Origin of the sequence: Amycolatopsis sp. H20-H5, assembly GCF_035828755.1 — a bacterium.
Classification (GTDB): domain Bacteria; phylum Actinomycetota; class Actinomycetes; order Mycobacteriales; family Pseudonocardiaceae; genus Amycolatopsis.
The window spans coordinates 54,207-109,561 of record NZ_JAYMZS010000015.1 but is presented as its reverse complement, the minus strand read 5'-3'; the positions used below and the strand labels follow the sequence as shown (position 1 = coordinate 109,561).

The following is a 55,355-nucleotide window of genomic DNA, read 5'->3' as shown; positions in this document are numbered from 1 at the left end:
GCTGTGCCGAGCGGCGAGGGAGAGCACCCCGTCACTGTTGCCCGCGATGAGCAGCGGCGGCATCTCGGCGCCCTCGTCGTCGAGGTGTTTCCGCAGCTCACCGATGCTGTTCTCGAGGAACGCGATGCGCTCGCGGGCCGGTGTCCACGGCAGGCCCGCCTCGTCGAACTCGGCCTTCATGTGCCCGGCGCCGATGCCCAGCTCGAACCGGCCGCCGCAGAGCGTGGTGGTCGCCGAGACGTCGCGGGCGAACAGCGCGAGGTTGTAGAACGGCACGTTCATCACCAGGGTGCCCAGCCGTGGCCGCTCGGTGACGGCGGCGGCGAAGGCCAGCGCCGGGAACGGCGCGAGTCTGCCCTTGCCCAGGTGGTCCGGCACGCTGATGACGTCGTAGCCGAGCGCTTCCGCGCGCCGGACTTTGGCGACCCACTCGTCCCGGCCGGTGGTGAACCGGAGACTGACGCCGAACTTGAATTTCCCCATGTCCGGGAAACTAGCCCCGACCGGTCCGCCGAGCAGCCGGTTTCGCGCCCAGCGGAAGCGGACCCGAACAGCACGAAGGGGACTTTCGCCAGGCCGGCCCGGTGAAAGTCCCCTTCGGAAAAGGTCTAGGCGGAGCCGTCGAACAGTGACGTGACGGAGCCGTCTTCGAAGACCTCCTGGATCGCGCGCGCCAGCAGCGGCGCGATCGAGAGCACGGTCAGCCCGGGGAAGCGCTTCTCCTCGGGGATCGGCAGCGTGTTGGTCACGATGACCTCGCGCGCCTTGCAGTTCGAGAGCCGCTCGGTCGCCGGGTCGGACAGGATGCCGTGCGTCGACGCGATGACGACGTCCGAAGCGCCCTCGTTCAGCAGCGCTTCGGTGGCCTTCACGATCGTGCCGCCGGTGTCGATCATGTCGTCGATCAGCACGCACAGCCGCCCGCGCACCCGGCCGACGACGCGGTTCGCGACAGCCTGGTTGGGCTTGTCGGGGTCGCGGGTCTTGTGGATGAACGCGATCGGCCGGTCGCCCAGCTGCTGCGCCCACTTCTCGGCGAGGCGCACGCGGCCCGAGTCCGGCGAAACGACGGTGATGTCGGCGTCGCTGTAGGTCTTCTTGATGTGGTCGGCGAGCAGGTTCTGCGCGAGCAGGTGGTCGACCGGGCCGTCGAAGAAGCCCATGATCTGCGCGGTGTGCAGGTCGACGGTCATGATCCGGTCCGCGCCCGCGGTCTTGAACAGGTCGGCGATCAGGCGCGCGGAGATCGGCTCGCGGCCCTTGTGCTTCTTGTCCTGGCGGCCGTACGGGTAGAACGGCATGACCACGGTGATGCGCTTGGCGCTCGCGCGCTTGAGCGCGTCGACCATGATCAGCTGCTCCATCACCCACTCGTTGATCGGGTTGGTGTGGCTCTGGATGACGAAGGCGTCAGTGCCGCGTACGGATTCCTCGAACCGGACGAAGATCTCTCCGTTGGCGAAGTCGTGGGCGGTCTGCGGAGTGATCGTCACGCTGAGGTGCTTGGCGACCTCTTCGGCGAGCTCCCGGTGCGCACGGCCGGAGAAGAGCATCAGGTTCTTCTTCGGTGTGCCGGACTTCGGACTCATTCTGGCGACTCCCCGTCGGTGCTCTCTGTTTCCTGCTTCGCGGCCAGAGCGGCTTCTGCCGCTTCCGCCGCGGGAGTTCCCGGCCTGCGCCGGGACACCCAGCCTTCGATGTTGCGCTGCGGGCCGGTCGACACCGCGAGCGTGCCGGGCGGCACGTCCTGCCTGATCACGGTGCCTGCCCCACTGTAAGCGCCGTCGCCGACGTGCACCGGGGCGACGAACGTGTTGTCCGCCCCGAGCCGCGCGTGAGAGCCGATCGTGGTGCGGTGCTTGTGCACGCCGTCGTAGTTCACGAAGACGCTGGAGCAGCCGATGTTGGTGTATTCGCCGATGGTCGCGTCGCCGACGTAGGTGAGGTGCGGCACCTTCGTCCCGGTGCCGATGTCGACACTCTTCGTCTCGACGAACGCGCCGAGCTTGACCTTCAGGCCCAGCTTGGTGCCAGGACGCAGGTAGGTGAACGGGCCGATGCTGGCGTTCTCGCCGATCTCGGAGTCCGAGCCGTGGACCCGCACGACCGACGCGCCCGCGCCGATCGTCACGTTCTCCAGGGTGCTGTCCGGGCCGACCTTCGCGCCCTCGCCGACCGTGGTCGAGCCCTTGAGCTGCACACCCGGCTCGATCACGACGTCCCGCGAAAGGGTGACGCCCGCGTCGATCCAGGTGCTGGCCGGGTCGGTGACGGTGACGCCCGCGCGCTGCCAGCCGCGCACGATCCGCCGGTTCAGCTCGGCGCCGAGCACCGACAGCTGGACGCGGTCGTTGACGCCCTCGGTCAGCCACGGGTCGTCGACGACCAGCGTGCCCACGCCCAGCTCGTCGCCGCGCGCGATGCCGAGCACGTCGGTGAGGTAGAGCTCGCCCTGCGCGTTGTCGGTCGAGAGCCGGGAGAGGCCGTCCACCAGCACGGCCGCGTCGAAGGCGTAGACGCCGGAGTTGATCTCGCCGATCGCGGCCTGCTCCGGGGTGGCGTCCTTCTGCTCGACGATCGCGGTCACCGCGCCGGATTCGTCACGCAGGATCCGGCCGTAGCCGGTCGGGTCGGGGACCACTGCGCTCAGCACGGTCACCGCGTTGCCCGCGCTGGTGTGCTCTGCGAGCAGCGACGCCAGGGTCTCGGTGTCGAGCAGGGGGACGTCGCCGTAGCTGACGATGACGGTGCCGGTCAGCCCGCCGGGCAGCTCGGCCAGCGCGCAGGACACCGCGTGCCCCGTGCCGTTCTGCTCCAGCTGCACGGCCGTGCCGACCTTGCGGCCGAGCGCCTCGCCGACGGTCGCCAGGTGGGCGCTGACCGCCTCGCGGCCGTGGCCGACGACGACTACCAGGTGTTCCGGGTCCAGCCCCGCAGCCGCCCGGACCGCGTGTTCGACCAGTGGCCGTCCCGCGATCGGGTGAAGCACTTTAGGGGTGGACGAACGCATGCGGGTGCCCTCACCCGCGGCGAGGATCAGCGTGCTCAGCGGGCCGGTCAACGACGCTCCCAACGAATCACCAACGGTGCTCTGTCGGGCTCTGATCCTACGTGGGCTGCTCGAGGTCCCACGCGGGGTCGTCGAGTGTGCCCTCGCCGGGCCAGCTCAGGTCGGGCTCCGCGGTCATCGAATTCGCCGAGGCGACCTGGTTCCCGCCCCCACGTTTTGCCTGGTACATGGCCGCATCCGCGCGGGCCAGGACCTGTTCGGCGCGCTCCTGCGGGCGCAGCGAGACGAGCCCGATCGACAGCGTGACGCCGTGCGAGAGGTGGTGCGGCAGCTCCGCGACGGACTTCACAGCTCGACCCAGCGCCAGCTTCGCCGCGGACGCCGGAGCGCCGGGGAGCAGCACGATGAACTCGTCGCCACCGTACCGCGCGACGAGGTCGTCACCACGCAAAGCGTCGCGCAGCGTGCTCGCCACGACACGCAACACGTTGTCACCTTCGGCGTGTGACTGCCTGTCATTGACGCCCTTGAATCCGTCGAGGTCGACCAGGCCGACCGCGAGCGGCTGGGCGTCGGCGGAGGACGCGAGGGCGCGCAGCCGCTCGTCGAGCGCGCGGCGGTTCGGCAGGCCGGTCAGCGGGTCCTGCAGCGCCTGCTGGGTGATCGCGCCGTGCTCGGCGGAGAGCCGTTCGTGCTCGCGGCGCGCGTTCAGGGTGGCGATCTGCGACTCCCGCAGTGACCACATCTCGGTCTCGAGGGAGGTCGCGTAGTCGATCAGCGACTGCGTGCCGACGGCGTCGAAGTCCGAGCTGGTCTCCAGCCTGGCCAGCTCGCGGGCGACGTTGAGCCGCATCGACGGCTGCGAGGACTCGGCGATGTTCCTGGTGACGCGCTTGAGCGTCTCCAGCGCGTCCGGGCGGCGGCCGGTCTTGTCCTGGCAGCGGGCCAGCGCGATGGCGACGATCTCCCGCTCGTGCGGGTACCCCTGCTCGGCGTCGAGCTTCTGCAGCCGCTCGATGTGTTCCTCGGCGGGGGAGTCGAGCGCGAGCGCCGCGGCCAGCACGCCGACCTGGTCGACCGCGGCGACACCCTGCTTGCGGGGGAACAGCGACTCGGTGAACGGACCCTCCGCGGCGACCGCCATCGAGGCGGCGGTGCGGAACTTCTCGGTGCTCTGGTCGTACTGCTCGATGCGTTCGAGCCGCAGGCCCCAGCCGAGGAGCATCTTGACGCGGTTGATCAGCTGCAGCGTCAGGTCGTGCGGGCTCGCGGTGTCCCGGATCGCCTGGTGGGCGCGGCCGATGACCTCCTCGGCGGCCTCGTACACGCCGAGCTGGTTGAGCACGATCCACGAGTCGAGCAGCGCGTGGGACAGCATCCGGTCCCAGTCGCGCCTGCCCATCTGGCGGTCGGGGATCGCGGAGTCGTCGAGGATCGCGAGCGAGCGCGCTATCTCGGTGAGCGCCGCGTCCTCCTGCTCGGCCAGCACCAGACGGCGCCCGCGCAGAGCGTGCGCGTCGGCGCGGAGCAGGGCCAGCCCGTGACGCCGGGTGTGCGCGAGCATCTCGTCGAGCCGGGGTTCGGCTTCGGCGGCGAGGCCCTTGGTGACCAGCCGCGCGAGCGCGGACGCCCGCAGGAGCTGGGCGACGAGCAGGGGCTCGCCGCGGCGCTGGGTCTCGTCGAGCAGGTCGTCGAGGCTGGCGACGATCTCCAGCTGCTCGGCGTGATCGATGCGCTGGACGGCGGCGATCAGCTCACGGGCGCGCCCGACCAGCCAGGCATCGGACATCTCGGCCAGTGCCGGCCGCCTGGTGACCACGGAATCGATCGCCTCGTCGGTCAGCCGCCCCCACCTCCGCTGCTCGTGGTGATCACTGCTTGTTCGCTCTGCTCCGCCGCCAGGATTCGAACCTGAACTATCAGAACCAAAATCTGAGGTGCTGCCGATTACACTACGGCGGATCGATCCTGGTCAGGATAGCGATATTCGCAAGCCGGTTGTGCGGGTGGGGTGATGACCCCCACTAGGCGCCGATCCGGGCATCCGCAGCCTCCTCCGCTCCGAATCCCTGGTGTTCCCCGCCATGGGTTTGACCTCTCCCCAGAGCCGGGAACCTGCTGTACCGTAACTTACGGCACCGTAGGTAAGGTAACCCTTTGCTGGGACCTGTGCGTAGGAAAGAAGTGAAATGCATGACCGCCACCCTTGACCGGTCCAAGTCCGCCGGTGAGCCGCCGGCGCCCAACGGGCCGAAGCCCATCCTTGACGGGCATCGCTCCGCGGCCATCCAGTCGAGTGTCTACTTCGGGGTCATCGCCCCGCTGCTGGCGCTGCTCGTCGCCGTCCCGTTCGCCTGGGGCTGGGGGCTGAGCTGGGCGGACGTCGGCATCTTCGTCGTCTTCTACGCGATCAGCGGGCTGGGCATCACGGTCTCCTACCACCGCTACTTCACGCACGGCTCGTTCAAGGCCAAGCCGTGGCTGCGGGTGGTCATGGCCATCGCCGGCAGCCTGGCCGTGCAGGGCCCGGTGATCACCTGGGTCGCCGACCACCGGCGTCACCACGCCTTCTCCGACCGCGACGGCGACCCGCACTCGCCCTGGGCCTTCGGCACCACGCCGCTGGCCATCGCCAGGGGTTTCTGGCACGCGCACATGGGCTGGCTGTTCGAACGTGACCAGAGCAACGCCGGCCGATTCGCGCCGGACCTGCTCAAGGACCCCGCGATCAAGAAGGTCGACGAGCTGTTCTGGCTCTGGACGCTGCTGAGCCTGGTACTGCCCGCGGTGGCTGGCGGGCTGATCACCTGGTCGCTGTGGGGCGCGGTGACCGCGTTCTTCTGGGCCGGGCTGGTGCGCATCTGCGTGCTGCACCACGTCACCTGGTCGGTCAACTCGATCTGCCACATGATCGGCGAGCGCCCGTTCGCCGCGCGCGACAAGTCGGCCAACTTCTGGCCGCTGGCGATCTTTTCCTTCGGTGAGTCCTGGCACAACCTGCACCACGCGGACCCGACCTCGGCGCGCCACGGCGTGCAGCGCGGGCAGATCGACATCTCCGCGCGGCTGATCTGGTTCTTCGAGAAGTTCGGCTGGGCCTACGACGTCCGCTGGCCGACCCCGCAGCGGCTGCGGCGGATCGCGGCGGAGTCCCACTAGCGTTTCGGCCGCCCACTAGGCTGCGGAGGTGGCGAGACGGCGGGCAAAACGTGAAACGGCCATCGGGGCACGTCCGGCCGCGCCGGTGGCCCGCGTCCGGATGACCGGAACCGAACGCAGGCAACAACTGCTGACCGTCGCGAGGGAGCTGTTCGCGGAAAAGGGCTTCGAGGGCGCGTCGGTCGAGGAGATCGCCCACCGCGCGGGCGTCTCGAAGCCGGTGGTCTACGAGCATTTCGGTGGCAAAGAGGGCATCTACGCCGTCGTGGTGGACCGTGAGACCCAGCTACTGCTCGACCGCATGGTGTCCACTTTGCACGGAGGACACCCCAGGGTGATGCTGGAGCAGGCCGCGGTCGCGCTGCTCAGCTACGTCGAGGACTCGCACGACGGCTTCCGCATCCTGGTGCGGGACTCCCCGGTCGCGAGTTCGACGGGCACGTTTTCCACCGTGCTCAACGACATCGCCAGCCAGGTCGAGCACATTCTGGCGAACCAGTTCGCCGCGAAGGGCTACGACGAGAAGCTCGCCGCGCTGTACGCGCAGGCGCTCGTCGGCATGGTCGCGCTGACCGGCCAGTGGTGGCTCGACGCGCGCAAGCCGAAGCGCGACGAAGTCGCGGCGCACCTGGTGAACCTCGCCTGGAACGGCCTTTCCCACCTTGAGCACAAGCCGAAACTCCGGCTGCGCTAGCCGCGCCGCTCAGCTCGTGCGGGCGGTCCCTGAAGGCCACCTTCACGGCGTTTTACGCTGTGAAGGTGGCCTTCAGGGGCAGTCAAACAGGTCGGGCGGCCAGCAGGAGGTTTGCGGCGGTTTGGGCCCCGTCGGTGCGGACGGTGGTGGCGACGGATCGGGCTCGGGTGGTGACGTCCGGTTTCAGGGCGTGGCCGAGTGCGTCGGTCAGCGAGGCGGTGGTGTGCGGGCTGGGTGCGTGCGCGGTGCCGATGCCGAGTTCGCCGATCCGCTGGGCCCAGTAGTGCTGGTCGGCGTGCTGCGGGAGGACGACCTGGGGTGCGCCTGCTCGCGCGGCGGCGGTGGTGGTGCCCGCGCCGCCGTGGTGCACGACGGCGGCGACGCGCCGGAAGAGCGTCTGCTGGTTGACCTCCCCGATGGACAGGCAGTCGGGTTCGCCGTCCAGCAGTGACAGGTCGGCCCAGCCGCGCAGCACGATCGCCCGGCGGCCGAGCGCGCGGGCCGCCTCGATCATGGTCCGGCTGAGGTCGCGGGGAGCGCGGATGCTCCCGAAGCCGAAGTAGACGGGCGGCTCACCCTCGTCGAGGAAGGCCTCCAGTTCCCCGGACAGCGGACGGTCGTCCGGCAGTATCCAGGCGCCGGTCTGGACGACTTCGGAATCGCCGGGCCATGGGCCCAAGGTCGCGTCGGCGGCCAGCCAAGGCTTGTCGGTGAACAGGTACTGGCGCACGTCGGTGACCGGCGTCAGCCCCGCCGCTTCCCGATGCGCGTTGAGAAGGTCGCTCCAGATGGTGTTCCAGCGTTGCGTTTCCCGCGCCCAGAGCGTGGCGTTGCCGACCGTCCCGTCCGACGGCTTCTCACCCAGCATCGGATACACGGGCGGCGCGTGGTGCGGCGAGGGCAGGAAATTCGGGCTGTAGGCGGCCATGAAGTAAGGAATTCCCCGCTGTTCTGCCACCGTGCGGGCGGCGATGACCAGGTAGCCGCCCGCCACGATGACGTCGCAGCCCTCCGCCGCCGCCGTCACCGCTTCGAACTGGGCGGCGACCGAGTCCGCCACCATCCGGCGCCGCTGCTCTGGTGTGGGCGGGGCCGCGGCCGGGTCGGCCTTCCCGGTCGAGCTCAGCACGGGACCCACTGGCGTGAAAGGAATCCCGAGTTCCCCGGCCCAGTCGCGGAAGTCGGGGGGCGCGCACAGCCGGACCTCCTGAGCGAGCTCCTTCAGCCGCACCGCCAGCGCCACCACCGGCTGGACGTCCCCCCGCGACCCGATCGTCGTCAACAGCACACGCATCAAGAATCCCCTCTACGCACCGGCGAGGCCACGAAGTCTGGACCGGAACCGGGGGCTTGCCGCAAGCCCCCATCCCTGCTATACGTTTAAAGGGGACAGAGACCAAGGGCAATTCGGCGACGAGTTGCCCTTTTTTGCTGCCAGGGTCAGGACGGGGTGACGCGCAGGAGCTTGTCGTCGCTGCCGTCGGAGGTGGTGACGTACAAGGCGCCGTCGGGGCCGCTGCGGGCCGCGCGCAGGCGGCCGAACTTGTCGTTGAACTCGGGCGGCAGCGTCACTTCCTTCACCGCCGCCGCGTCGTCGAGCTTGAACAGCAGCATTTTCTGGCCCTTGAGCGCGACGACGGCCAGCGAGCCGTCGAGCGGGCCCCACCGCGGGCCGGTGAGGAAGGCCGCGCCGGAGATCGCCTCGGTGATCTTGCCGCTCGTCCACAGTGGACTCACCGCGTCCGGGAAGCGGGTCTTGTCCGTCATCGGGACGCTCTCGTCGTAGGAGGAGTCCGTGCCGCCCTTCGACGGGTCCCAGCCGTAGTTCGCGCCCGCCTTCAGCAGGTTGACCTCGTCGTCGAACGACGGCCCGTGCTCGGCGGTGATCACCTGATCGGTGCCCGGCCGCACCGTGACGCCCTGCACGTTCCGGTGCCCGTAGGTGTAGACCCGCTGCTCGTTCGGGTTGGCCGACGAGATGAACGGGTTGTCCGGCAACGGTTTCCCGGTCTTGACGTCGATCCGCAGCACCTTGCCGCCGAGGCTGTGCCGGTCCTGCGCGATCGACGGGTTCGCGGTGTCACCGGTGCCGACGAACAGTTCGCCCTTCGACCCCAGCGCCGGACGGCAGCCGGAATGCCGCCCGCTCGGGTTCACCGGCAGCCCGGTCAGCAGGTCCCGCGCCTTGGTGGCGCTCGCGGCGTCGTCCGAAAGGCGCCAGGTGACCAGCCGGATGTCGACCGCCTTGCCGCCCTCCTTGTGCGTCTGGCAGGTGGTGAACTCGCGGGTGCTCGCGAAATCCGGGTTGACGACCAGGCCCATCAGCCCGCCCTCGCCGTTCACCAGCACGTCGGAGAAATCGGCCGAAACGTTCGTCGCCCTCCCGCCCGCGAACAGCGTGAGCCGTCCCGGCCGCTGGCTGATCAGCAGCTGATCGCCCGGCAGGAATCCGACGTCCCAGCCGTGTTCCAGCCCCGCCGTCAGCTCCTGGACCCGCAACGTCGTGGCGGCGGGTTTCGAGGTCGCCGGCGGGGCGCTCTGCACGGCCGGTGGACCGGCGGTCGCGGAGCAGGCCGTGGCCACGACGGACAGCGAGACGACGAGGGCGAGTGCGGTCAGGCGCATGTCCTCAGCATGCCCTCTTGTCCGTTTCGCCGCCGTATGCCGTTGACGAGTCCGGCCTCGGCGGGCAGGCCGGTACCCGGCGGCGGACCCGCGCGAGTTCGACGCGCAACTACCGGCCGGTCGAGGCGCTGCCCCGTGAGCGTCGAACTGTCGGTGGCCCCACGTACCCTGGAATCGTGACCGACGCTTCACTGTCCGGACTCCTGAACTCCATCCTCCCGGACCCCGCGCTGCGCGGGGTCATCGAGCGTGCGGGCGCCCCGCTGCTCGAACTCCAGGGCGCCGCTTCCACGCGCCAGCTGGTCGCCGCCGCCCTCGCCGCCGAGCAGGGGGCGGGGCGAACCGTGCTCGCGGTCACCGCCACCGGCCGCGAGGCCGACGAGCTGACGGCCGCTTTGTCCGCGTTCCTGGGGTCGGCCGCGGTGGCCGACTTCCCCTCCTGGGAGACGCTGCCGCACGAGCGCCTTTCGCCGAGAGCGGACACGGTCGGCCGCAGGCTGGAGGTGCTCCATCGGCTCAAGACCGCGGACGACAGGCCGCGGGTCGTCGTTTCGACGGTCCGCAGCCTGATCCAGCCGATGGCGCCGGGCCTGGGCTCGCTCGCACCGGTGGACCTGGTCGTCGGCGAGGAGCAGAGCTTCGAAGGCCTGCTCGAGAGGCTCGTCGAGCTCGCGTATGTGCGCGTGGACATGGTCGAGAAGCGCGGCGAGTTCGCCGTGCGCGGCGGCATCCTCGACCTCTTCGGCCCGACGGCGCAGCACCCGGTGCGGGTCGAGTTCTGGGGTGACGAGGTCACCGAGATCCGCGCGTTCGCGGTGTCGGACCAGCGCTCGCTGCCCGGCGAGATCCCGCGCGTCACCGCGCCGCCCTGCCGTGAGCTGCTGCTCACGCGGGAGGTGAGGGCGCGCGCGGGCGAGCTCGCGGAGACGTACGCGGCGGACGCGCAGCTCGCCGAGATGCTGACCAAGCTCGCCGAAGGCATCCCCGTCGAGGGCATGGAGGCGCTCATCCCGGTGCTCTGCGCCGGCGAGCTGGAGCTGCTCACCGACGCGATGCCCGAGGGCACGCACGTGCTCATCGCGGACCCGGAGAAGATCCGCGCCCGCGCGGCCGACCTGGTGCGGACGGGGCAGGAGTTCCTGGAGGCCTCCTGGACCACCGCGGCGGCGGGCGGCCAGGCCCCGATCGACCTCGGCGCGTCCGCCTACCGTGACCTCGCGGAGATCGCCTCGCACGCGAGCCGGACGAACCGTCCCTGGTGGACGCACACGCAGCTGACCAGCGAAGATCCGGACGTCTACCGCGTCTCGATCGAGGCCGCCCCTGGCTACCGCGGCGAGCTGGAGCGGGCGACGACCGATCTGCGCGCCCACACCGCCGCCGGGGGAACCGCCGTTCTCGTGGTGGCCGGGCACGGCACCGCGGCCCGCGCCGTCGAACAGCTTTCGGCCGCGGAGGTCCCCGCCGCGCTGGCGGCGGACGGCCTGCGCGAGGTCCCGCCCGCCGGGGTCGTCACGGTCACCTGCGGCGGCCTGTCCGACGGGTTCGTCTCACCGGCGCTCGCGCTGGTCGTGCTGTCCGAATCGGATCTGACCGGCCGCGGCGCCAACGCCGGGACGTCCACAAAGGACTTGAACGCGAAGATGCCGTCCCGGCGGCGCAACGCGGTCGACCCGCTGGCGCTCAAGAACGGCGACTACGTGGTGCACGAGCAGCACGGCATCGGCCGGTTCATCGAGATGGTGCAGCGCACGGTCGCGGGCGCGACGCGCGAGTACCTGCTGCTGGAGTACGGCTCGTCCAAGCGCGGCCACCCGGGTGACCGGCTGTTCGTGCCGACCGACCAGCTCGACGAGATCTCCAAGTACGTCGGTGGCGAGCTGCCCGTGCTGAACAAGCTCGGCGGTTCGGACTGGAAGAACACCAAGGCCAAGGCCAAGAAGGCGGTCAAGGAGATCGCGGCCGAGCTGGTGCAGCTCTACGCCGCGCGCCAGGCCGCGCCAGGGCACGCGTTCGGCCAGGACACCCCGTGGCAGGCGGAGCTCGAGGACGCGTTCCCCTTCGTCGAGACCAACGACCAGCTCGCCGCGATCGACGAGGTCAAGGCCGACATGGAACGCGGGGTCCCGATGGACCGCGTGATCTGCGGCGACGTCGGGTACGGCAAGACCGAGATCGCCGTGCGCGCCGCGTTCAAGGCGGTGCAGGACGGCAAGCAGGTCGCGGTCCTGGTGCCGACGACGCTGCTCGCGCAGCAGCACCTGAGCACGTTCGCGGAGCGGATGCAGTCGTTCCCGGTGAAGATCAGGGGCCTGTCGCGGTTCACCGGCAAGCAGGAGTCGGAAACGACGATGGAGCAGCTCGCCTCCGGCGAGGTCGACATCGTGATCGGCACGCACCGCCTGCTGCAGACTGGCTTGCGGTACAAGGATCTCGGGCTCGTGATCGTCGACGAGGAGCAGCGGTTCGGCGTCGAGCACAAGGAGCACATCAAGGCGCTGCGGACCCACGTCGACGTGCTGACCATGTCGGCCACGCCGATCCCGCGGACGCTGGAGATGTCGCTGGCGGGCATCCGTGAGATGTCGACGATCCTGACCCCGCCGGAGGACCGGCACCCGATCCTCACCTACGTCGGCAACTACGACGAGAAGCAGGTGGGTGCGGCGATCCGGCGTGAGCTCCTGCGTGACGGCCAGGTTTTCTACGTCCACAACAGGGTTTCCTCGATCGAGAAGGCCGCGAAGCGGATCCGCGAGCTGGTGCCCGAGGCACGGGTCGTCACCGCGCACGGGCAGATGAACGAGGACAAGCTCGAGAAGATCATCCAGGGTTTCTGGGAGAACGAGTACGACGTGCTCGTCTGCACGACGATCGTCGAGACCGGGCTGGACATCTCCAACGCCAACACGCTGCTCGTCGAGCGTGGTGACCTGCTCGGCCTGGCGCAGCTGCACCAGCTGCGCGGGCGCGTCGGGCGTGGGCGGGATCGCGGCTACGCGTACTTCCTGTACCCGCCCGAGGCGCCGCTCACCGAGACGGCGCACGACAGGCTGGCCACGATCGCGCAGAACACCGAGCTGGGCGCGGGCATGGCGGTCGCGATGAAGGACCTCGAGATCCGCGGCGCGGGCAACATCCTCGGTGCCGAGCAGTCCGGGCACATCGCGGGCGTCGGCTTCGACCTGTACGTCCGCCTGGTCGGCGAGGCCGTCGACGCGTTCCGGCGGCATGCCGGGTCCGAGCCCGCGGAGGAAGAGGAGATGGCCGACGTCCGCGTCGACCTCCCGGTGGACGCGCACCTCCCGCACGATTACGTGCCGGGCGAGCGCCTGCGGCTGGAGGCGTACCGCAAGATCGCGGCCGCCCCGGACGCCGCGGGCCTGAACGCGGTGCGCGACGAACTCGTCGACCGCTATGGCCAGCCCCCCGCGGCGGTCCGCCGCCTGCTGGCGGTGGCCGAGTTCCGCCACACCTGCCGCGCGGCGGGCGTCACCGAGGTTTCCGCCCAGGGCAACACGGTTCGCTTCGCACCGCTGCCACTGGCGGATTCGCAGATGGTGCGCCTGAAGCGCCTGTACCCCAAGGCGACCTACAAAGAGGTGACGAGAACGGTCTCCGTCCCGAAGCCCACCGAGGGCCCGGCGGGCGGCCGCGTCGGCGCCCCCGCCCTGCGCGACGAGGAACTCCTCGACTGGTGTGCCAAGCTCCTCAACCAGCTCACCAGGAAACCCGCCCCGGTCGGCTGACCCCCGCGTGAACCCGCGACTCGTCGACGAGTCGTGGTAGTTGCAGACGCCGCATATCGGCGTGCTGGGCGAGTCCCTCCTGTCACGCAGGCGGGAACGGCACTGCTGTCCGCTGGTCCAGTCGCGCGGCGCCAGTTTCTTGGCCGGAGTGGCCAGCCAAAGCCACAACGCGGGCCGTTCTCGCATGCCCGGGGACGGTTGTGAGAGGGTAGTCGCTGTGATGCGGATCATGGGGCGCCCTCGCGCGCTGGTCGCTGTTCTCGCTGGTGCTCTCCTGCTCGCCGGATGTGGTTCCGGGCCGAGCCAGGTCGGGGCCGCGGTGATCATCGGCGACAAGGCCGTTTCGGTCGATCGGGTCCAGGGGCTGATCGACAAGGCCGTTCGCGAGCAGCCGTACGCGCAGCAGCTCGCGAAGGACCACAAGCTGGCTGTCCTCGGCCGGGAGGTCGTGCGTCAGCTCGTGCTGCACGACGTCATCACCAGGGCCGCCCAGCAGGAGAAGCTGGGGGTCAACGAGTCCCAGCTCGCTCAGGTGCTCCAGAAGGACCCGCTGGCCATGCCCGCGCCCGTGGGGCCTGCCAGCGACGCCGCGAGCAGTGTCACCGAGGCCGTCCTCCGGGTCCGTGACCACCGTGAGTCGCTCACCGACACGCTGCTCCAGCAGGAGCTCGCCCTCAAGTACCTGTCGAACCTGTCCGTCACGTTCGACTACACCGCCGTGTCCGCGCCCCAGACGCAGGACGGCGGGGTCAGCAAGGTTTCCCCCGCCGAGTCCGCCTCGCTGCGCGACCAGGCGTTCGAGAAGGCGAAGCTGTTCGCCTCGGGCCCGGACGTCGCGGCCCAGGCCCTCAAGCTGGAGTCGCAGTCGCCCACCAGCCAGGCCGTCATCGGCCAGAAGCGCCCGGCGGTCCAGTCGCCCGCCATCGCCGCGACCGTGCTGTTCGGGGCCCCGATCAACACCGTCGCCGCCTTCCAGCCGGAGCCCGGCGTGGACTTCTGGGTCGTCGGCGTGATCCGGGAACGCACCGCGGGTGCGCCGATCTCGGTCGACCAGGCCCCCAAGCCCACCTCCGACGACCTGATCGCGATCGGCCGCAGGCTGCTCGAGCCGTACCTCGGCGACGTCAGCTTCAGGGTCAACCCGCGTTACGGCGTCTGGGACGTCGTGGGCATGGACCTCGCCTCGAGCGAAGCGACGAAGAAGGGCATCGTGCTTCCGGTGCGCGGTGCCGTCCAGTCACAACCGTGACCGCGGCCGTCGTCGTCGTCCGAGGGGCGGCACTTCCGGCCTCAGCTCTGCCTGTCCTGCGTAGCGCTGAAGCCGTCTACGCGGCTTCGGACGTGGACGCGGCAGCGCTCGGGCTGCCGCCCGTGCGGGGTGCCGATCTCTCCGGTGACGTCGTGCTGGTCGCGGGTTCGCGCACCGAGCCCGCCGCCGCGCTGCTGATCGCCGGTGGCGCGCGCGTTTTCGAGGCGCCGGTGCCGCCGCTGGTCGAGGCCGTCGAGGTGATGGATCGGCTTCGCTCGCCGGACGGCTGCCCGTGGGACGCCGTGCAGACGCACGATTCGCTGCGCCAGTACCTCGTCGAAGAAACCTACGAGCTGCTGGACGCCATCGAGGACGGCGACCGCGAGGCCCTGCGCGAGGAACTCGGCGACGTGCTGCTCCAGGTGCTCTTCCACGCCAGGGTCGCCGCGGAGGACCCGCTCGATCCGTTCGGCATCGACGAGGTTGCGCGCGGGCTCGTCGGCAAGCTCGTCGGGCGGCATCCGCACGTGTTCGCCGACGCCGACAAGGTGCACACGGCCGCGCACCAGGAACTCAAGTGGGAAGAGCTCAAGCAGCAGGAGAAGCGACGTTTGTCCATTGTGGACGGCGTCGCGCTCGGGCAGCCGGCGGTGGCGCTCGCCGGGAAACTCGGTCAGCGCAGTGGGCGTGCGGGGGTACCGCTCGACCTCTTCCCCGAGGGCGCCGCGCCCGCCGCGCAGCTGTTCCGCGTGGCCGCGACGGCGCGCCGGGCCGGGATCGACCCGGAAGGCGAGTTGCGGGCGCTGGCGAAGCGGTTCGCGCTGGACGTCCGCGCCGCCGAGCAGGCCGCGCGGGACGCCGGGATCGAACCCACCACCCTCGAGGCCGACGGCTGGCGCAAGTTCTGGCCAGGCGACTGAGGTCGCTGTGACGTACGACACGTCCGGGTGAGAACCGATCAGGCCGCCCCGGCGTCTTGCCGGGTGTGAAAGGGAGTCGGACACCGCTGACCGAAGCGGACGAGGAACACCTCGTCCGCCGCACGGCGCGGGGCGATCGCGCGGCCTTCGAAGAGCTCTACCGCCGCACGTCGCCCTGGCTGGCCGTGCGCCTGCGACGGCGTTGCGCCGACGAACAGCTCGTCGCCGAGGTCATGCAGGAGACCTACCTTGCGGTGTGGCGCGCGGCGGACGCGTTCGCCGGGGCCGCGGTGGGCGGCAGTGCCGTCGGCTGGGTGTGGACGATCGCGGCACGCAGGCTCGTCGACGCTTTCCGCCGCCGGGCGCACCACGCGCGGCTGCCGATCGTGGCCACGGCCGACGTCGTCGCGCCCGCCGCCGAGGACGAGGCGCTGGCCGCGACCGTCGGGGACGAGGTGGGGGACGCGCTGCGCAGGCTCGCCCCCGAACTGCGGCAGGTACTGCAGGCCATGGTGCTGGACGGGATGTCCGTACGGGAGACCGCGATGGTTCTCGGGCTGCCAGAAGGCACGGTGAAGACCCGCGCGAGGCGGGCGAGAATCGCGATGCGGGAGGCGCTCACATGAGTGGCGAGCACGCTTCCGAGCGGCTGATCACGGCTTACGTCCAGGGCGAACAAGCCATCACCGGCGACGAGATCTGGGCGCTGGAGTCCCATTTGGAGTCCTGCGCGGTGTGCCGTGGCAGGCTCTCGGCCGTCGGGCCCCCGGCGGTGACGGCGTTGCTCGACAGCGTCTGGGCGGGTCTGGAACCCGAACTCGCGAAGCCGCCGATGCCCCGGCGGCGCCGGTGGTCGCAGTGGCTCGCGACCTGGGCTTCCCCGGCGATGTTGTCGTGGCTGTGCATGATCGTGCTGGTCACGTTCCTCGCGGTGACGCTCGACCGGATCAGCGCGGGGATGAGCGGCGACCGCTCGCTCGTGCTGCTGGTGGCGCCCGTCCTGCCGGTGGCGGGGGTCTTCGCGTCCTGGGCACGCGGGCTGGATCCGGCGTACGAACTGATCGCCGCGACGCCCCGCGCCGGGCTCGACCTCGTCTTCCGCCGGACCGTCGCGGTGCTCGTCGTGGTGATTCCCCTGCTGCTGGCGGCCGGCTGGTCCACGGGCGCCTCGCTCATGCTCACCTTGCTGCCCTCGCTGGCCTTCACGACCGGGACGCTCGCGCTCGGCAGCGTCATCGGGCTGAGCAGGGCGGCCGTCGCGCTGGTGGTGGTGTGGGTCGCGGTGATTCTCGCGCCGAGCTTCACCGTGGGTGGACTTCCCGGCGCGCTCCAGCCAGGCGTACTGCCGGTGTGGGGTGCTGTCTTCGCGGCCGGGGCGGTGGTCGTGGTCGCCCGCCGGGGTGCTTACGCCCGGCTCGGCTCTCAACGTTGGTAACCAGAGGAGTACACGATGATGCGCGCTGTCGGAGCCGCCGAGGTGGCACCCCCGGCCTACGCCTTCGAGATCCGGGCCGAGGGGCTGAAGGTCCGCGTCGGACGGAAGAAACTGGCCGTCGACGGTCTCGACCTCTCGCTCGGCCACGGGGTGCACGGTCTGCTGGGGCCCAACGGCGCGGGCAAGACCACGCTGATCCGGGCCATGGCCACGGTGCTGCGGCCGGCGGCGGGGGAGCTGGCGCTGCTCGGTGAGTCCGTCGGGGGACACATCGACCAGCGCGGGCTCCGCCGCCGGATCGGGTACCTGCCGCAGGATTTCGGCTACTACAAGCGATTCACCGTCCGTGAGTTCGTCGAGTATCTGGCGTGGCTCAAGGAGATGTCCAAAAAGGACGTTCCGGCGGCGGTGCAGCGGGCGATCGAGCGGGTGGGCCTCGCCGACCGCGCCGACGACCGGATGAAGACGCTGTCCGGCGGCATGGTCCGGCGGGCGGGGATCGCGCAGGCGCTGGTCAACGACCCGCAGATCCTGCTGCTCGACGAGCCGACGGCCGGGCTCGACCCGGCGCAGCGGTTGCGGTTCCGCGAGTTGCTGCACCAACTCGGCCAGGACACCTGTGTCGTCGTGTCGACCCACCTCGTCGAGGACGTCGCCGCGGCCTGCACCGACGTCGTGCTGTTGGCAGACGGGAAACTCCGGTTCCAGGGCACCCCGGACGAGCTCGTCGCCGCCGGCACGCCGGAGCACAACGGCGACAGCCCCATTGAGCGCGGCTATTCGGCGCTGCTCAGCGGCGTCGACTCGGGGCGGGGGGCCTGGTGAGCGCGCGGATCCTGCGGATCGAGCTCCGCCGGTCGATCGCGCCGTGGGCGGGCCTTGCCATCCTGCTGGTGGCGGCCGGTTTCACCTATTTCTTCAGCGGACCATGGTGGAAAGGCTCCGCGGCCTGGAACCTGCAGTGGACGTCCGTGACGGTCTGGCTGCGGTACCTGCTGGTCTTCCTCTGGCCACTTTCGGTCGGCGCGGGCGCGCTGCAGGGCCTGCGCGATCACCGCTCCGGCATGTCCGAGCTCGTGTCGACGACCCCGCGTCCCGCCTGGCAGCGGGCCGGGACGACGGCGCTGGCCTTGGTGCTCATGCAATTCGCGGGCTACCTCGTGTTCTTCGTCGGCGGTGCGATGCAGGTCATGGGAAACGCCTCGTACGCGCATCTCGGCTGGCTGCCCATCCTGTTCGTCGGCCTGCTCGCCCTCGTCGCGGGAGGCTGGCTGGGCATGGGCCTCGGCCGCAGCCTCCCGTTCGCGCTCACCCCGCCGGTCCTGGCGGTCCTGTCGCTGGTGGGCATGATCTTTTTGAGCCTCGCGACGGCGTCCGGCTCAGCGGTGGAGACCCTGTTGCCGGGCCGTGCCGTGCTGCTTTCCCCGGTGCTGCCCCAGCCGCGCGACGCCTTCTCGACCATCGCCGGATCGGTGAGTCTCGGCCAAGCCGTCTGGCTGATCGGCGTGGCCGCCACGGGATTCCTTCTGCTGATGGCCGGGAGCGTGCGGGCCAGGGCGCTCGCGCTGGTGCCGGTGGCCCTCGGTGCGGCGATCGCGCTGCCGGTGCTGCCCGCGGAGAACGCGGACACCTTCGTCTTCGACGCGGGTGCGTCGGCACAGGTGTGCTCCGGCCAGATCTGTGTCCGGAAGGTGCACGAGACCCGGCTCGGCATGCTCACCGGGCCGGGGCAGGAGGCGTTGCGCCTGCTGGCGAAGCTGCCGGGGGCGCCGACCTCGGTGCGGGAAACCCTCTACCCGCAACTCCTTCACGGGATACAGCCGCGCACGGCCGATGTCGTGTCCGTGGACTTCGACGACTGGCGCTTCCGCGGCGCGACAGGAGAAGTGCTGACGCGAAGCTTGCTCGCGGGCGCCGGAACGCCTTCGTGTTTCGGCACCAGTGACGGTAGGAACGACCGCGACGACGCTCTGCGAGACCAGGCCGCTCGGTCCGTCGCGGCAGGCTGGCTGCTGGGTGATCGCGAACTCGAGCTGGTGAAGCACTACTCCCTCGATCGGCCCATGATCGACGCGCTGGCCCAACCGGTCTGGAAGGCGTTGCGCGCACTGCCGCCCGAGGAGCAGCAGGCACGGATCGCGGCTTTGCGGGCCGCTTCGCTGTCCTGCCATGGTGATCTGCTGGCGGTGCTCGCCCGATGAGATGGTTCGTGCTCTTCACCCGTTCGCGTCAGGTGCCCGTGTCGCTCGTGGCACTGCTGGTCAGCACCGGACTGCTGGGATGGGCCGTGCTGGCCGCCGGTCAGCGCGGCGGGACGCTGCCCGTGTTGATCCTCGTGTCCGCGGTGATGGCGATGTCGGCCGGGTTGAGCGGGCAGGACAGCGCACTCGACCGGACGGCCGCGATCCGCTGGCCGCCCCGCCGCGCGGCGCACGTCGTGCTCATCGGGGTGGTGAGCGGGGCCGCTTTCCTCGCGGTGCGGTTGCTGGGCTCGGTGGGATCGGTGGGAACCGAGCTCGCGCCGCTCGGTCTGGTCGCGCTCGACTGCGCCGGGCTGGCAGGGCTGGCCGCGCTCGGGGCGACGGCGTTCGGCGGGGCGATGGCTTGGGCGGTGCCGTTCGCCTGGTTCTTGATCGCGGTCTTCGTCCCGCGGTCGCCGGACACCGCGGTCCTGGTGGTGACCTGGCTGCTCCAGCCGCCCGGCACCCCGGCCGCCACCTGGACCGCGCTGGTGCTCGGCGTCGCGGGCACCGCCGTCTACGCCGTCAGCGGCCCCCGGCGCTAACCCACTGCCCTTTCAGACGTTCCGGTTGTGCGGGACGAGCTCGTGTGGCTCGTGCTCGGGGTCGTCGACGCCGAAGCTGATCACGCGCTCGGGGTGGATGCGGATCAGCGCGCCGTCGAGGTGATCGTCGGCCAGCGCGGGGGACGGCGCGATCACCTCGGCGTGGCCCCGGATCTCGAGACAGCGGACCCGCCAGGGGTCGGTCGACAGGATGTCGTCGACGACGAACGCGACCCGCCCGTTGTCGGCGATGTTGCGGTACTTGCGGCTCTGGGCGAGGTTCATGCCGAGCACGTCGATCGTCGAGGTTTCGGGGTTGAAACTGAACCCGACCGGGCTCACCTGCAGGGTCCCGTTCGGCTGCACGGTCGCCATGCGGCCGTGGATCTGGGTGGTCAGGTACTCGACTTCCGCTTTGCTGAAGGTCATGTTCCCAGCCTGCGACCTCTAGTTAACTCGAAGTCAAGGGCGTGAGTGAGCGGACCCTCGGGACCACCTGTTCGGCGAACCGGCGCATCTCGGTCTCGAACGGCTGGAACTGCAGCATGAACGTCTCGATGCCCAGGTCGGCCCAGTCGCGGATCCGCCGCGCGACGGTGTCGTAACTGCCGACCAGGCCCGCCGCGGTGCCGCCGTTCGTGCCGATGTGCGGGTACTTGGCGAACGTCTGGAACATGACGGCCTTCGGGTCGGCATCCGCGACGAGCGCCTCCCAACGCGCCTTACCCGCCTCCGCGAGCTCCCACAGCGAGGCGAGCTCCGCCGCTGCTTCCGCGTCGGTGTCCCGCGCGACGACGAACGCCGACAGTCCAAAGCGGACTGGGGCACCTTCGCGCTGGCGTGCCGCGACGTCGTCGATCAGGCGGGTGACCTCGTCGCGCGGCTGGCCGTTGATGAACCAGACGTCGGCCTTGTCCGCGACGAGCGCGCGGGCCGGGCCGGACTCGCCGCCGACGTAGATCGTCGGCCGCGTGCGGAACTCGTCGATCGGCCGCAGCTGGTAGTCCTGGACCTGGAAGTACTTGCCCTGAAAGGAAGTCCGCTCGCCGTTGAGCAGCGAGCGGACGACGGTGACCCACTCCCGCCCGTACGCGTACCGCTCGTCGTGTTCGGCGAACGGGATGCCCGCGCGCTCCAGCTCCGGCTTGAACCAGGCGTTGACCAGGTTGAGCCCGAACCGCCCGCCGCTGATCTGTTCGATCTGCAACGCTTGCTTCGCGAGCACGACCGGATGTACGAGGTACGGCTTGATCGCGGCGATGATCTCGATCCGTTCGGTCAGCGCCGCGAGCGCCGCCGCCGAGGTCCAGGTCTCCAGCTGGTCGAGCTCGTCGCCGAAGGGGTTGACGAGGTGCTGCGCGATCAGCGTCGAGTCGAAGCCGAGCTTGTCCGCTTCGACGATCAGGTCGCGGTTACGGCGCCAGGTGGCGTCGACCGGATCCCGGGGATGGTCGAACGGTCCCCACGAGCCGTAGACGACGGCCCAGACGCCGAACCTGGGATGCACGACAGCTGCCACGGCGAGACTCCTTGCCCAGTGGGAAAGAACGCGCTCACCGTGCCGAATTCACCCTCCGCGCGCAACCGATCTCAGCCCGTGGTCGCCCCCTCGCAACTCGTCAGAAGAGCCCGTCGCCCCAGTAACCGCCTTCGCGGACGCCGGGCGGGACGGCAAAATGTGCGGAGCCGTTGTGCTGGACGTACTCCATCATGGCGTCCTTTGAGGACAGTGCCTGCTGCATCGGGACGAACTGCTTGCGGGTGTCCCGGTTGAACGCCAGGAAGAACAGCCCGGCCTCCAGGTGCCCGACGCCGTCCGAGCCGTCGACGAAGTTGTACCCGCGACGAAGGATCTTCGCGCCCTTCAACGTCTCGTGCGAAGCCAGCCGCACGTGGGCGTCCTCCGCCACCAGCGGCACCCCACCCTCGCCGCCGACCTGCAGGTCCACCGGGTCGAACTCGGCGGTCTGCCCCAGTGGCGAGCCGGTTCCCTTGGTACGCCCGATGATCTGTTCCTGGCCACTGAGCGGCTCGCGGTCCCAGGTCTCGATGTGCATCCGGATCCGCCGTGCGACGAGGAACGAGCCGCCCGCCATCCACGGCTGCCCGTCCTCGGCCGTGGCCCACACCTGGTCGCGCAGGATTTCGGTGTCCTCGGACTTGACGTTGTTCGTCCCGTCCTTGAACCCGAACAGGTTCCGGGGCGTGACCTGCGAGCGCGAGGTCGACGAGCTGCGCCCGAACCCGAGCTGCGACCAGCGGACCTCGGTGACGCCGAAGCCCAGCCGCACCAGGTTCCGCACGGCGTGCACGGCGACCTGCGGATCGTTCGCGCAGGCCTGGATGCAGAGATCGCCCCCGCTGCGGGCCGGGTCGAGCTTGTCCTTCGGGAACACCGGTAGGTCGATCAGCGCGGCGGGCCGTTTCCCGGCGAGGCCGAACCGGCCGTCGAACAGCGACGGCCCGAACCCGATGGTCAGCGTGAGCGAGGCCGCGGGCAGGTCCAGCGCCTCGCCGGTGTCGCCCGGCGGGGCGACGGCCGAACCGCCGACGGCGCCGCCGGGCACGACCTCCTGCCCCGTGGTCATCCGCCTGGCCGCGTCGGTCCACGTCCGCAGCAGCTTGACCAGCTTTTCGCGGTCCCTGGTCGTGACGTCGAGCGCCGCGAAGTGCAGGTTCTGCTGCGTCGCGGTGGTGATCCCGGCCTGGTGCTCGCCGTGGAAATCGACGGTGTTCACCGCGGCCTGCGCCGGGTTCCCGCCGTTGACCTTGTCGATGCCGAAACCGACGGCGGCACCGGTGCCCGCCAGCGCGACGCCCGCGCCGGCGAGCCCGAACAGCTTCCGGCGGGAGACGCGGGTGCGCTCCTCGTCCGTTCCCGGGGTTGACGAAGTCACCGCGCCACTACCTCCGCGACTTTGCTCAGGGGCTCGCTCAAGGCGTCGACAGCCGAGGCGAATTCCTTGATCTGATCGGGCGAGAGTTCGTTGTAGAACTTGAAGCCGTCACCCGCGCGCTGCTTGTCCAGCAGCGCTTGGACGTTCGCGAACTCCTTGTCCAAAGTGGACACGAGGGTGGCGTCCTTCTCCTGCAGCACCGGGCGCAGCGAGTTGATCGCGCCCTTGGAGCCGTCGAGGTTCGCCTGGAAGTCGAACAGGTCGGTATGCGAGAAGGCCTCCTCCTCGCCGGTGATCTTGCCGGTCGCGACCTCGTCCATCAGGCCCTTGGCGCCGTTGGCCAGGTCCAGCGGGGTGAGCTGCAGAGCCTTGGCCTTGCCGACCAGGTCCTTGACGTCGACGAGGAGCTTGTCGGCGATCGCGCCGCTGTCGGCCTGCAGGCCGGTCTTCCAGAGGTCCTTCTCGAGCCGGTGGAACCCGGTGAACTTCTGGCCGGGCTCGAGGTCCGCCTCGCGCGCGTCGATCAGCGGGTCCAGGTCGCCGAACTTCTCCGCGACCGGCTCGATGCGCTCGTAGTAGACGCGGGTGCGGGCGTATCCTGCCTTCGCCTCGTCGACCTTCTTCGCCTTGACGGCGTCGACGAACTTGGCCGTCTCCTCCTCGAGCGCGGCCGTGTTGTTCGAGATGTAGTCGGCGTAGCTCTTGGTGGCCGCGGCCTTCAGCGCGCTGGCGTTGGTCTGCTTCGCCGCGCCACCGGTGATGGTGAAGTCGCTGCGGATGCCGTTGCCCGCCATCCCCGGCTTGCAGGTCGCCTGGTACTTGCCAGCGTCGGCGACCTCGACGATCAGCCGCCGGTTCAGCCCTGGCGCGATGTTCTCCACCTCGCCCATGATCCGGTCGCCCTCGGCGTAGAGGTAGAACTCGGTGACCTTGGTGCCCTTGTTGGTGATCTCGAAGGTCACGTTGCCCGCGTTCGCGGTGCTCGCCGACACCGCACACGCGGTGTCGGTGGCCTCGACCCTGATCGGGCCGCCTGCCGCGCCGGCGGCGGCCGTGTCGCCCTTGCTGTCGCAGGCGGTCAGCACCGCGAGGGCGCTGACGCCGGCCAGCACGGCCAGCGGGGTTCGGCGGGACTTGAGCACGATCACTCCTTTGTGGCGGCCGCGGCGGGCTGGGCCGTCGCGGTCTTGTTCTTGGTGGGCCTGAGGAACAGCGGCAGCACGACGACCACGTACGCGAGCCAGGCGACGGCCTGCAGGACGGTGGTCTGCTGCGAGTAGTTGAGGATCCCCTTGAGCAGCGCGCCATACCAGGAGCTCTCGGGCAGCACGTTCGACGCGTCGAAGGCCAGCGAGCCGATGCCGGGGATGAAGGCGGCTTCCTGCAGGTCGTGCAGGCCGTAGCCGAGCACGCCGGCGGCGACGAACACCAGCAGCACGCCGGTGATCGTGAAGAACTTCGACAGGTTGAACCGCACGGCGCCGCGGTAGAGCAGGTACGCCAGGACGATCGCGATCAGGATGCCGGCGCCGAAGCCGAGTAGCGGCTGTGCCGTGCCCTCCTGCGCGGTCTGGACGGCGGAGTAGAAGAAGACGGCCGTCTCGAGGCCCTCTCGGCCGACGGCGAGGAAGGAGAGCAGCAGGATCGCGAACGGGCCGACGTCGATCGCCTGGTCCATCTTGCCGCGCAGTTCCGCGGCGATGCTGCGAGAGGCCTTGCGCATCCAGAAGATCATCGCGGTGACGAACACGACCGCGATGATCGAGAGGCCGCCGCCGAGCAGCTCCTGGTGCTGGAAGGACAGCTGCGCGGTGGTGAAGGTGAGGATCGCGCCGACCGCGACGGACAGGACGACGGCCGCGGCGACGCCCGGCCACACCCAGCGCAGCGCGTGTTTGCGGTCGGTCTTGACCAGGAAGGCGACCAGGATGCTGACCACGAGGGCTGCTTCGAGGCCTTCTCTCAGCCCAATGAGCGCACTCGAAAACAACATCGGTCTGCCTCCTCGCGTGTGAACCCTGACGTGAAGGTTTTAGGTAAGGCTCACCTGTAAGTCCAGTCGAGAGTACGCCCGAGCTATCCGGACATATCCGGTATAAAGTGCGAAACGACCAGGTTAGGTTAGGGTAACCGCAGGTCAGCGCCCTGCCATGGTGGTAGATAACGAATTATGTGATGTCGGCGGCTGGGACCGAATATTTACCTTGCGCTTGCTTTGCCGCCCGAGCGGCGGTCCCTCGTGCGGGTGGTCCCCGTAACCTGTCCGAGTGACCGATACCCCCCAGCCGGTTGCCGACCAGCTGCCGTCCGCCCCGCCGCCGCGCCGGTACTTCGGCAGGCTCGCACTGTCCGGGGCACTGATCGTGACCGCGCTCGTGCTGATCCTCACGATCGGGGTCGGTCATCAGGAGGAACCACCGGCCGCAGCCTCACCACCGGCGCCGACGCTGGCGGCCCAGGAACCGAAGCCCCAGCCGGGGGTGGCGGCCCCGCGCGCCGGGCTGGCGGCCCCGGTGGACCGGCCCAAGATGTCCGACCAGGCCGAACTCGACGCGTGGTCCCTGCGCGTGTCGGCGAAGACGAAGGTGCCGGCCCGCGTGCTCGCCGCGTACGGCCGCGCCGAGATGTGGATGCGCGGGCAGAAACCGTCCTGCCACCTGTCCTGGGCGACCCTCGCCGGGGTCGGCGGGGTCGAGGCCGCGCGGTTCGACGGGACGCAGATCGGCCCCGACGGCCGCGTGGCCAAGCCGATCGTCGGCCCGGCGCTCAACGGCGCCGGCGGTGCGACGGCCGTCCACGACACGGACGCGGGCAAGCTCGACGGCGACCTCCTCTGGGACCACCTCGTCGGCCCGCTGCGGTTCGCGCCCGCGACCTGGGTCAAGTACGCCGAGCGCGCGAGCGGCGACGGCGCGCCCGCCGACCCCCAGAACATCGACGACGGCGCGTTCACCGCCGCCCGCCGCCTGTGTGCGGGCGGCGACGACCTCGGCACCCCGGCGGGCTGGTGGAAGGCCCTGCCTGCCTACAACCCGGCCACCCCCTACGCCCAGGACGTCTTCACGGGAGCCGACTCCTACGCCGAAGCCAGCACCACCCCCTGACCCCTTCGCCCTCGAAAGCGGGAGCAAGGGACCTTTGCTGCCGTTTTTCGGTGCGCACTGCCCCTGAAGGCCACCATCACGGCGTTAGACGCCCCAAAAGTTCCCTTCGCGACCGCCACCCACCTTGGGGCGCAAGAGCGTGCCGTGAAGGGAGCCTTCGTGGCGTTAAACGCTGTCATGGTGGCCTTCAGGGACCGTCAAAGTGGGTGTTTGGGGCTGAGGGAGCGCGACTCAAGGGCGGTTGCTGATTTGGCAAGATGGACGTCATGGATGACGTCGAACGGGTGCTGGACGAGGTCGGGCCGCGGCTCAAGCGGTTGCGCCGGGAGCGCGGCACCACGCTGGCCGCGCTGGCCGAACGCACCGGCATCTCCGTGAGCACCCTGTCCCGGCTGGAGTCCGGCGGCCGTAAGGCGACACTGGAACTGTTGCTGACGCTGGCCAAGGCCTACCAGGTGCCGCTCGACGACCTGGTCGGCGCGCCGGCCGTCGAGGACCCGCGGGTGCGGCTCGAGCCGCGGAAGATGGGCGAGCTCACGGTCTGGCCGCTCACCGGCCAGCCCGGCCAGCCGCAGGCGTTCAAGCTGCTGGTCCCGCCGACCCGCACCGAGCCGGAGCTGCGCGTCCACGAGGGCTACGAGTGGCTCTACGTGTTGAGCGGCCGGTTGCGGCTCCTGCTCGGCGATCGCGACATGACGCTCGGCCCCGGTGAGGCCGCCGAGTTCGACACCCGGGTGCCGCACTGGTTCGGCAGTGCGGGCAACCGTCCCGTCGAACTGCTTTCGCTGTTCGGCAAGCAGGGTGAGCGGGCCCACTTCAAGGCCAGGGCGGCCAAGAGTTAGGGGTCCTGCAGCGCGATGCGGGCGCTGACCTCGCTGATCGCTTCCATGTACTCGGGGATCGGGTGCATCGCGGCGGCCATCCGCAGTTGCGTGAGGGCCTCCGGGTAGCGGCTCTGCCGTTGCAACGTCCGGCCCAGTACGAACCGCGCGTAGTGGTCGGTCGGGTCGAGTTCCAGCACCCGGGTGAACGCGCGCTCGGCCCGTCTTAACTGTGCGGAATGGAAGTAGGCACGGCCTGCCAGCAGCTGCACGCTCGGTTTGTCGGATTCGTCGTCCAGCAACGGTTCGAGCACCTTCAGTGCGTCCAGCGGTCGACGGCGTTCGACCAGGGCTTCGGCCTGACGGAAGGCATGGAACCGGGCTTCGCCGTTGTGCTCCGGTGCGGGTTCGGCGTCCATCATGGTCGGGTCCACATTACCCGCTGGGCAGGGTGTTTCTCGACTGTTGAAACGGGCGTGATGGACTGTGCGGTCATGAGCAGCGAGCAGGGGCACACCTATCTCGGCCTCGCGCCGTACCTGTACTACGCGGACGCGACAGCCGCGCTGGCCTGGCTGACCAGGGTCTTCGGGTTCACCGAGGAGGTCCGGTTCGTCGACTCCGGCGGCGAGGTCTTCCAGGCCACGCTCGTCGTCGGCGGCGCGCGGATCCAGCTGGCGGGCGTCGGCGCGGAGTACTGGGAAGCCAAGGGCGTCGACGGTCCGGTCGGGCAGCTGAACATCGTCTACGTCGACGACGCGAACGCCCAGTACGAGCGGGTGTGCGCCGCGCTGGGCGAGGACGTCGACGTCGAGCCCCCGCAGGATCAGCCCTACGGCGCGCGGGTGTTCACCGTGTCGGACATCGGCGGGAACAGCTGGACGTTCTGGCAGCAGACCACCGACGCCGTCGAGCTCCCGTCAGGCTGGCGTGAAGTGCGGGCATCGGACACGGCCTAGTCGGCCGTGCCTCCAACGGGTGAACCGCGCTGACAGCTAGGCTGGCGCTCATCACCGCAGGCACGACCCAATGAGGAGCATGGCGTGGCGCTCATCGAGCAGGTAGGCGCTCGCGAGATCTTGGACTCGCGAGGCAACCCCACTGTCGAAGTGGAGGTGGCTCTGGACGACGGCACGCTGGCGCGGGCCGCGGTCCCTTCGGGGGCGTCCACCGGCGAACACGAAGCCGTCGAACTGCGTGACGGCGACACCGGCCGCTACAACGGCAAGGGCGTCGAGCGCGCTGTCGCGGCCGTCCTGGACGAGATCGGCCCCGAGCTGGTCGGCGTCGAAGCCGTGGACCAGCGGATCGTGGACCAGAAGCTGGTCGACCTCGACGGCACGCCCGACAAGGGCCGTCTCGGTGCGAACGCCATCCTCGGTGTCTCGCTCGCCGTCGCGAAGGCCGCCGCGGAGTCCTCCGAGCTGGAGCTGTTCCGCTACCTCGGCGGGCCGAACGCGCACGTGCTGCCGGTGCCGATGCTGAACATCCTCAACGGTGGTTCGCACGCGGACACCGACGTGGACATCCAGGAGTTCATGATCGCGCCGATCGGCGCCGAGACCTTCCGCGAGGCCCTGCGCTGGGGCGCCGAGGTCTACCACGCGCTGAAGTCGGTGCTGAAGGACCGCGGCCTGTCCACCGGCCTCGGCGACGAGGGCGGCTTCGCGCCGAACCTCACCAGCAACCGCGACGCGCTGGACCTGATCCTCTCGGCCATCGAGAAGGCCGGTTACACGCCGGGCCGCGACATCGCGCTCGCGCTCGACGTGGCCGCCTCGGAGTTCTACTCCGACGGCACTTACACCTTCGAGGGCAGCAAGAAGAGTGCCGAGCAGCTCATCGGTTACTACACCGAGCTGGTCCGCGACTACCCGATGGTGTCCATTGAGGACGCGCTCAACGAGAACGACTGGGACGGCTGGGTGCGGCTCACCGCCGAGCTCGGCGACAAGGTCCAGCTCGTCGGCGACGACCTGTTCGTCACCAACCCGGACCGGCTCGAGGAGGGCATCACCCGCCGCGCCGCCAACGCGCTGCTGGTGAAGGTCAACCAGATCGGCACCCTGTCCGAGACGCTCGACGCGATCTCGCTGGCGACCTCGTTCGGCTACAAGTCGATGATGAGCCACCGCTCCGGTGAGACCGAGGACACGTTCATCGCGGACCTCGCCGTCGCCACCGGCGTCGGCCAGATCAAGACCGGCGCCCCGGCCCGCGGCGAGCGGGTCGCCAAGTACAACCAGCTGCTCCGCATCGAGGAGACTCTCGCGGACGCGGCACGCTACGCCGGCGACCTGGCCTTCCCGCGGTTCACGCCCGAGGCTTGATCGGGCATGGCTGACCGGGGGAGAGCGCGCAGCCGCGGCACCCGGACCGGCGGGGCCGCCTCCACGCGAGCCCGCCGGCCCGAACGGGGACGTCGCGGCTCGGCGGAGGACACCCGCACGCGGTTCCGCCGCGGGCTGGCCGCGAAGCGGGCGTCCGGTGCCGCGAAGGTGCTCGGCATGTCCACCACCCGCCGCGCGGCGGTGGTGGCGATCGTGGTGTGCGCCTTGGCGTTCACCATCGCCGTGCCCCTGCGCACCTACCTCAGCCAGAAGTCCGAAGTCACGCAGCAGCAGAACGACCAGGCCGCACTGCAGCGAGAGGTCGCTCAGCTCCAAGCCCGCCGCGACGAGCTGAGCGACCCCGCGCAGATCGAGGCCGAGGCGCGCCGCAGGCTGCGGTTCGTCAAGCCGGGCGAGACGCCGTACATCGTCCAGCTGCCCGAGGACAAGGCGCCCGCGCAGGCGCCCGCGCCGGGACAGCAGGCCGTCCCGAAGGGCTCTTGGTACGAGAAGCTGTGGGATCAGGTCGCGGGCTTCTGAAGGGGACATTCTTGAAATAGGCACTGCACGACACCGGACGTCGGGGAGGTCCCCTTCGGCCGTCTTATAGCCTGACGAACGTGAAAAGCACGGAAACGCCCCGGTTCGAGCCCGTCACCGACCTCGACCGGGAGGTCATCGCGGAACAGCTCGGCAGGCCGCCCCGTGCGCTGCGGGCGATCGCCGCGCGCTGCCCGAGCGGGCACCCATCGGTGGTGCAGACCAGCCCGCGCCTGGAGAACGGCACACCGTTCCCGACCCTCTACTACTTGACCTGCCCCAAGCTCAACTCACTGGTCGGCGGCATCGAGGCGTCCGGTCTGATGAAGGAGATGACCGAGCGGCTCTCGACCGACGAGGACCTCGCTGCGGCGTACCTGCGCACCCACGAGACGTACCTCGCGGAGCGCGACGCCATCGAGTCCCTCGGCACCCAGGTCACCGCGGGCGGTATGCCCGGCCGGGTCAAGTGCTTGCACGTCCACCTCGCGCACACCCTCGCCGTCGGGCCGGGCGTGAACCCGTTCGGCGACGAGACGCTCGCCCTGCTGCGTGCTGGCGGGTGGCCATCAGGTGACTGCGCCGGGTGACCGCGCCGGGTAACGCTTGCTCCGTGTGAACAGATAGTGGGTCTGGGTGGGTGAATTCAGCCGCTATCACCTGTTCGGTCACCTCGAAGGGGTGAATCGAGCCGGTGAGTACTGCATGGTGAGTACGGCAGTTTCACACGACATAAGTAAGCATCGGGTCACCTGTTCAGGGGACCCGACCGGGAGGGTTTGACGTATGCGTGTGCGGCACCGGCCAGGCGCCATCGGGGGCCTGGCCCGCAGACTCGGCCGCAGGCACCGCACCCTCCTCGCGATCACCGGCGGCGTGCTCGCCGTGGTGCCAGCCTTCGCCGCGTCCGGCGGTGCCGCGAGCTGGGTGAACGTGGCCAGCACCGTGCACAGTTCCGACGTCGCGCTCGAAGGTGGTTACGACCCGATCCTCGGTCAGGGGATCGGCGTCGACGGCAGCCTCCCGAACTCGCCGAGCCCGCTCCCGCTGCCCGCCTACGAGCTGCCCAACGGCCCGCTCGGCATCCCGTCCACCGCGCTCGACGCGTACAAGAAGGCGGCCGGGATCCTGACGGGCGAGCTGCCGGGCTGTCACGTCGACTGGGCACTGATCGCCAGCATCGGCCGCATCGAGTCCAACCACGCCCGTGGTGGGTACGTCGATGCCAAGGGCACCACCCTGGAGCCGATCCTCGGCCCGGTGCTCAACGGCGCCGGCCCGTTCGCGGCGGTCCCGGACACCGACCAGGGCCGGTTCGACGGCGACAAGGTGTGGGACCGCGCTGTCGGCCCGATGCAGTTCATCCCGTCGACCTGGTGGGGTTACGCCTCCGACGGCAACGGCGACGGCGAGTCCAACCCGAACAACATCTACGACGCCTCCCTGGCGACCGGCCGCTACCTCTGTTCCGGTGGCCTGGACCTCTCCAGCCCGGACCCGCTGCGCGCCGCGATCTACCGCTACAACAACTCGGACACGTACGTGAACACGGTCATCCTGTGGGCCGAGGCGTACCGCAACGGTGTCCTGCCCACGGCGGACAGCAAGGTCCCGGTCGGCGCCCCGAACGCGGCGGCCGCCCCGCCGCCCGCGGAGGTCCCGCCCCCACCGGTGCCCCCCACGCCGACACCGGGCACCAGTGCCCCCACGCTCCCCCCGACCCAGACGACGGGCACGTCGACGTCCACCCAGACGTCAACCACGCCGTCGCCCACCTGCACCCCCACGACAACAACGGTGACCCTGCCCACGACGTCGCCCCCCAACACGACGACATCCCCACCCGGATCCTCAACCACCCCGGCCCCACCCTCACCCTCCTGCACCTCCCCGACAACCACGACAACGACCACCACGGCGTCCCCCACCGCTTCAGCTGCCCCTGAAGGCCACCATCACGGCGTCTAACGCCGTGATGGTGGCCTTCAGGGGCAGTCAAAAGGTCCTGTCGAGGATTCGTGCGGTGGTTCCGCGAGTGCACCGGCCGACGAACTAAACTCGTCACCATGCCTCGTGTAGCCGCGATCGACTGTGGGACCAACTCCATCCGCCTCCTCGTCGCCGAGCTGACGCCACGCCATGACGGCACAGTGGACCTCCGTGACCTGCACCGCGAGATGCGGATCGTCCGGCTCGGCCAGGACGTCGACGCCACCGGACGGCTCGCGCCGGAAGCGCTGGAGCGCACCAGGGCCGCGCTGGTCGACTACGCGGCCGCCGCGCGCCGCAAGGGTGCCGAGAAGGTCCGGATGGTCGCGACCTCGGCGACGCGGGACGCGAGCAACCGCGACGAGTTCTTCGCGATGACCCGTGCGGTGCTGGGCACCGAGGCGGAGGTCATCAGCGGGGACGAGGAGGCGCGCCTGTCGTTCACCGGCGCGGTCGGCGAGCAGGATTCCGACGACGGCCCGTTCGTGGTGGTCGACGTCGGCGGCGGCTCGACGGAGCTGGTGCTGGGCACCTGGGACGGGCGCAAGGCCGAGGTGATCGCGGCCAAGTCGGTCGACATCGGCTGTGTGCGGATCACCGAGCGGGCGCTGAAGTCCGACCCGCCGAACGCCGCCGAGATCGCCGAGGCGCGGGAGCTGGCGGGCAAGATCCTCGCGCAGGCGTTCGACGTCGTGGACGTTTCGAAGGCGAAGACCTGGATCGGGGTGGCAGGCACCGTCACCACGCTCTCCGCGGTGGCGCAGGAGCTGCCGGCGTACGACTCCGAGCGCGTCCACCTCTCACGGCTCTCGCCCGCCGACCTCGATCGTGTCGCACAGTCACTGCTCACCGCGGATCACGCCACCCGGGCGGCCAACCCGGTGATCCACCCCGGACGGGTGGATGTGATCGGCGGCGGCTCGGTGATCATGCAGGTGCTCGCGGAGCAGCTCGCCGCTCGCGGCGGTCCGGTGGACCTGGTCATCAGCGAACACGACATTCTGGACGGCATCGCTCTTTCTCTGGTGTGACACTGCTTTGGTGTGACACTCCTTGGTGACACAGAGTTTCCGGCCGGTACACCTGCTCGTACCCCGGGTGCACGACTGATGACAAGCAGTGGAGGTTAACTCTTTCGGAGGATCCCTTTTCCTACGAAAGTTGTGCTCTGACTGGGTCTGCGTCTTCATCGTCACCCATTTGCAACACATCTGTCTGTGATCGTCCACCGCCCTCCCGCTAACGTCGTGTCACCATCGGGCCCGTGCGTCTACAGACGTGCGTGTCGCCCGTCAAGATGATTCAGGAGGGTGGGATATGCGGCTATCGCGCAGGTTCTGGGGAGCCACTGCGGTGGTGACAACCATGGCGCTGGTGCTGGCGGCTTGTGGTGGCGGCGGTGACACCAAGTCAGGCGCTTCGAACGCGGACGCCTCGGTGTCGGTCTACGGCACGGAGCCGCAGAACACCCTGATCCCGAGCAACACCAACGAGCTCGGCGGAACCAAGGCTGTCCAGCCCATGTTCGCCGCCCTCGTCGGTTACCGGGGCGACACGGCTGCCCCGTACAACCTGATGGCCGACTCGATCACGACGACCGACTCCAAGGTCTTCGACATCAAGATCAAGCAGGGCTGGAAGTTCCACGACGGCACCGAGGTCAAGGCGAAGAACTTCGTCGACGCCTGGAACTGGGCGGCCTACGGCCCCAACGGCCAGATCAACGAGGGCTTCTTCTCGGCGATCGAGGGCTACGACACCGTCAGCGCCAAGGCGCCGACCACGGACAAGATGACCGGCCTCAAGACCGTCGGTGACTACGAGTTCCAGGTCACCCTCTCGGCGCCGTTCTCGGTCTTCTCGACCATGATCGGCTACACGGCCTTCGCGCCGTTGCCGGACGTCTTCTTCAAGGACCCGAAGGCCTTCGGTGAGCACCCCGTCGGCAACGGCCCGCTGAAGTTCGTCTCCCGCACGCCGAACGTCAACATCAAGCTGACCCGCTTCGACGACTACAAGGGCGAGGACAAGGTCAAGTTCAAGGACCTCGAAGTCCGTATCTACGCCAGCCAGGAAACCGCGTACCAGGACCTCCAGAGCAACAAGCTCGACTTCATGGAGACCCTGCCGCCGTCGGCCATCGCCGGTGGCAAGTACAAGGCCGACCTCGGCGACAAACTCGTCCAGGGTCACCTGCTGGGCCTGAGCACCATCGCCGTGCCGTACTACGTGCCCGGCTACAACAACCCCGACCTGCGCAAGGCGATCTCGCTGGCGATCAACCGCGAGCAGATCACCAAGACGGTCATGAACGACACCTACGTCCCGGCCGACGGCTACGTCTCCCAGGGCATCGAGGGCTACCGCCCCGGCGTCTGCGGCGAGTTCTGCAAGTACGACCCGGCCAAGGCCAAGGAGTACTTCGCGAAGTCGGGCTTCAAGGGCAAGCTGACCATCGCCTCGAACGCCGACGGTGGCCGCAAGGAGCCGCTGGTGGCGGCGTGCAACAGCATCAAGAACGCCCTCGGCGTCGAGTGCGACTTCGTGCCTGCCACCGACTTCGGTCAGTGGCGCAGCATCGTCGTCGGCAAGAAGCTGACCGGCATGGGCCGTTCGGACTGGTCGGCGGACTACCCGTCGATCGAGGACTTCCTGAACCCGATCTACAAGACCGGCGCGTCCTCGAACGACTCGAGCTACTCCAACCCGGCCGTGGACGCGAAGCTGAAGCAGGCTGACGGCACCGCCGACAAGGCCGCCGCGATCAAGCTCTACCAGGAGGCGGAAGACCTGATCGCCAAGGACCTTCCCTCGATCCCGGTGTGGGACGAGAAGGGTGTCGCGGCGAAGTCGAGCCGGCTGAAGACGGCCAACCTCGACTTCCGCCGGCTGGCGGACTATTCCTCCATCGAAGTAGCGAGCTGACGCTTTTCCCACCATCTCGACCCCCTGAGTGGCTAGCGGCAGCACCCTGCCGCTAGCCACTCTCGGGCGTCGAGCGCTCCAAGGAACGGACGCATGACCCAGTACATCCTGCGGCGGCTTCTGCAACTGATCCCGGTCTTCTTCGGAACAACCTTCCTCATCTACGTCCTGGTCTGGGCCGTACCTGGTGATCCCTTTTCCGGTAAGTGCGGCCAGGTCGCCTGCCCACAGGCCTACATCGATCAGATGACGGCGAAGTTCAACCTCAACGACTCGATCTTCGTGCAGTACTTCAAGTACCTCGGCCGGTTGTTCACCGGCGACTGGGGTGAGACCTTCAACGGCAACTCCATCGGCGACATGATCGCCACCGCCTACCCGGTGACCGTGCGCCTCGCGCTCATCGCGGTGGCCATCGAGGCCATCATCGGCATCAGCGCCGGCATCCTGACCGGGCTTCGCGGCAAGGGTTTCCTGGACAACCTGGTGCTCATGTCGACGACCTTCCTGATCTCGCTGCCGGTGTTCGTCACCGCGATCGTGCTGCAGCTGGTGCTGGGCACCGAGTGGGGCATCATCGACACCAGCGTGTCGGCGGACGCGACGGTCGGGGAACTGATCGTCCCTGGGCTCGCACTGGGCAGCCTTTCCATGGCTTACGTGGCCAGGCTTTCGAGAACGAGCATCGCCGAAAACCGGCACGCCGACTACGTCCGCACGGCGATCGCCAAGGGCCAGCCACGCAGCCGCGTCGTCGGCGTGCACCTGCTGCGCAACTCCGTGATCCCGGTGATCACCTTCCTCGGCACCGACATCGGCGCCCTGATGGGTGGCGCGATCGTCACCGAGGGCGTGTTCAACATCAACGGCATCGGCGGCCTGATCTTCCGCGGCATCCAGAACCGTGAAGGTGCCACCGTCACCGGGGTGGTCGTCCTGCTCGTCGTGGTCTACCTGCTGACGAGCCTGATCATCGACCTCCTGTACGCCGTTCTCGACCCGAGGATCCGTTATGACTGACCCCACTGTGGCAGGTGCGCCGGCGGTCGATCCCGCCGCGCTCAGCCGTATCGACGACTCCGGGAGCGGGCCGCAGAAGCCCCGCAGCCTGTGGGGGGACGCGTGGCGCGACCTGCGCCGCAAGCCCACCTTCGTCATCTCCGCGGTGATCATCGCCTTCGTGGTGATCGTCGCCATCGCCCCCGGCGTGTTCAGCTCGCGGCCCGCGGGCTACAGCAACCTCGACATGGCGAACATGGGTCCCTCGGCGGACGCCTGGTTCGGCTACGACAACCAGGGCTACGACGTCTACGCGAGGACGATCTACGGCACGCGCGCCTCGCTGCTCGTCGGCGTGTTCGCGACCCTGCTGACCGTGCTGTTCGGCGGGTTCGTCGGGATCATCGCCGGGTACTACGGCCGTCTCATCGACAGCATTCTTTCGCGCTTCGGTGACATCTTCGCCTCGCTGCCGTTCATCCTCGGCGCGATCGTCATCCTGACGACGTTCAACGCCCCGGGGTCGAACCCGGGCGCGGTGACCATCATCGTCCAGGTGGTCTCGTCGATCGCGATCCTGAGCTGGCCGGTCGCGATGCGCCTCATGCGGTCGGCCACGCTGGTGGCCAAGCAGCTCGACTACGTCAAGGCCGCGCGCGGGCTCGGCGCGAGCACCCCGCGGATCGTGTTCCGGCACCTGCTGCCGAACACGCTCGCGCCGGTGCTGGTGTACGCGACCATCGCGCTCGGTGCGGCCATCGGCGCGGAAGCGACGCTGGCGTACCTCGGCATCGGGGTGCGGCCGCCGGTGGTTTCGTGGGGCGTGATGATCAGCGACTCGCGCGACTACTTCCGCAACGACCCGAACATGCTGCTGTTCCCCGCCGCGTTCGTGAGCATCACCGTGCTCGCCTTCGTCATGCTCGGCGACGGTCTCCGCAACGCACTAGACCCGAAGGGGAGGTAGTCGATGTCCACAATGGACCATTCAACCAGTGAACTGCTGCTGGAAGTCGAAGACCTCCACGTCGAGTTCCGCACCAGTGACGGCGTCGCGAACGTGCTCAACGGCGTCAGCTACCAGGTGCGCGCCGGGGAGACGCTCGCCGTGCTCGGCGAGTCCGGCTCCGGCAAGAGCGTCACCGCGCAGACGATCATGGGCATCCTCGACGTGCCGCCGGGGGTGATCACCGCGGGCGAGGTGCGTTATCGCGGGACAGACCTGCTGACCATGCCCGAGGAAGAGCGCCGCCTGCTGCGCGGCGACAGCATCGCGATGATCTTCCAGGACGCGCTTTCCGCGCTGAACCCGGTGTTCACCGTCGGGTTCCAGATCGAGGAGCAGCTGCGGGTGCGCCGCGGGATGAGCCGCAAGGACGCCCGCAAGCGGGCGATCGAGCTGCTCGACATCGTGCGCATTCCCGCCCCGGACAAGCGGATCCGCGACTACCCGCACCAGTTCTCCGGCGGGATGCGGCAGCGCGCGATGATCGCGATGTCGCTCGCGCTCGACCCCGATCTGCTGATCGCGGACGAGCCGACCACCGCGCTCGACGTCACCGTGCAGGCCCAGATCATGGACCTGCTCAAGGAGATCCAGGTCGAACGGCAGATGGGGCTCATCCTCATCACGCACGACCTCGGCGTGGTCGCCGAGGTCGCCGACCGGATCGCCGTGATGTACGCGGGGCGGATCGTCGAGCAGGCCGAGGTCGGTGAGCTGTTCCGCACGCCGGGGCATCCCTACACCTCGGCACTGATGGATTCCCTGCCGCGCCTCGAGCTGCGGGGACAGGTGCTCGAAACTATCAAGGGCCTGCCGCCGTCACTGCTCAACATCCCGCCCGGCTGTCCGTTCAATCCGCGCTGCAAGCGAGCCGAGGACCGGTGCCGGACCGAGGTTCCCGCGCTCCACACCCTCGGGTTCGGCCGCACCAGCGCGTGTCACTTCGCCGACGAGGTGGTGAGTAGTCATGGTTGAGCCGATCCTCAAGGTCGAGTCTCTGGTCAAGCACTTCCCGGTGCGTTCGGGCGTGCTGTTCAAGCGCACCATCGGGCAGGTCAAGGCCGTGGACGGGGTCTCGTTCGACCTCATGCCCGGCGAGACGCTGGGCGTGGTCGGCGAGTCCGGCTGCGGCAAGTCCACCCTGGCGCAAGTGCTGATGCGGCTCGAGGAGCCGACCGGCGGCGTCGCCACGTTCGAGGGGCGGGACATCTTCTCGCTGCGCGGTGCGGAGCTGCGGCGGATGCGCCGTGAGATCCAGATCGTGCTGCAGGACCCGTACACGTCGCTGAACCCGCGCATGACGGTCGGTGACATCATCGGGGAGCCGTTCGAGATCCACACCGAGGTCGCGCCCAAGGGTTCGCGGGCGCAGAAGGTGCGGGAGCTGCTCGAGGTGGTCGGGCTGAGCCCCGAGCACATCAACCGCTATCCGCACCAGTTCTCGGGCGGGCAGCGCCAGCGCATCGGGATCGCGCGGGCGCTCGCGTTGCGGCCCAAGGTGATCATCTGCGACGAGCCGGTTTCGGCGCTCGACGTGTCGATCCAGGCGCAGGTGATGAACCTGCTCGGGGAACTGCAGCGTGAACTCGGGCTGTCCTACGTCTTCATCGCGCATGACCTCTCGGTGGTCCGCCACCTTTCCACCCGGGTCGCGGTGATGTATCTCGGAAAGATCGTCGAAATCGGAACCGAGACGGAAATTTACGAACACCCGTCGCATCCGTATACGCAGGCGTTGCTTTCCGCCGTCCCGATCGCCGATCCGGCGGTACGCGGGCAGCGGCAGGTGATCCGCCTGGAAGGCGACGTGCCCAGCCCGATCAATCCGCCGTCGGGCTGCCATTTCCGGACCCGGTGCTGGAAAGCGCAGGACATCTGTGCCCAGGAGGAGCCGCCGCTGGTGGCGCGCACCGACGGGCACCTGTCGGCGTGTCATTTCGCGGAGGAAAAAGCGGGCGTCGTGTAACGGGTACTTACTTTAGTCGGTTCCTCATTGCTGTGCCGTTGTCGTAAATGTACGTTGCAGTAACGGTATTCCGAGGAGGAACACGTGAAAAGACCCAAACTGCTCGTCGCCGCACTCGCGGTACCGCTGATCGGCGCAGTCTCCGGAATGGCTGCGCCGACAGCGGCCGCACAACCGCAGCTCTCGGGCGTCACCACCGAGTTCACGGTGCTGGCCTCGAAGGACCAGAGCGTCACGGCGGTCCAGAAGGCCGTCCGTGACGCCGGCGGCACGGTCGTCCAGACCAACACCGCGGTCGGGCTGGTCACCGCGACCGCCCCCGCCAACGGCTTCGCCGAGCGGGTTTCGGCCAACCGCGCCGTGTTCGGCGCGACGAAGGCCAAGCCGATCGGCGCCGCACCCAAGGACGGCAAGGCTCAGTCGGACAAGGCCCGGTCGGAGAAGGTGGAGACCGAAGGCGCGGCCGCCGGTACCGCGAAGGCCGCTCCGAAGTCTTCCGCCGCGGCCAAGAAGACACCACTCGGCACTGACCCGCTCGACGAGCAGCTCTGGGGGCTCAAGTCGACGCGCTCGGACCTGGCGCGCACTGTGCAGCCTGGGGACAAGCGGGTCAAGGTCGGCATCATCGACACCGGGGTCGACGGCTCGCACCCCGACATCGCCCCGAACTTCGACAAGGCCGACTCCCGCAACTTCACCCGCGACATCGTCGCCGACGTCAACGGCACGGTCGTCGACGGGCCGTGTGAGTACCGCGGCTGCGTCGACCCGGTCGACCACGACGACAACGGCCACGGCACCCACGTGGCGGGCACCATCGGCGCGGCGGTGAACGGCTTCGGCATCTCCGGCGTCGCTCCCAACGTCTCGCTGGTGAACGTCCGCGCGGGCCAGGACTCCGGCTTCTTCTTCCTGCAGCCGACCGTCGACGCGCTGACGTACGCGGGTGACGCGGGCATCGATGTGGTCAACATGTCGTTCTACATCGACCCGTGGCTGTTCAACTGCCAGAACAACCCGGCCGACTCGGCGGCGGAGAAGGCCGAGCAGCGCACGATCGTCGAGGCGGTCAACCGCGCGCTGACGTACGCCCACAACAAGGGCGTCACCCAGGTCGTCGCGATGGGCAACGAGCACGCCGACCTCGGCGCCCCGCAGCCCGACGTCAAGAGCCCGGACTACCCGAGCAACGCGATCCACCCCCGCACGATCGACAACTCGACCTGCCTCTCCCTCCCGGTCGAGGGCCCGAACACCATCGGTGTCGGCTCCTTCGGTCCTTCGCAGGCGAAGGCGGACTACTCGAGCTACGGCACCGAGCAGATCTCGGTGTCCGCACCGGGCGGCTACTTCCGCGACGGCTTCGGCACCCCGTGGTTCCGCACGCTGGAGAACGAGATCCTCTCGGCCTACCCCCGCAACGTCGGAGTGGCCGCGGGCAACGTCGACGCCGTTTCAGGTGAGTTGACGCCGGCCGGCGTCGCGCTCGGCATCAAGAAGGAGACCGCCACCGACGGCCGGGTCGGCTACTACCAGTGGCTGCAGGGCACCTCGATGGCCACTCCGCACGCGGTCGGCGTCGCCGCACTGATCGTTTCCCAGTACGGCAAGTCCTCCCACGGCGACTTCGGCCTCAACCCCGACGCGGTCCAGCGGGTCCTCGAAGGCACGGCGTCCCAGATCGCCTGCCCCGTCCCCCGCACGGTGGACTACCTCAAGGAAGGCCGCGACGCGTCGTTCACGGCCACCTGCGCCGGAACCCCCGAGTTCAACGGCTTCTACGGCCACGGCGCCGTCGACGCCTATGCCGCGGTGACCCACGGAACTCCGTTCCTCCGCGGCTAAGCCCCTCCCGTAAGTGGTGTCATGAAAGGGTCTTTCCGGGCAATTTTCGCCCGGAAAGACCCTTCCATGACACTTGGGTTCCCGCTCAAGCCGCGGACCGCCGGCTGGGTACCGCTGCCACGTTGGGCCGCGGCCGCGCTCGTGCGGCGGCGTAGGCCGCTCGGAGCTCGGCGATCACCGCGTTCGGCTCTCGGCGCAGTCTGCTCGGCAGGGTTTGCACGACGGAGATGCCCTGCCCCGCGTACCGGCTGTTCCTCGCCAGTGTCTTCGCGTAGTGGCGCCGTTTTTCGTGGAAGGACCAGGAGTCGATCTCCCACGCGAGTGCAACTTCGTCGCACCAGTAGTCTGGCATGGCGATGAACTGGTGCTGAGCGGTGAAGATCTTCGCGTTGTGCAGCGGTTTCGGCAGGCCGGCGCGCTTCCACATCGAGATTGCCTCCAGCTCCGGAACCGAGCGAATGTCTTCCGAGAGTTGCCGCAGGACTGCCCTGGGGAGAGCCGTTCCTCGCTGGCTACCCGCCTCCAGTTCCGCAGACAGTTCGTTGGGGGAGCACAGCCCGGATTCGAGCGCTTCGAGCAGCAGGGCACTGACTGGTACGTACTCGCGGATCCGGCGGACACCGTCCAAGACCGCGCGTGCAGGCGGCGCGAGCGGCACGCCATCGACGACATTCGGCTCCGGGAAGTACTTGGTCCGTTCGACCACCGTGAACTTGGCGCTGGAGAACTTATGGCTGTCGGGAACCAGCATGTGTACCAGCGTGTCGGGTGGTTCCACAGTGAGGCCATACCGTCTCGCGGCTTCGAGACCGGTGACAATGCCGAACATGTCGGTGTGCATGCGAGCCGCTTCCACTCGCTGCCGCGCCGACGGCGTCGCGCGGGACAAGAGAACTATGCCGGGCAGCAGGTGAGTCCATTGCCTGGTGGGCTGGCATCTTCGGTAGGTGGTCCGTTGCGGTATGCCCAGCCTTTCCAGCAGCTCGGCGGTGATGACACCGTGGCTGCTGTGCTTGAGGAGGTGACTTTCGGTCAGGGTGTTTCTCGTGAGTCGCACCCTTCCATGGTCATCTTGGCACCGACAAAAACCGCGCCAAGTGTCATGAAAGGGTCTTTCGGGACGAAAATTGTCATGAAAGACCCTTTCATGACACTCTGGACCTACCGGTTCGAAGCGTCCTTGATGAACTTCGCCAGGTCCTTGGACTGCTGGACTCGGGTGGGCTCGTGGACGTACATCATGTGGCCCGCCGGGTAGTAGGCCGTGTCGATGTTGGTCCGCAGCTCCTCCGGGATCCGCAGGTGGGCAAGGACGTGCTCGGCCGCGAAGTAGGGGGTCGCGCCGTCGTAGTGGCCGAATGCCACGTGGACCTGAAGGTGCGGGTTCGCGCGCATCGCGGTGGCCAGGGAGTCTACAACGGACACTGTGCGGCCCTCGAAGTCCGAGTAGGACCAGGCTTTGAAGACTTCCATCGAGAGGACCTCGTAGGGCAGGTCGCTCTTGTAGCCCAGCTCGGCGCGGATGTAGTGGTTGAAGGCCGCCGTGTACGCGCCGATGATACGGGAGATCGAGGGGTCGTCGCTCATGTGCTCGCGGCCGCCGTCGGGCTCCCAGGTGGTGAACCGGCCGTCCATCCGGCCGACCGTGAGACCCTTGTCGCGCAGGAGTTCCGTGAAGAAACGCACGTGCTCCACCCGCAGGTTCACCCTGTCTACATAGGACTCACTCAGGCCGGTCAGTGAGGCGAGTGTCGCGACCGTCTCCGTTCGGTCCTGTGTGGACAGCCGGGCGCCGCGGGCGAGGGCCCAGGGGAGCTCCTTCGCGGCGAAGTCCTCGGCGTCGGCCAGTACGTCGTCGATCGGCCGCTCGCCGTGGAGGCCGTGGTAATGCGCGATCGCCGCGTAGGTCGGGACGTACAGCGCGTAGCCCTGGTCGTTGCCCTCGTCGAACCCGCCGGTGGCCATGTCCAGGATGGACGAGATGAGCAGGATCCCGTTCAGGTACAGCCCATGCCGCTCCTGCAGGTGCGCCGCCACCCCGGCCGCGCGGATCGTGCCGTAGGACTCGCCGGCGATGAACTTCGGCGACAGCCAGCGTTCGTTGCGCGACACCCACAGCCGGATGACCTCGCCGATCGCCTCGATGTCGGCGGTGAAACCGTGGTAGTCCTTGCCTTTTTCGCCGTCCACCGGCCGCGAGTACCCGGTGGACACCGGGTCGATGAACACCAGGTCGCTGTGCGCCAGCAGGGTTTCCGGGTTGTCGGCCAGCCCGTACGGCGGCGCCGCCGGGTCGTCGACGTCGCCGGAGAGCACCCGGCGCGGCCCGAACAGGCCCATGTGCAGCCAGACGCTGGACGAGCCGGGACCGCCGTTGAAGGAGAACAGGACCGGCCGCGTGCCCGGCTCGGCGCCGTCGAGGGTGTAGGCGGTGAGGAACACCTCGGCCTTGGCCCGGTGTCCCTCCGACTTCCCGTCGGTCACGACCTCCTTGCGCAGCACGACCCGCCCGGCTTGCGCCGTGTAGTCGAGTTTGCGCCGTTTCACGGTCAGCGTGTGGTGGGTGGTGACCAGGTCGTCGGTCGGCTCGGCCTTGGGCTCCGCCGGTGGCGTTACCTTTTCGGGGGTCTCTTCGGGAGTGATGTCCGGCATGCCGCCAACTTAGCCGGAACGTATCGTCCTCGGCATGCTCGAATGGCCGGAGACGGTGAGTGAGGCGATCGAGGTCCAGGAACGGCTCCGGGGCCTCGTCGACCTGACGGACGACTGCCCGGAACCCGTGCCCACGGTGACCGGGGTGGACGTCGCCTATGACGAGGTCACGAACCGGATCGCGGCGGCCGTGGTCACGCTCGACACCGTCGGGTTCGCCGTGCTCGAGCAGCGGACGGTGCTCGCGGAGGTGTCGTTCCCCTACGCGCCGGGTCTTTTCGCCTTCCGCGAACTGCCACCTTTGCTGGCAGCGCTGGGTAACCTGGAGCGGATGCCGGACCTCGTCGTCTGCGACGGGCACGGTCGCGCATCCCCGGCGGTTCGGCCTGGCGTCGCACCTGGGTGTGCTGACGGGCCTGCCGTCCATGGGTGTGGGCAAGACCAGATTCATCGGCGAATACAGCGAGCCTGCCGTGTCGCGCGGCTCGACGTCTCCCTTGATCGACGGCGGCGAGGTGATCGGCACGGTGCTGAGGACGCAGGACGGGGTGAAGCCGGTGTTCGTGTCGGTCGGCCACCGCATCGGGCTGGCGCAAGCCTGCCGTCAGGCGCTGGCTTTGAGCTCGCGGTTCCGGTTGCCGGAATCGACCCGGCTGGCCGACGGCCTGTGCCGTCGCGCGCTCAAGGAGTCCGTGTGCTCGAGCTGACCTTGGAACAGGTGCTGGCCGGGGTCCGGGCGGTCGGCACCCCGGAGCTGATCGAGGCCGTTGCCAGCGAGCCGGAAGAGTCCTACCCGCAGCGGCGGATCACGGTCGAGCCGCTGTATCGCCTTTTCGAACGGCGGACGACCACCGAACCGGCTGACGTCCCGGCCGGGCGCTACGCCAGGCGGTTCGTCGCCGCGCTCGCCGACTACCGCGGCGGCCACGTCATCGCGGTCGACGTCTATACAGCGTCACGCAAGGACGCGTTCGTCCTGTTCGACGAGGAGACCGCGGTGCCGCTCTGCATGCTGCCCGGCAACGGGAGCTTGCTCGACCAGGATCCGGACAGGGCATGAAGGTGTTCAGCACCATCGCCGAGCTCGACGCCGCGGTAGTCGATTGCCGTGCCTGCCCGCGGCTGGTCGCCTGGCGCGAAGAGGTCGCGGTGACCAAACGGGCCGCGTTCGCCGGGCAGACCTACTGGGGCCGCCCGGTGCCGGGTTTCGGGCCGGTGGACGCGTCGATGGCCATCGTCGGCCTCGCGCCCTCCGCACACGGCGCCAACCGGACGGGCCGGATGTTCACCGGCGACCCGTCCGGAGACGTGCTGTTCCGTGCGCTTCACGAGGTGGGCCTCGCCTCGCAGCCGACGTCGACCCATCAGGGTGACGGGCTGGAGCTTCGGGGCGTCCGGATGGTGGCCCCCGTCCGGTGCGCGCCGCCCGCCAACAAGCCCGCTCCCGACGAGCGCCACAACTGCGGCGCCTGGCTTTCCGCAGAGCTCTCGCTGCTCGCGCCGACCCTGCGGTCGATCGTGGTGCTCGGGGCGTTCGGCTGGCAGGCGCTGCTGCCGGTGCTCGCCGAGGTGGGCTGGCCGGTGCCCTCCCCGCGGCCGAAGTTCGGCCACGGCGTCGAGGCGGATGTCGGCGAGCTGCGGCTTTTCGGCTGCTACCACGTGTCACAGCGCAACGTCCAGACCCGCTTGCTGACTCACTCGATGGTGTGTGACGTGCTGTCTTCCGCCGCTGCTCGGGCCGGGCTCTTCTGAATCGGTGCGGAACACGTGGCGACGCTGGTCACAGCGGGACGGGGTACTCGAGCGATATACGCGCGCGGGTGGGACTATGTGAGCATGGCTGCTACGAAGTCGGAACCGACTCGGATCCTCGTCCTCGGTGGTGGATACGTCGGGCTTTACACGGCGTACGGGCTCCAGAAGATGCTCCGCGCCAATGAGGCGTCCGTGACGGTTGTGGACCCGCAGCCGCACATGACCTACGCGCCGTTCCTGCCCGAGGCGGCGGCAGGCGCGATCGAACCCCGCCACGTGGTGGTGCCGCTGCGCCGCGTGCTCAAGCGCTGCCACGTGCTGACCGCGCGCGTGACCAAGATCGAGAACGAGCGCAAGACCGTGACGGTCGAGGCCGCCGACGGCCATGTCGAGCAGCTGAACTACGACATCCTCGTGGTCGCGCTCGGCGCTGTCGCGCGCATCCTGCCGATCCCGGGCCTGGTCGAGCAGGGTATCGCCTTCAAGACCATCGGCGAGGCCATTTACCTGCGCAACCACATCATGACGAAGCTGGACGAGGCCGCCAGCACGCTCGACCCCGAGCTGCGCAAGCGCCTGCTGACGTTCACCGTCGTGGGTGGCGGCTTCGCCGGTATCGAGGCGCTGGCCGAGCTCGAGGACATGACCCGCTTCGCCGCGGACAACTACTACCCGAACATCCAGCCGGAGGACATCCGCTGGGTGCTCGTCGAGGCCGCCGGGCGCATCCTGCCCGAGGTCCGCGAGACGCTCGGCGTGTACACCGTCGAGCAGCTGGAGAAGCGCGGCATCGAGGTCTACCTCTCGACGGCGGCGAAGTCGTTCGAGAACGGCCACGTCGTGCTTTCGGACGGCACCGAGTTCGACACCGACACGATCATCTGGACCGCGGGCGTGAAGGCCAACCCCGTCCTCGGCAACTCGGACCTCCCGCTGGACAAGCGCGGCCGCCTCGAAGCGACCGCGGGCCTCCAGGTCGTCGGTCACCCGGACGTGTGGACCGCGGGCGACAACGCGGCGGTGCCGGACCTCTCGCGCACCGAGCAGGACCCGACCGCGACCTGCCCGCCGAACGCGCAGCACGCCGTCCGTCAGGCGCGGGTGCTCGCGAAGAACATCATCAAGGTGATCCGCGGCGGCAAGGCCAAGGACTACTACCACAAGAACCTTGGCGCGGTGGCCAGTCTCGGCCTGCACAAGGGCGTCGCCGACGCGCTGAACCTGAAGATCAAGGGCTTCCCGGCCTGGCTCTTCCATCGCGCGTACCACCTCAAGGCGATGCCGACCTGGAACCGCAAGATCCGCATCCTGATGGACTGGATCCTGGGCGGCCTGTTCCGCCGCGAGGTCATCTCGCTGGGCCAGATCAACAACCCGAAGGAAGAGTTCGACCGCCTGTCGAAGAGCTGACGTACTGCCCCTGAAGGCCACCTTCACGGCGTAAAACGCCGTGAAGGTGGCCTTCAGGGGCATCTACCGTGTCGCGGTGGGGCCGATCGCCTAGGCTGGCCGGTGCCCCCGTAGCCCAACTGGCAGAGGCAGTCGACTTAAAATCGACCCAGTGCGGGTTCGAACCCCGTCGGGGGCACTGTTTTCGCTGGTCACAGGTCCGGTCGTCGGGGATGTTGAACGCCGATCCCCGGTTTACCCCCGGAATACCGTCAGGACTCCTCGGGCCAGGCTGCGTGCAGTGCCTCGGCCGCTTCCGAGGACGGCACGCCGCGTGCCATGTAGACGTTCTGTGTCATGGAGGGCTTGGCATGGCCGAGCTGGTCTGCGATCGCTCGCGGGGTCAGCTTCGCTTCATCCAGCATCGTGGCGTTTGTCTTGCGGTAGGCGTGGCTGATCACCCAAGCAAACTGGTCACTTCCGCGCGCGTCGCGGAGGTTGCGCCGGGTGTTGGAGGGGTCCCGCAAGCCGCCGAGGGAGTCCGGGAAGACCGGGTGCGCGGATGCCCTGTTCTCTGCTACAGCGACCGTGTGGCGACGATGGAGCAGGATGAGTGCCCACGCGGGCAGGCGCAGCGTTCGCTTCGACGCGTCCGTCTTTGGCTTCGTCCTAACAAGACCCTCGCCTTTGATTCGGACCACAGTCCACTCGAGCAGCACGGTTCCGGCGTCGAGGTCGACGTCCTCCCAGTACAGGGCCAATGCCTCACCAATCCGTGTACCGGTTGCCAGCATGAACCGGGTGAGGTCCGGAAGATCGTGTCGGCATGCTTCCGGATCGGCTTCAAGCTGAGCGAGCCACGCAGCCCGCTCCTCCTCGTTGAGCCCACGGGGCTTCTTGCGTGCACCGCCCCGGATCGGCTCGATCTCCCGGACGGGATTTCCCTTAATGGCGTCATGCCGGGCCGCGTACCGGAGAACGCCACTGACCACAGCACGGGCAGTTCGTGCGTGCGCCGCGCTCGATTTCGCTTTCAGGGCAGGAAAGAAGCGGTCTAGCCGAGAAACACTGACCTCGAACAAGCGGAGTTCCCCGAACGCGGGCAGCACGTGATTGCGCAGCATGCTCGCGTAGTTGCCCACCGTTCCCGAGGCCAGCTCCTCGTCTTTCAGTTGCCGACGCTTCTCCGCCATCCACAATGCGGCGACGTCGGCGAACTTGGACTTGGCGGTCACATCAGTGCCGCCCGGCGTCTGGAGCTCCTGCGCGATTGCGGCCTTGAGGTCTCGCTCGGCAGCAGTCTTGCTCCGTGCAGTGCGCTCGATATCCCGGACTTTCCCGTCGTGCCCACGGTAGCTCGCTCGCGCACGAACGCCGGTCGCTGTCGAGTTGGTTCGGATCTTGCCGTACGTACCGATTTCAAGCGGCGGGCGGCCCATCACACGGTCCCTTGGTCGGCGACCCAGGTGTCGACGTCTTCGGGTCGGTAGCGGACGTGTTTGCCGATGCGGCGTCCGGCGGGTCCGTAGCCTTTGGTGCGCCACTGGTAGAGCGTGTTTTTGGGGACGCCGAGGTGGTCGGCGAGGTCGTCAACGGTCAGCAGTTTGGGGCTCATGAGTAGTTTTCCTTGTCGTATTTGGCTTTGCGGTCGTCTCGGATGCGTTCGGCGATGCCAGCGGCGAGGTCGCGTTCGGCGTCGTCGCTGTAGCCCGCGCCGTCGAAGGTCCAGTCGTTGACCACGACGATGGAGTCGGCGTCGAGGCCGAGCCGGTCGAGGGTTTCGGTGAGCCGGTACGCGCGCCGGTCCTCCCGGATGGCCTTGAAGGTCGTGGAGTAGGCGCGGGACTTGGACAGGAAATGCCCTCGGAACGCCAGCATGTGCGCCCAGCGCCGCAGGTTGAGATCCTCGTACTGCGGTAGGTCCCCGAGGTCCCAGGCGGTTTGGATGATGCGGCGGTGATGCTCGGAGACCTTGAGGAAGTCGATGTCCAATTGGGACCGGACGGGCCGGTCGGCGGCTTCGGTTTTGCCGGTGCCCTTGGTGGCGTACTTCGCGATGTACCCGGCGAGGCGGGCTTCGCTGATCTCCCCGGCGGCGTCCTCGAGCTCAGCAGACGTCGCGGGTTGGACGCGGCGGACGTCGACCTGGGTGCCCCAGCACAGCGTCAGCGGCGACCCGTCAGCCCGGGTGGTTGTGAGCAGCACTGCCCCGGCAGCGGCGAGCACGGCGTCGTCGAGCAGGTCCGGGTGCGCCCAGTGCGGGGCGGGGGTGCTCGCGCCGTCTGGTCCGTCGAGGCGGACGATGGCGTGGAAGTGCACGAGCCCGCGCCGCTGGTACTCGGCGACCTTGCCGTAGGAGAGCCGGGCCTGTTCGCTGAACTCGCGGGCTTTGAGTCCGGCGCGTGCGGCGATTTCGCGCCGGACGCGGCCGGTGAAGCGGGCCCACAGGAGTCCGGCGTGTGCCTGCCAGAGCACCGAGCCTTCGTAGTCGTAGGTGTCGGGGTCGAGCGGCGTCCCGACGCGGGTGTCGGCGTCGAGGTGGTATTCCCCGCAGCCGCACGGGATGTGCTTGCCCTTGGCGGTGACCCGGGCGTGGTGCACGGGCCCGAACGAGGGGGCGGTGAGGGTGACGAACGAGCGGGGCCGGTCGGTGACCGACGTCGGGATGCCTTTGCTGCCGCCGACGAGTCCGGCGCGCACGAGGTGGAACGCGTCGGCGGCGTAGCGGTCGGAGCAGGATGGGCAGACAGCCGAGCGGCGGTTCCCGCACGGGGCGAAGATGTCCCCGCCGTGGTGGTGCAGCACAGCGCCGCTGCTGGCGTCCTGGATCTGGTGCGCGCCGCCGAGGCGGATGGGGCGGGCGCAGCCGTTGACGGCGTGGACTTTGGCGCGCCAGTCGCTGTAGTCGGTGGCCTGGACTCGGGCGGTGAGGCGGTCGTGCAAGGTCAGCATGATGGGTGCCTTCCGGTTGTGCACAGCACAAAAGCGGGGCACGGGCGAGGTGGTTCGGCCGTGCTCGCTTTGTGCTGCGGAGGGTGATTCAGGCGGTGATCGGGTGCCCGTTGCGGGCGGTGAGGTCAGCGAGGATGCGGGCGGCCATGTCCTGCGGGACGCGGACAGCGCGGCGGATGTCCTCGGTCGTGGCCTCGCGTCCCTCGCTGCGTGCGTCAGCGACAGCCTCGTTGATCCGGCCGGTCATCTCCGGCGGGAGCTTCAGCCGTGGGGAGGTTGCCGGGGCCGATCCGGGAGCAGCCGCGGGAGCCGGGGGGATTTCGGCCGGCATAACCGGCAGGGCCACCCTCGGAGCAGGAGCAGGAGCAGGAGCAGGAGCAGGAGCAGGAGCAGGAGCAGGAGCAGGAGCAGGAGCAGGAGCGGGGGTGGGGGCGCGTCGCATCAGGAGTTTCACGACGACGAGGAAGCCGAGGGCGGGCATGGCTGCGACGAGCCACCCGGGCGGGGTGGGTTCGGCGAGCGAGACCTGAGCGGCCATCTGAACGCCGAACCCCGCCACCAGTACAGCCAGCGGGAACGTGACCTTGCGAGAGGTCGCGGTGCTGGCGTGGTCGCGCTGGACTTCGAATCCGGCGACGATCACGATGCCTTCGATCACCACGGCGTCGGCCCAGGCGAGCCACCCGAGCTGCCCGTGATGCACGGCCCAGTCGTGGGTGTGGGTGAATCCGGCGGCAGCGCCGATAGTGCCGAGGGTGACCGTGACCAGTACGCGGATGATGTCCACCAGCCGCCCGACCTTGTTCGAACTGTCCTTGGTGGACATGGGTTTCTCCTTACTTCGGTAGCGGGTGGAGGTTGGACCAGCGTTGGAGCATGTCCCGGCCGCGTTTGGTCAGCCGCAGCGGCAGGATCGGCCGTGTGATCGCGCCGTGCTTGGCTGACACGGTCTCGCGGGCCGGGCAGCGTTCGATGTAGCCGCCGCTGATCAGGTGGTGCACCAGGTCCTCATCGAGCGCGGCCCGGACGCGGTCGTCATCTTCGAAGACCATCACGCGGTCGGTGTCGTCGAGCAGCCCGAACCGGCCGAGGTTGACTTCCGCGAGGACTTCCTTCGCGATCAGGGGGTTTGCCGGTGCGCGGCCCGGTTTCTTCCCGCGCGGTGGCGGGCACTGCCGAGCCGGTACCGGAGCCGGGGCCGTGGTCACGGTGCCGAACAGGCCGATTTGATCGGGGTTGCGTCGGCGGCTGGTCATCGGACACGCTCCCGTCCGGGCTTGCCGAACTCCCGGTTGCGGAACTCCGAGATCCCCAGCACGAGCCCGAACCCGATCAGGGCGAACACCACCAGCGCCACCCAGAACAGCCGCGAGTAGCCCTGTGCGGCGTGGATGAGCCACAGCACGAGCAGCGCGGGCACCGCGTACTTGCCGTACAGCCAGGCCCGCCAGAAGACGAATCCGAGACGCCACATGGTCATTCCTCCTTGGAAGGCCGGTCGTAGGGGCAGAACACGAGTTGTTCGCTGGTGGTGCACCAGCCCGGGTAGCCCTGGAGCACGACAACCAGGTCATCCCAGCTCTTGAAGTACCGGGTTCGCTCGTAGGGTGAGTAGCCGCACGTGACGCACCGATCGAGGAATAGCGCGTCGATGTAGGTGAGGGTCGAGCCCGGCAGCTTTTGTTGGAGTTCCAGCGCCTCGTGGAAGTCCGTGGTGCGTAGCCGTTCCTCGGTGGCCCAGAAACCAATTTGGTCAATGTGGTACTGAGTGGTGACGAACCAGTAGGTTTCTTTGAGGATGCAGGAAAACCGTTGCGTGATCACCGCTAGTCCTCCTTGGACGGTCGGTGGTCGGGGCAGAACACGTGCTGTTCTTCGGTGGCTTGCCAGTCTGGGTAGTTGGGCAGGTCTTCGAGCACCCAGCACCATTCGGGATAGGCCTGGTCGGTGTCGCCGGGGAAACGACCGCAGACGACGCAGTGTGCGAAGTACACGATGTCGTGTTCGACGAGCCGGACTTTCATGGTGACGGTGTCGAGCACCATGTCGGCGTACTCGTTCTCGGCGTCCGCGCGGTTGCGGAACAGTTCCCCCGTGATCGGGGACACGACCCCGTCGGCCTCTTCCATGACCTCGAAGTGCGGGTCGTTCGTGGACGTCGGGTAGTTGACCTGGATCATCAGGCCACCGCCGTCAGGTGCGACCCGACCGGGCCCCAGCCGGAGCGGACGAACACGACCAGTTCGTCGATCTCGGTGTCGGTGACGTACGCGGCCCGAACCCGCAGCGGAACGCGGGTGCGCTGGCGGATGACGAACCCGATACCGGCGGTCTCGCCGATGTTCGGGATCTCGTCCGCGATCGCGCCTTTGAGGCGGGTCCCGTCCCCGAGCACCATGTCCACATGCGACGCCGCTGTGACGCGCAAGCAGATCCGCTGCGTGAACAGCTCCCGGATCGGGACGGTGTCCTTGGTCGGTTCCTGCACCATCGCGAGCATCGAGTGTCCGGTGGCGCGGCCCTGGGAGCCGACGATGGCGAGGTCTTTGCGCATCTGGCGCGCGATGGTGCCATCGCCGTAGGCCAGCAGCGCCCCGATCTCGTCAATCACCAGCAGGTTGAGCGGCGTGTCCTGCGACACGTCGATCTTGCGGTTGCCGGACGCGGCGAACTCCTGCTGGACGCGGCGGACGTCGTCGACGTACTCGGTGACCAGGTCCGCGCACTTCTCGTCGGTGTCGGCGTAGCGGTGCGCGATCCCGGCGAGCTTCGCGAACTCCATCTGCTTCGGGTCGCACAGCCACAGCCGGACCAGCCCGTCTCGGATCATCGGAGCCAGCGCGCGCAGCAGCGACATCGGGATCGAGTTCTTACCCGCGCCGGTGGCTCCTGCGATGAACGTGTGCTGGCCGAGGACCGCGAGTCGCCAGTCCGCGCCGAACTCCGTCTCCCCGACGTAGATGTCTTTCAGGTCCACCGACTCGGCGTGATACGGCATCTCGGGGGCTTCGATGGTCTCGGTGAACGGCTCCGACCGTTCGATGACCAGGCCGACAACACCCGGCTTCACCCGTTCCACGGCGATCCGTTCCACCCGGATGGTGTCGGCGAGCGCGACAAGCTTGTCCTCGAACTGCTTGGCGTGCTGCCCAGGGGCAAGCTTGAGGTGCAGCGTGTCCACGGTCGGCGAGTAGGCCCGGACCTTGATGATGCGCGGGAACTGCTCGTCACCGGTCTTGCGGTGGGTGGTGTAGAGGTCGCACGCTCGCAGGGCCGCGTTCCAGCGGGGTCCGAGGTAGGCGGTCCAGCGGCGACGCCAGGCCCGCATCCGGGGAGCGGCGAGGTAGTCGAAGGTGTCGGGGTGGGCGCGGTACCAGCCGCACAGGCCCACGGCGGTGCCGCCCAGGATGCCGCCGGTGGTGGTCCAGCCGAGCTCAATTCCGGAGGTGAGTAGCGCGGCCGGGGTGAGTGCGGCCCCGGGGTGGCGCACGGTCCAGGTAGCGGCTTTGACTTCGCGGCCCTTGCTGCGGTTCGACTTGGGGGTGTTCATGGTCGGTGGCCTTTCGGTGAGACGAGAACGGCCCCGGCCCCCTGGGTGTCCAGGAAGCGCGGAGCCGATCTCGCGGGGAGGTGAGGTGCGGAGTGAGGTGTGGTCAGAGCTTGATGGCGCTGCTGGCGTCGATCAGCTCGGTGGTGAGGGTGCCCATGGAGCGGGCCATCTTGTCGTGCGCGCCTTTGAAGCCGGACTTGCTCAGCGGCATCCCGCGCATCGAGTCGCGAAGCTGCGTCAGCGCGGTGGACAGGTCATCGACAACGCGGTCGACCTGAAGCTTGGCTGCCATCCTCAGAACCTCCAGTCTCGCGAGACCAGCTCGGCCTCGTGCTTCTTGCCCAGCGTGCGAAGCCGGTCGAGATCGTCGAACGCCTTGGTGCGGTAGGCGATCAGCTCGTCCTTGCTGGAGATCGTCCAGCCCACAGCGGCCTTGTCGTCGACCTTGCCGATCAGCTTGTCGACCTGCGCGAGCACGTCGGCGACCAGGTCGAGCGTGGTCACGAAGGTGGCGTAGCGCTGCTGTGCACGGCGGTTGAGTGCTTTCACCTGCATAGGTCAGATCCCTTTCTTGATGACGTGCTGGGCGTGTTCGAGTCCGGCGCAGAACCCGGCGTGCCACGTCGGGTCCACCGCATCGGCGGCGTCGATGACGTCGAGGCGTTCGCGTTCCAGCCGGGTGGTCAGCAGTCGTGCGAGCTGTGAGGCTCGGATGCGGTTGGTCATGGCCTGTCCCGTTCGTCAAGTCCGAGTTCCTGTTCGAAGTTCAGCGCGGCGAGCCACCACTTCGAGTGCTTCGGCGGGTTGTCCGCGTAGATCTCCACCAGCGTCATTGCCGTAATCGCGCTGTTGCGGTCGAGTACGCGGCCGGGTAGCCAGGACACGTGCCACCCGTCTTCCGTGGCGGTGGCGCGGTGTTCGGTGCGGCTGCTGGTCATCTCGGACTCGCAAATGTGGATGCTCACCGGCCCGCCTTCCACGCCAGGCCCAGTCCAGCGATCAGGGTCAAGACTCCGAACACCGGTGTGGCCACGATCAGCATCCCGACGATTCCGAGCCAGATCAGGTAGAACACAGTTCCTCCTAGGTGTACTGCCACTGACGTCCGCAGACGTTGCAGGTGGCGATTCCTGTTGGTGAGAGCCAAAAGTTGGCGGAGCAGGCGTGCCCGGCCATCAGAAAACCCGTGTCGGGCCGTGGGGGTCGAACGAGGACAACCCGTCCCGGGACGTGCCGTTCATGCGTGCCATATCTCTAGTCCTTTCCGCTCGAAGTGACGGTGTTGGAACCCCAGGGCTCCCGGACGCGGACGGCCGGGAATCGGGGCGCACCAACACAAAAGGGCGCGGTTTTTGGCATAGATCGGTCCACTGTGTAATTGTCAAAGAACAAGAAGTGCCCTTGCCCGACTCGAAAGCGGGCTGCCAGCCGACCTGGGAAGGGCTGTCGAGCTAGGCGGCGACCTGCGCAGCACCCAACCCGGCAGGCTTGAGCGCGTGGGCCTTGAACCACAGGCCCGACCCGCTGATTCGGCCGTCTTTGCCGACGGTCTGCCACGTGTTGAGGACCGGGTTGACCAGTTCCACGTACGAGCCCTCGGTGATCTCGTCACCGGGCTCCGCCGTCACGGTCACCTTGATCTCTTCGCCCTTGCTGGACCGCTGCCCCTCCACCGGGCGCGGCTTGGCGAACAGCATCACCACGAACGGGATGTCACCAGTGCGGCGGTCTTCGGCGGGGACCAACTCGCCGTTGTCGCTCTCCCTCATCTTCATGGTGGGAGCCTCGGTGACCATGAACTTGTAGCCCGAGCTGATGAATGGGATGTCCTGCATGTCGCGCCTCCTGCTAGGGTTGGTATGCCAACCTGAGTTGGTATGCCAAGATTAGCTGACGATGACAAGGGATGCAAGGCCTTGGCATGCCAAGTTTGAGAGAAAGTTGATGATCTTGGAAAACCCCACGTCAGAGCACATGTACGAACGCATTGCGGCGGCACTGCGGGATCAAATCCTGGCTCGAACACTGGAGCCGGGCGGCAAGCTACCCACTCAAGAGGAGCTTGTCGCAACCTTCGGAGCGTCCAGGATCGTCGTCCGGAAGGCGCTCGATCTCCTGGAGTCGGAAGGCTTGATTGACCGACAGCAAGGCGGCCGAGCAGTAGTGCGACTTCACGACCCGTTGATCCGGCGCGCGGCTGAGCACTACAAGTCGGAGCCTGGCGCGCCTTTTGCAGATGAGGCGATCGCGACTAGTCGCGTACCCCGGTATAGCCACAATACCGTGGTGGATCGGGCAGGACTGGAGGTCGCCCATCGTCTCAAGATCGGGGTAGGCGATGACGTGATGCGCACTGACTACGTCTCTTACGCCGACGACCAGCCGATGATGATCACCGCGTCGTTCGAGCCGCTAGCGGTCACGCGCGGCACGGAGATCGAGAAGCCCGAAGAAGGCGCGCTGATGGGCGCTGGCATCGTTGACCGATTCACCGCGATCGGGCTAAGGCCCACCGAGATCCGGGAGCGCCTGCACTCGCGGATGCCCCGCCCGTCAGAGGCGGAAGCGCTCCAGCTCCGTCCAGGTACGCCGATCGTGGCCATCGTGAGGACCTCGTTCTCAAAGGACTTGCCCATCGAGACGGCGGACATCCTGCTCTCCGCGAACCAGTACAAGTTGGAGTACAGCACGCGCGTAGCACCGATCGAGGCGAGCTGACGAGTGTTGCCCTTCGAAGTCGCACAGAGTGACCAGTGTGGCGTGGACTCCGCTACATGGGTTGTCTGACTATCGCTTCAGCCCAAAGTGTGGCATGAATGGTGATGACAACCAACTTCACTTAGCAAGGAGATCAGGGTGTCCCTCACCGTTCCGTCCGCGTTGCTCGAACAGGCACGTGCAGGCGAGGTCAGCGACGAAGACTTCCTGCGTTGTATCGAGAGCTCGTTGCCGTATGCCTGGTCCGTCATCAGCGAGACCGCCGAGAAGCTGCGCGCCAACGGAGGGCCG

At 68.5% G+C, this 55,355-nt stretch carries 57 protein-coding genes, 2 tRNA genes and 1 pseudogene (2 of these 60 cut by a window edge); 31 read left to right on the top strand and 29 right to left on the bottom strand.

The window, feature by feature from the left end:
* The 5 genes from QMK34_RS11935 to QMK34_RS11915 form a co-directional block, all read right to left on the bottom strand.
* Positions 1-483: the 5' portion of a TIGR03621 family F420-dependent LLM class oxidoreductase gene (locus QMK34_RS11935; protein ID WP_326413820.1), read on the bottom strand. Its footprint begins 396 nt before the window's first position; only the first 483 of its 879 coding nucleotides appear in the window; the start codon lies at positions 481-483; its stop codon lies beyond the left edge, outside the window.
* Between the two features lie 125 nt (positions 484-608).
* The gene (locus tag QMK34_RS11930) at positions 609-1,589 is read right to left on the bottom strand and encodes a ribose-phosphate diphosphokinase (protein WP_326413819.1); all 981 of its coding nucleotides are present in this window, start codon (positions 1,587-1,589) and stop codon (positions 609-611) included.
* Positions 1,586-3,061, bottom strand: a complete 1,476-nt coding sequence (glmU, locus tag QMK34_RS11925) for a bifunctional UDP-N-acetylglucosamine diphosphorylase/glucosamine-1-phosphate N-acetyltransferase GlmU (protein ID WP_326413818.1) — start codon at positions 3,059-3,061, stop codon at positions 1,586-1,588. The genes QMK34_RS11930 and glmU overlap by 4 nt, the downstream gene beginning before the upstream one ends.
* Positions 3,062-3,107: 46 nt before the next feature.
* Positions 3,108-4,799, bottom strand: a complete 1,692-nt coding sequence (locus tag QMK34_RS11920; protein ID WP_326413864.1) for a GGDEF domain-containing protein — start codon at positions 4,797-4,799, stop codon at positions 3,108-3,110.
* Positions 4,800-4,900: 101 nt separating this feature from the next.
* Positions 4,901-4,972, bottom strand: a tRNA-Gln gene (locus QMK34_RS11915).
* Between the two features lie 231 nt (positions 4,973-5,203).
* Here QMK34_RS11915 and QMK34_RS11910 point away from each other — a divergent pair.
* A complete protein-coding gene (locus QMK34_RS11910; RefSeq protein ID WP_326413816.1) occupies positions 5,204-6,169 on the top strand; it encodes an acyl-CoA desaturase in 966 nt (321 codons plus the stop codon).
* 100 nt (positions 6,170-6,269) lie between these two features.
* Positions 6,270-6,863 (top strand): TetR/AcrR family transcriptional regulator, encoded by a 594-nt coding sequence (locus tag QMK34_RS11905; RefSeq protein WP_326413815.1) that lies wholly within the window; start codon positions 6,270-6,272, stop codon positions 6,861-6,863.
* 82 nt (positions 6,864-6,945) lie between these two features.
* Here QMK34_RS11905 and QMK34_RS11900 read toward each other — a convergent pair whose 3' ends face one another.
* Together QMK34_RS11900 and QMK34_RS11895 are read right to left on the bottom strand one after the other, a co-directional pair.
* Entirely contained in the window at positions 6,946-8,157 is a 1,212-nt protein-coding gene (locus QMK34_RS11900) for a glycosyltransferase (protein WP_326413814.1), read from the bottom strand.
* Positions 8,158-8,303: 146 nt separating this feature from the next.
* Positions 8,304-9,488 carry a PQQ-dependent sugar dehydrogenase gene (locus QMK34_RS11895; protein WP_326413813.1) on the bottom strand — a complete coding sequence of 395 codons (1,185 nt, stop codon included), beginning with the start codon at positions 9,486-9,488 and terminating at the stop codon, positions 8,304-8,306.
* A 191-nt stretch (positions 9,489-9,679) separates the two neighbouring features.
* Between QMK34_RS11895 and mfd the strand changes: the two genes are divergently transcribed.
* From mfd to QMK34_RS11855, 8 genes are all read left to right on the top strand, one after another.
* Positions 9,680-13,237, top strand: a complete 3,558-nt coding sequence (gene mfd, locus QMK34_RS11890; protein ID WP_326413862.1) for a transcription-repair coupling factor — start codon at positions 9,680-9,682, stop codon at positions 13,235-13,237.
* A 229-nt stretch (positions 13,238-13,466) separates the two neighbouring features.
* Positions 13,467-14,486, top strand: coding sequence for a hypothetical protein (locus QMK34_RS11885; protein ID WP_326413812.1), 1,020 nt, complete (start codon positions 13,467-13,469; stop codon positions 14,484-14,486).
* The gene (locus QMK34_RS11880; RefSeq protein ID WP_326413811.1) at positions 14,483-15,406 is read left to right on the top strand and encodes a MazG family protein; all 924 of its coding nucleotides are present in this window, start codon (positions 14,483-14,485) and stop codon (positions 15,404-15,406) included. The genes QMK34_RS11885 and QMK34_RS11880 overlap by 4 nt, the downstream gene beginning before the upstream one ends.
* 65 nt (positions 15,407-15,471) lie before the next feature.
* Positions 15,472-16,032, top strand: a complete 561-nt coding sequence (locus QMK34_RS11875; protein ID WP_326413810.1) for an RNA polymerase sigma factor — start codon at positions 15,472-15,474, stop codon at positions 16,030-16,032.
* Positions 16,029-16,841, top strand: a complete 813-nt coding sequence (locus tag QMK34_RS11870; RefSeq protein WP_326413809.1) for a zf-HC2 domain-containing protein — start codon at positions 16,029-16,031, stop codon at positions 16,839-16,841. Before QMK34_RS11875 ends, QMK34_RS11870 begins: the two co-directional genes overlap by 4 nt.
* A gap of 18 nt (positions 16,842-16,859) precedes the next feature.
* Positions 16,860-17,666, top strand: a complete 807-nt coding sequence (locus QMK34_RS11865) for an ABC transporter ATP-binding protein (RefSeq protein WP_326413860.1) — start codon at positions 16,860-16,862, stop codon at positions 17,664-17,666.
* Positions 17,663-19,042, top strand: coding sequence for a hypothetical protein (locus QMK34_RS11860; protein ID WP_326413808.1), 1,380 nt, complete (start codon positions 17,663-17,665; stop codon positions 19,040-19,042). Before QMK34_RS11865 ends, QMK34_RS11860 begins: the two co-directional genes overlap by 4 nt.
* Positions 19,039-19,626: a hypothetical protein gene (locus QMK34_RS11855; protein WP_326413807.1), complete on the top strand. Its 588-nt coding sequence runs from the start codon at positions 19,039-19,041 to the stop codon at positions 19,624-19,626. Before QMK34_RS11860 ends, QMK34_RS11855 begins: the two co-directional genes overlap by 4 nt.
* Positions 19,627-19,638: 12 nt before the next feature.
* Here the strand turns inward: QMK34_RS11855 and QMK34_RS11850 are convergent, their stop codons facing one another.
* The 5 genes from QMK34_RS11850 to efeU form a co-directional block, all read right to left on the bottom strand.
* Positions 19,639-20,055, bottom strand: a complete 417-nt coding sequence (locus tag QMK34_RS11850; RefSeq protein ID WP_326413806.1) for a PPOX class F420-dependent oxidoreductase — start codon at positions 20,053-20,055, stop codon at positions 19,639-19,641.
* Between the two features lie 22 nt (positions 20,056-20,077).
* Entirely contained in the window at positions 20,078-21,145 is a 1,068-nt protein-coding gene (locus tag QMK34_RS11845) for an LLM class flavin-dependent oxidoreductase (protein WP_326413805.1), read from the bottom strand.
* A gap of 100 nt (positions 21,146-21,245) precedes the next feature.
* Entirely contained in the window at positions 21,246-22,523 is a 1,278-nt protein-coding gene (gene efeB, locus QMK34_RS11840) for an iron uptake transporter deferrochelatase/peroxidase subunit (RefSeq protein ID WP_326413804.1), read from the bottom strand.
* The gene (efeO, locus tag QMK34_RS11835) at positions 22,520-23,671 is read right to left on the bottom strand and encodes an iron uptake system protein EfeO (RefSeq protein WP_442785136.1); all 1,152 of its coding nucleotides are present in this window, start codon (positions 23,669-23,671) and stop codon (positions 22,520-22,522) included. The genes efeB and efeO overlap by 4 nt, the downstream gene beginning before the upstream one ends.
* A complete protein-coding gene (efeU, locus tag QMK34_RS11830) occupies positions 23,668-24,516 on the bottom strand; it encodes an iron uptake transporter permease EfeU (RefSeq protein WP_326413801.1) in 849 nt (282 codons plus the stop codon). The genes efeO and efeU overlap by 4 nt, the downstream gene beginning before the upstream one ends.
* Before the next feature lie 274 nt (positions 24,517-24,790).
* Between efeU and QMK34_RS11825 the strand changes: the two genes are divergently transcribed.
* On the top strand, positions 24,791-25,627 hold the full coding sequence (locus tag QMK34_RS11825) for a murein transglycosylase (RefSeq protein ID WP_442785135.1): 837 nt from the start codon (positions 24,791-24,793) through the stop codon (positions 25,625-25,627).
* Between the two features lie 266 nt (positions 25,628-25,893).
* The gene (locus QMK34_RS11820; protein ID WP_326413800.1) at positions 25,894-26,469 is read left to right on the top strand and encodes a helix-turn-helix domain-containing protein; all 576 of its coding nucleotides are present in this window, start codon (positions 25,894-25,896) and stop codon (positions 26,467-26,469) included.
* On the opposite strand, the gene QMK34_RS11815 is transcribed toward QMK34_RS11820, so the two are convergent.
* Complete coding sequence (locus QMK34_RS11815; protein WP_326413799.1) at positions 26,466-26,870, bottom strand: tetratricopeptide repeat protein; 405 nt, start codon at positions 26,868-26,870, stop codon at positions 26,466-26,468. The two genes, QMK34_RS11820 and QMK34_RS11815, sit on opposite strands and share 4 nt — an antisense overlap.
* A 72-nt stretch (positions 26,871-26,942) precedes the next feature.
* Between QMK34_RS11815 and QMK34_RS11810 the strand changes: the two genes are divergently transcribed.
* The 12 genes from QMK34_RS11810 (at position 26,943) to QMK34_RS11755 (ending at position 40,048) form a co-directional block, all read left to right on the top strand.
* Positions 26,943-27,407, top strand: a complete 465-nt coding sequence (locus tag QMK34_RS11810) for a VOC family protein (RefSeq protein ID WP_326413798.1) — start codon at positions 26,943-26,945, stop codon at positions 27,405-27,407.
* 84 nt (positions 27,408-27,491) lie between these two features.
* On the top strand, positions 27,492-28,778 hold the full coding sequence (eno, locus tag QMK34_RS11805; protein WP_326413797.1) for a phosphopyruvate hydratase: 1,287 nt from the start codon (positions 27,492-27,494) through the stop codon (positions 28,776-28,778).
* 6 nt (positions 28,779-28,784) lie between these two features.
* The gene (locus tag QMK34_RS11800; protein WP_326413796.1) at positions 28,785-29,318 is read left to right on the top strand and encodes an FtsB family cell division protein; all 534 of its coding nucleotides are present in this window, start codon (positions 28,785-28,787) and stop codon (positions 29,316-29,318) included.
* A gap of 80 nt (positions 29,319-29,398) precedes the next feature.
* A complete protein-coding gene (locus QMK34_RS11795; RefSeq protein ID WP_326413795.1) occupies positions 29,399-29,908 on the top strand; it encodes a DUF501 domain-containing protein in 510 nt (169 codons plus the stop codon).
* Between the two features lie 196 nt (positions 29,909-30,104).
* A complete protein-coding gene (locus QMK34_RS11790; RefSeq protein ID WP_326413794.1) occupies positions 30,105-31,286 on the top strand; it encodes a lytic transglycosylase domain-containing protein in 1,182 nt (393 codons plus the stop codon).
* Positions 31,287-31,384: 98 nt separating this feature from the next.
* Positions 31,385-32,338, top strand: coding sequence for a Ppx/GppA phosphatase family protein (locus tag QMK34_RS11785; protein WP_326413792.1), 954 nt, complete (start codon positions 31,385-31,387; stop codon positions 32,336-32,338).
* 286 nt (positions 32,339-32,624) lie between these two features.
* Entirely contained in the window at positions 32,625-34,232 is a 1,608-nt protein-coding gene (locus tag QMK34_RS11780) for a peptide ABC transporter substrate-binding protein (protein ID WP_326413791.1), read from the top strand.
* A 93-nt stretch (positions 34,233-34,325) separates the two neighbouring features.
* Positions 34,326-35,252 carry an ABC transporter permease gene (locus QMK34_RS11775; protein ID WP_326413790.1) on the top strand — a complete coding sequence of 309 codons (927 nt, stop codon included), beginning with the start codon at positions 34,326-34,328 and terminating at the stop codon, positions 35,250-35,252.
* Positions 35,245-36,198 carry an ABC transporter permease gene (locus QMK34_RS11770; protein ID WP_326413789.1) on the top strand — a complete coding sequence of 318 codons (954 nt, stop codon included), beginning with the start codon at positions 35,245-35,247 and terminating at the stop codon, positions 36,196-36,198. Before QMK34_RS11775 ends, QMK34_RS11770 begins: the two co-directional genes overlap by 8 nt.
* 3 nt (positions 36,199-36,201) lie before the next feature.
* Complete coding sequence (locus tag QMK34_RS11765) at positions 36,202-37,212, top strand: ABC transporter ATP-binding protein (RefSeq protein ID WP_326413788.1); 1,011 nt, start codon at positions 36,202-36,204, stop codon at positions 37,210-37,212.
* Complete coding sequence (locus QMK34_RS11760; protein ID WP_326413787.1) at positions 37,205-38,203, top strand: ABC transporter ATP-binding protein; 999 nt, start codon at positions 37,205-37,207, stop codon at positions 38,201-38,203. The genes QMK34_RS11765 and QMK34_RS11760 overlap by 8 nt, the downstream gene beginning before the upstream one ends.
* A gap of 147 nt (positions 38,204-38,350) precedes the next feature.
* Positions 38,351-40,048, top strand: coding sequence for a S8 family serine peptidase (locus QMK34_RS11755; RefSeq protein ID WP_326413856.1), 1,698 nt, complete (start codon positions 38,351-38,353; stop codon positions 40,046-40,048).
* An 85-nt stretch (positions 40,049-40,133) separates the two neighbouring features.
* Here QMK34_RS11755 and QMK34_RS11750 read toward each other — a convergent pair whose 3' ends face one another.
* Together QMK34_RS11750 and QMK34_RS11745 are read right to left on the bottom strand one after the other, a co-directional pair.
* Positions 40,134-40,889 (bottom strand): hypothetical protein, encoded by a 756-nt coding sequence (locus QMK34_RS11750; protein WP_326413786.1) that lies wholly within the window; start codon positions 40,887-40,889, stop codon positions 40,134-40,136.
* Between the two features lie 320 nt (positions 40,890-41,209).
* Positions 41,210-42,700, bottom strand: a complete 1,491-nt coding sequence (locus tag QMK34_RS11745; RefSeq protein ID WP_326413785.1) for a S10 family peptidase — start codon at positions 42,698-42,700, stop codon at positions 41,210-41,212.
* 34 nt (positions 42,701-42,734) lie between these two features.
* Between QMK34_RS11745 and QMK34_RS11740 the strand changes: the two are divergent.
* The 5 genes and pseudogenes from QMK34_RS11740 to QMK34_RS11720 all read left to right on the top strand — a co-directional run bounded on the left by QMK34_RS11740 (position 42,735) and on the right by QMK34_RS11720 (position 46,043).
* Positions 42,735-43,407, top strand: a pseudogene (locus QMK34_RS11740) (endonuclease V).
* The gene (locus tag QMK34_RS11735) at positions 43,395-43,760 is read left to right on the top strand and encodes a hypothetical protein (protein ID WP_326413784.1); all 366 of its coding nucleotides are present in this window, start codon (positions 43,395-43,397) and stop codon (positions 43,758-43,760) included. The pseudogene QMK34_RS11740 and the gene QMK34_RS11735 overlap by 13 nt, the downstream one beginning before the upstream one ends.
* On the top strand, positions 43,757-44,452 hold the full coding sequence (locus tag QMK34_RS11730) for a uracil-DNA glycosylase (RefSeq protein WP_326413783.1): 696 nt from the start codon (positions 43,757-43,759) through the stop codon (positions 44,450-44,452). The genes QMK34_RS11735 and QMK34_RS11730 overlap by 4 nt, the downstream gene beginning before the upstream one ends.
* A gap of 84 nt (positions 44,453-44,536) precedes the next feature.
* Positions 44,537-45,865 (top strand): NAD(P)/FAD-dependent oxidoreductase, encoded by a 1,329-nt coding sequence (locus QMK34_RS11725; protein ID WP_326413782.1) that lies wholly within the window; start codon positions 44,537-44,539, stop codon positions 45,863-45,865.
* Between the two features lie 104 nt (positions 45,866-45,969).
* Positions 45,970-46,043, top strand: a tRNA-Leu gene (locus QMK34_RS11720).
* Positions 46,044-46,116: 73 nt separating this feature from the next.
* On the opposite strand, the gene QMK34_RS11715 is transcribed toward QMK34_RS11720, so the two are convergent.
* From QMK34_RS11715 to QMK34_RS11650, 14 genes are all read right to left on the bottom strand, one after another.
* Complete coding sequence (locus tag QMK34_RS11715; protein ID WP_326413781.1) at positions 46,117-47,283, bottom strand: site-specific integrase; 1,167 nt, start codon at positions 47,281-47,283, stop codon at positions 46,117-46,119.
* Positions 47,283-47,459, bottom strand: coding sequence for a helix-turn-helix transcriptional regulator (locus QMK34_RS11710; protein ID WP_326413780.1), 177 nt, complete (start codon positions 47,457-47,459; stop codon positions 47,283-47,285). Before QMK34_RS11710 ends, QMK34_RS11715 begins: the two co-directional genes overlap by 1 nt.
* Positions 47,456-48,796, bottom strand: a complete 1,341-nt coding sequence (locus tag QMK34_RS11705; protein ID WP_326413779.1) for a replication initiator — start codon at positions 48,794-48,796, stop codon at positions 47,456-47,458. The genes QMK34_RS11710 and QMK34_RS11705 overlap by 4 nt, the downstream gene beginning before the upstream one ends.
* Before the next feature lie 88 nt (positions 48,797-48,884).
* Entirely contained in the window at positions 48,885-49,622 is a 738-nt protein-coding gene (locus QMK34_RS11700) for a DUF2637 domain-containing protein (protein ID WP_326413778.1), read from the bottom strand.
* 10 nt (positions 49,623-49,632) lie between these two features.
* A complete protein-coding gene (locus QMK34_RS11695) occupies positions 49,633-50,052 on the bottom strand; it encodes a hypothetical protein (protein ID WP_326413777.1) in 420 nt (139 codons plus the stop codon).
* On the bottom strand, positions 50,049-50,270 hold the full coding sequence (locus QMK34_RS11690; protein ID WP_326413776.1) for a hypothetical protein: 222 nt from the start codon (positions 50,268-50,270) through the stop codon (positions 50,049-50,051). Before QMK34_RS11690 ends, QMK34_RS11695 begins: the two co-directional genes overlap by 4 nt.
* Positions 50,271-50,272: 2 nt before the next feature.
* Complete coding sequence (locus QMK34_RS11685) at positions 50,273-50,620, bottom strand: hypothetical protein (RefSeq protein ID WP_326413775.1); 348 nt, start codon at positions 50,618-50,620, stop codon at positions 50,273-50,275.
* Positions 50,621-50,622: 2 nt separating this feature from the next.
* Positions 50,623-50,976, bottom strand: coding sequence for a hypothetical protein (locus tag QMK34_RS11680; protein WP_326413774.1), 354 nt, complete (start codon positions 50,974-50,976; stop codon positions 50,623-50,625).
* Positions 50,976-52,346 carry an FtsK/SpoIIIE domain-containing protein gene (locus QMK34_RS11675; RefSeq protein WP_326413773.1) on the bottom strand — a complete coding sequence of 457 codons (1,371 nt, stop codon included), beginning with the start codon at positions 52,344-52,346 and terminating at the stop codon, positions 50,976-50,978. The genes QMK34_RS11680 and QMK34_RS11675 overlap by 1 nt, the downstream gene beginning before the upstream one ends.
* 103 nt (positions 52,347-52,449) lie before the next feature.
* On the bottom strand, positions 52,450-52,638 hold the full coding sequence (locus QMK34_RS11670; RefSeq protein WP_326413771.1) for a hypothetical protein: 189 nt from the start codon (positions 52,636-52,638) through the stop codon (positions 52,450-52,452).
* A gap of 2 nt (positions 52,639-52,640) precedes the next feature.
* Positions 52,641-52,901, bottom strand: a complete 261-nt coding sequence (locus QMK34_RS11665; protein ID WP_326413770.1) for a hypothetical protein — start codon at positions 52,899-52,901, stop codon at positions 52,641-52,643.
* A gap of 3 nt (positions 52,902-52,904) precedes the next feature.
* Positions 52,905-53,072 (bottom strand): hypothetical protein, encoded by a 168-nt coding sequence (locus QMK34_RS11660; protein WP_326413769.1) that lies wholly within the window; start codon positions 53,070-53,072, stop codon positions 52,905-52,907.
* On the bottom strand, positions 53,069-53,311 hold the full coding sequence (locus QMK34_RS11655) for a hypothetical protein (RefSeq protein WP_326413768.1): 243 nt from the start codon (positions 53,309-53,311) through the stop codon (positions 53,069-53,071). The genes QMK34_RS11660 and QMK34_RS11655 overlap by 4 nt, the downstream gene beginning before the upstream one ends.
* Positions 53,312-53,797: 486 nt before the next feature.
* A complete protein-coding gene (locus tag QMK34_RS11650) occupies positions 53,798-54,181 on the bottom strand; it encodes a hypothetical protein (RefSeq protein WP_326413767.1) in 384 nt (127 codons plus the stop codon).
* 61 nt (positions 54,182-54,242) lie between these two features.
* Between QMK34_RS11650 and QMK34_RS11645 the strand changes: the two genes are divergently transcribed.
* Positions 54,243-55,064, top strand: a complete 822-nt coding sequence (locus QMK34_RS11645) for a GntR family transcriptional regulator (RefSeq protein ID WP_326413766.1) — start codon at positions 54,243-54,245, stop codon at positions 55,062-55,064.
* A 138-nt stretch (positions 55,065-55,202) separates the two neighbouring features.
* On the top strand, positions 55,203-55,355 hold the 5' end (the start) of the coding sequence (locus QMK34_RS11640; protein ID WP_326413765.1) for an SCO5389 family protein. The gene runs 234 nt beyond the window's last position; the window shows 153 of its 387 coding nt (coding positions 1-153); its start codon is at positions 55,203-55,205; its stop codon lies off the right edge, out of view.

Excerpts from the sequence above, each read along its gene's own strand:
- QMK34_RS11930 (WP_326413819.1), bottom strand. The coding sequence starts at position 1,589 with ATGAGTCCGAAGTCCGGCACACCGAAGAAGAACCTGATGCTCTTCTCC.
- QMK34_RS11920 (WP_326413864.1), bottom strand. The coding sequence starts at position 4,799 with ATGTCCGATGCCTGGCTGGTCGGGCGCGCCCGTGAGCTGATCGCCGCC.
- QMK34_RS11910 (WP_326413816.1), top strand. The coding sequence starts at position 5,204 with ATGACCGCCACCCTTGACCGGTCCAAGTCCGCCGGTGAGCCGCCGGCG.
- QMK34_RS11905 (WP_326413815.1), top strand. The coding sequence starts at position 6,270 with ATGACCGGAACCGAACGCAGGCAACAACTGCTGACCGTCGCGAGGGAG.
- QMK34_RS11900 (WP_326413814.1), bottom strand. The coding sequence starts at position 8,157 with ATGCGTGTGCTGTTGACGACGATCGGGTCGCGGGGGGACGTCCAGCCG.
- QMK34_RS11895 (WP_326413813.1), bottom strand. The coding sequence starts at position 9,488 with ATGCGCCTGACCGCACTCGCCCTCGTCGTCTCGCTGTCCGTCGTGGCC.
- QMK34_RS11885 (WP_326413812.1), top strand. The coding sequence starts at position 13,467 with ATGGGGCGCCCTCGCGCGCTGGTCGCTGTTCTCGCTGGTGCTCTCCTG.
- QMK34_RS11870 (WP_326413809.1), top strand. The coding sequence starts at position 16,029 with ATGAGTGGCGAGCACGCTTCCGAGCGGCTGATCACGGCTTACGTCCAG.
- QMK34_RS11865 (WP_326413860.1), top strand. The coding sequence starts at position 16,860 with ATGCGCGCTGTCGGAGCCGCCGAGGTGGCACCCCCGGCCTACGCCTTC.
- QMK34_RS11855 (WP_326413807.1), top strand. The coding sequence starts at position 19,039 with ATGAGATGGTTCGTGCTCTTCACCCGTTCGCGTCAGGTGCCCGTGTCG.
- QMK34_RS11850 (WP_326413806.1), bottom strand. The coding sequence starts at position 20,055 with ATGACCTTCAGCAAAGCGGAAGTCGAGTACCTGACCACCCAGATCCAC.
- efeU (WP_326413801.1), bottom strand. The coding sequence starts at position 24,516 with ATGTTGTTTTCGAGTGCGCTCATTGGGCTGAGAGAAGGCCTCGAAGCA.
- QMK34_RS11820 (WP_326413800.1), top strand. The coding sequence starts at position 25,894 with ATGGATGACGTCGAACGGGTGCTGGACGAGGTCGGGCCGCGGCTCAAG.
- QMK34_RS11815 (WP_326413799.1), bottom strand. The coding sequence starts at position 26,870 with ATGATGGACGCCGAACCCGCACCGGAGCACAACGGCGAAGCCCGGTTC.
- QMK34_RS11810 (WP_326413798.1), top strand. The coding sequence starts at position 26,943 with ATGAGCAGCGAGCAGGGGCACACCTATCTCGGCCTCGCGCCGTACCTG.
- QMK34_RS11800 (WP_326413796.1), top strand. The coding sequence starts at position 28,785 with ATGGCTGACCGGGGGAGAGCGCGCAGCCGCGGCACCCGGACCGGCGGG.
- QMK34_RS11790 (WP_326413794.1), top strand. The coding sequence starts at position 30,105 with ATGCGTGTGCGGCACCGGCCAGGCGCCATCGGGGGCCTGGCCCGCAGA.
- QMK34_RS11785 (WP_326413792.1), top strand. The coding sequence starts at position 31,385 with ATGCCTCGTGTAGCCGCGATCGACTGTGGGACCAACTCCATCCGCCTC.
- QMK34_RS11780 (WP_326413791.1), top strand. The coding sequence starts at position 32,625 with ATGCGGCTATCGCGCAGGTTCTGGGGAGCCACTGCGGTGGTGACAACC.
- QMK34_RS11775 (WP_326413790.1), top strand. The coding sequence starts at position 34,326 with ATGACCCAGTACATCCTGCGGCGGCTTCTGCAACTGATCCCGGTCTTC.
- QMK34_RS11770 (WP_326413789.1), top strand. The coding sequence starts at position 35,245 with ATGACTGACCCCACTGTGGCAGGTGCGCCGGCGGTCGATCCCGCCGCG.
- QMK34_RS11765 (WP_326413788.1), top strand. The coding sequence starts at position 36,202 with ATGTCCACAATGGACCATTCAACCAGTGAACTGCTGCTGGAAGTCGAA.
- QMK34_RS11760 (WP_326413787.1), top strand. The coding sequence starts at position 37,205 with ATGGTTGAGCCGATCCTCAAGGTCGAGTCTCTGGTCAAGCACTTCCCG.
- QMK34_RS11755 (WP_326413856.1), top strand. The coding sequence starts at position 38,351 with ATGGCTGCGCCGACAGCGGCCGCACAACCGCAGCTCTCGGGCGTCACC.
- QMK34_RS11750 (WP_326413786.1), bottom strand. The coding sequence starts at position 40,889 with ATGCACACCGACATGTTCGGCATTGTCACCGGTCTCGAAGCCGCGAGA.
- QMK34_RS11745 (WP_326413785.1), bottom strand. The coding sequence starts at position 42,700 with ATGCCGGACATCACTCCCGAAGAGACCCCCGAAAAGGTAACGCCACCG.
- QMK34_RS11730 (WP_326413783.1), top strand. The coding sequence starts at position 43,757 with ATGAAGGTGTTCAGCACCATCGCCGAGCTCGACGCCGCGGTAGTCGAT.
- QMK34_RS11725 (WP_326413782.1), top strand. The coding sequence starts at position 44,537 with ATGGCTGCTACGAAGTCGGAACCGACTCGGATCCTCGTCCTCGGTGGT.
- QMK34_RS11715 (WP_326413781.1), bottom strand. The coding sequence starts at position 47,283 with ATGGGCCGCCCGCCGCTTGAAATCGGTACGTACGGCAAGATCCGAACC.
- QMK34_RS11710 (WP_326413780.1), bottom strand. The coding sequence starts at position 47,459 with ATGAGCCCCAAACTGCTGACCGTTGACGACCTCGCCGACCACCTCGGC.
- QMK34_RS11705 (WP_326413779.1), bottom strand. The coding sequence starts at position 48,796 with ATGCTGACCTTGCACGACCGCCTCACCGCCCGAGTCCAGGCCACCGAC.
- QMK34_RS11700 (WP_326413778.1), bottom strand. The coding sequence starts at position 49,622 with ATGTCCACCAAGGACAGTTCGAACAAGGTCGGGCGGCTGGTGGACATC.
- QMK34_RS11695 (WP_326413777.1), bottom strand. The coding sequence starts at position 50,052 with ATGACCAGCCGCCGACGCAACCCCGATCAAATCGGCCTGTTCGGCACC.
- QMK34_RS11690 (WP_326413776.1), bottom strand. The coding sequence starts at position 50,270 with ATGTGGCGTCTCGGATTCGTCTTCTGGCGGGCCTGGCTGTACGGCAAG.
- QMK34_RS11680 (WP_326413774.1), bottom strand. The coding sequence starts at position 50,976 with ATGATCCAGGTCAACTACCCGACGTCCACGAACGACCCGCACTTCGAG.
- QMK34_RS11675 (WP_326413773.1), bottom strand. The coding sequence starts at position 52,346 with ATGAACACCCCCAAGTCGAACCGCAGCAAGGGCCGCGAAGTCAAAGCC.
- QMK34_RS11670 (WP_326413771.1), bottom strand. The coding sequence starts at position 52,638 with ATGGCAGCCAAGCTTCAGGTCGACCGCGTTGTCGATGACCTGTCCACC.
- QMK34_RS11665 (WP_326413770.1), bottom strand. The coding sequence starts at position 52,901 with ATGCAGGTGAAAGCACTCAACCGCCGTGCACAGCAGCGCTACGCCACC.
- QMK34_RS11660 (WP_326413769.1), bottom strand. The coding sequence starts at position 53,072 with ATGACCAACCGCATCCGAGCCTCACAGCTCGCACGACTGCTGACCACC.
- QMK34_RS11650 (WP_326413767.1), bottom strand. The coding sequence starts at position 54,181 with ATGCAGGACATCCCATTCATCAGCTCGGGCTACAAGTTCATGGTCACC.
- QMK34_RS11645 (WP_326413766.1), top strand. The coding sequence starts at position 54,243 with ATGACAAGGGATGCAAGGCCTTGGCATGCCAAGTTTGAGAGAAAGTTG.